Source organism: Tatumella sp. JGM94 (assembly GCF_018257595.1).
Taxonomy (GTDB): Bacteria; Pseudomonadota; Gammaproteobacteria; order Enterobacterales; family Enterobacteriaceae; genus Tatumella; species Tatumella punctata.
This window is the reverse complement of the sequence record NZ_JAERJN010000024.1, coordinates 1-48,733: the sequence shown is the minus strand read 5'-3', so window position 1 is coordinate 48,733 and position 48,733 is coordinate 1. Positions and strand designations below refer to the sequence as shown.

47 protein-coding genes and 1 other annotated feature are annotated in these 48,733 nt (G+C 49.9%); of the genes, 36 read left to right on the top strand and 11 right to left on the bottom strand.

Going from position 1 to position 48,733, the window contains the following annotated elements; translation table 11 throughout:
- Positions 1 to 124 precede the first annotated feature (124 nt).
- The 9 genes from JK216_RS15020 to JK216_RS14980 all read left to right on the top strand — a co-directional run bounded on the left by JK216_RS15020 (position 125) and on the right by JK216_RS14980 (position 4,374).
- Complete coding sequence (locus JK216_RS15020; protein ID WP_212712043.1) at positions 125 to 946, top strand: PD-(D/E)XK nuclease-like domain-containing protein; 822 nt, start codon at positions 125 to 127, stop codon at positions 944 to 946.
- Positions 946 to 1,521: a hypothetical protein gene (locus JK216_RS15015; protein WP_212712042.1), complete on the top strand. Its 576-nt coding sequence runs from the start codon at positions 946 to 948 to the stop codon at positions 1,519 to 1,521. The genes JK216_RS15020 and JK216_RS15015 overlap by 1 nt, the downstream gene beginning before the upstream one ends.
- Entirely contained in the window at positions 1,518 to 1,835 is a 318-nt protein-coding gene (locus JK216_RS15010) for a hypothetical protein (protein WP_212712041.1), read from the top strand. Before JK216_RS15015 ends, JK216_RS15010 begins: the two co-directional genes overlap by 4 nt.
- A gap of 65 nt (positions 1,836 to 1,900) precedes the next feature.
- Positions 1,901 to 2,242: a hypothetical protein gene (locus JK216_RS15005; RefSeq protein ID WP_212712040.1), complete on the top strand. Its 342-nt coding sequence runs from the start codon at positions 1,901 to 1,903 to the stop codon at positions 2,240 to 2,242.
- 100 nt (positions 2,243 to 2,342) lie between these two features.
- Positions 2,343 to 2,603 carry a DUF551 domain-containing protein gene (locus JK216_RS15000; RefSeq protein WP_212712039.1) on the top strand — a complete coding sequence of 87 codons (261 nt, stop codon included), beginning with the start codon at positions 2,343 to 2,345 and terminating at the stop codon, positions 2,601 to 2,603.
- A gap of 197 nt (positions 2,604 to 2,800) precedes the next feature.
- The gene (locus JK216_RS14995) at positions 2,801 to 3,130 is read left to right on the top strand and encodes a hypothetical protein (RefSeq protein WP_212712038.1); all 330 of its coding nucleotides are present in this window, start codon (positions 2,801 to 2,803) and stop codon (positions 3,128 to 3,130) included.
- 2 nt (positions 3,131 to 3,132) lie between these two features.
- Complete coding sequence (locus JK216_RS14990; RefSeq protein WP_212712037.1) at positions 3,133 to 3,375, top strand: DNA polymerase III subunit theta; 243 nt, start codon at positions 3,133 to 3,135, stop codon at positions 3,373 to 3,375.
- Positions 3,372 to 3,860, top strand: coding sequence for a hypothetical protein (locus JK216_RS14985; RefSeq protein ID WP_212712036.1), 489 nt, complete (start codon positions 3,372 to 3,374; stop codon positions 3,858 to 3,860). Before JK216_RS14990 ends, JK216_RS14985 begins: the two co-directional genes overlap by 4 nt.
- A gap of 319 nt (positions 3,861 to 4,179) precedes the next feature.
- Positions 4,180 to 4,374 carry an AlpA family transcriptional regulator gene (locus JK216_RS14980; protein ID WP_212712035.1) on the top strand — a complete coding sequence of 65 codons (195 nt, stop codon included), beginning with the start codon at positions 4,180 to 4,182 and terminating at the stop codon, positions 4,372 to 4,374.
- Here the strand turns inward: JK216_RS14980 and JK216_RS14975 are convergent.
- Entirely contained in the window at positions 4,352 to 5,533 is a 1,182-nt protein-coding gene (locus JK216_RS14975; RefSeq protein ID WP_212712045.1) for a site-specific integrase, read from the bottom strand. The two genes, JK216_RS14980 and JK216_RS14975, sit on opposite strands and share 23 nt — an antisense overlap.
- 176 nt (positions 5,534 to 5,709) lie before the next feature.
- Between JK216_RS14975 and sbcB the strand changes: the two genes are divergently transcribed.
- Positions 5,710 to 7,140 (top strand): exodeoxyribonuclease I, encoded by a 1,431-nt coding sequence (gene sbcB, locus JK216_RS14970; protein WP_212712034.1) that lies wholly within the window; start codon positions 5,710 to 5,712, stop codon positions 7,138 to 7,140.
- 65 nt (positions 7,141 to 7,205) lie between these two features.
- Here sbcB and JK216_RS14965 read toward each other — a convergent pair whose 3' ends face one another.
- On the bottom strand, positions 7,206 to 8,567 hold the full coding sequence (locus JK216_RS14965) for an APC family permease (RefSeq protein ID WP_212708984.1): 1,362 nt from the start codon (positions 8,565 to 8,567) through the stop codon (positions 7,206 to 7,208).
- Between the two features lie 384 nt (positions 8,568 to 8,951).
- Complete coding sequence (locus JK216_RS14960; protein WP_212708985.1) at positions 8,952 to 9,779, bottom strand: SDR family oxidoreductase; 828 nt, start codon at positions 9,777 to 9,779, stop codon at positions 8,952 to 8,954.
- Between the two features lie 182 nt (positions 9,780 to 9,961).
- On the opposite strand from JK216_RS14960, the gene hisL reads away from it, so the two are divergent.
- The 14 genes from hisL (at position 9,962) to JK216_RS14890 (ending at position 23,265) form a co-directional block, all read left to right on the top strand.
- Positions 9,962 to 10,009, top strand: coding sequence for a his operon leader peptide (gene hisL, locus JK216_RS14955; protein ID WP_002231208.1), 48 nt, complete (start codon positions 9,962 to 9,964; stop codon positions 10,007 to 10,009).
- Positions 9,985 to 10,105, top strand: a sequence feature (His leader region). It overlaps the preceding gene by 25 nt.
- 58 nt (positions 10,106 to 10,163) lie before the next feature.
- Complete coding sequence (gene hisG, locus JK216_RS14950) at positions 10,164 to 11,063, top strand: ATP phosphoribosyltransferase (protein ID WP_212708986.1); 900 nt, start codon at positions 10,164 to 10,166, stop codon at positions 11,061 to 11,063.
- A gap of 3 nt (positions 11,064 to 11,066) precedes the next feature.
- The gene (hisD, locus tag JK216_RS14945) at positions 11,067 to 12,374 is read left to right on the top strand and encodes a histidinol dehydrogenase (protein ID WP_212708987.1); all 1,308 of its coding nucleotides are present in this window, start codon (positions 11,067 to 11,069) and stop codon (positions 12,372 to 12,374) included.
- Complete coding sequence (gene hisC, locus JK216_RS14940) at positions 12,371 to 13,450, top strand: histidinol-phosphate transaminase (RefSeq protein WP_212712033.1); 1,080 nt, start codon at positions 12,371 to 12,373, stop codon at positions 13,448 to 13,450. The genes hisD and hisC overlap by 4 nt, the downstream gene beginning before the upstream one ends.
- Positions 13,447 to 14,514, top strand: coding sequence for a bifunctional histidinol-phosphatase/imidazoleglycerol-phosphate dehydratase HisB (gene hisB, locus JK216_RS14935; protein WP_212708989.1), 1,068 nt, complete (start codon positions 13,447 to 13,449; stop codon positions 14,512 to 14,514). Before hisC ends, hisB begins: the two co-directional genes overlap by 4 nt.
- Positions 14,514 to 15,104: an imidazole glycerol phosphate synthase subunit HisH gene (gene hisH, locus JK216_RS14930; protein ID WP_212712032.1), complete on the top strand. Its 591-nt coding sequence runs from the start codon at positions 14,514 to 14,516 to the stop codon at positions 15,102 to 15,104. Before hisB ends, hisH begins: the two co-directional genes overlap by 1 nt.
- Positions 15,104 to 15,841 (top strand): 1-(5-phosphoribosyl)-5-[(5-phosphoribosylamino)methylideneamino]imidazole-4-carboxamide isomerase, encoded by a 738-nt coding sequence (gene hisA, locus JK216_RS14925; protein ID WP_212708991.1) that lies wholly within the window; start codon positions 15,104 to 15,106, stop codon positions 15,839 to 15,841. Before hisH ends, hisA begins: the two co-directional genes overlap by 1 nt.
- Positions 15,823 to 16,599: an imidazole glycerol phosphate synthase subunit HisF gene (hisF, locus tag JK216_RS14920; RefSeq protein WP_212708992.1), complete on the top strand. Its 777-nt coding sequence runs from the start codon at positions 15,823 to 15,825 to the stop codon at positions 16,597 to 16,599. The genes hisA and hisF overlap by 19 nt, the downstream gene beginning before the upstream one ends.
- Entirely contained in the window at positions 16,593 to 17,213 is a 621-nt protein-coding gene (hisIE, locus tag JK216_RS14915; RefSeq protein ID WP_212708993.1) for a bifunctional phosphoribosyl-AMP cyclohydrolase/phosphoribosyl-ATP diphosphatase HisIE, read from the top strand. Before hisF ends, hisIE begins: the two co-directional genes overlap by 7 nt.
- Before the next feature lie 177 nt (positions 17,214 to 17,390).
- Entirely contained in the window at positions 17,391 to 18,158 is a 768-nt protein-coding gene (locus JK216_RS14910; RefSeq protein WP_212708994.1) for a hypothetical protein, read from the top strand.
- Positions 18,159 to 18,271: 113 nt separating this feature from the next.
- A complete protein-coding gene (locus JK216_RS14905) occupies positions 18,272 to 19,645 on the top strand; it encodes a PTS transporter subunit EIIC (protein ID WP_212708995.1) in 1,374 nt (457 codons plus the stop codon).
- Positions 19,620 to 21,077, top strand: a complete 1,458-nt coding sequence (locus JK216_RS14900) for a glycoside hydrolase family 1 protein (RefSeq protein ID WP_212708996.1) — start codon at positions 19,620 to 19,622, stop codon at positions 21,075 to 21,077. Before JK216_RS14905 ends, JK216_RS14900 begins: the two co-directional genes overlap by 26 nt.
- A gap of 177 nt (positions 21,078 to 21,254) precedes the next feature.
- Positions 21,255 to 22,043, top strand: coding sequence for an ABC transporter substrate-binding protein (locus JK216_RS14895; protein ID WP_212712044.1), 789 nt, complete (start codon positions 21,255 to 21,257; stop codon positions 22,041 to 22,043).
- A 103-nt stretch (positions 22,044 to 22,146) separates the two neighbouring features.
- A complete protein-coding gene (locus JK216_RS14890) occupies positions 22,147 to 23,265 on the top strand; it encodes a succinylglutamate desuccinylase/aspartoacylase family protein (protein ID WP_212712031.1) in 1,119 nt (372 codons plus the stop codon).
- A 113-nt stretch (positions 23,266 to 23,378) separates the two neighbouring features.
- Here the strand turns inward: JK216_RS14890 and gndA are convergent, their stop codons facing one another.
- From gndA to udk, 8 genes are all read right to left on the bottom strand, one after another.
- Complete coding sequence (gndA, locus tag JK216_RS14885) at positions 23,379 to 24,785, bottom strand: NADP-dependent phosphogluconate dehydrogenase (protein ID WP_212708999.1); 1,407 nt, start codon at positions 24,783 to 24,785, stop codon at positions 23,379 to 23,381.
- A gap of 367 nt (positions 24,786 to 25,152) precedes the next feature.
- Entirely contained in the window at positions 25,153 to 25,908 is a 756-nt protein-coding gene (locus tag JK216_RS14880) for an ABC transporter ATP-binding protein (RefSeq protein ID WP_212712030.1), read from the bottom strand.
- Positions 25,908 to 26,675, bottom strand: a complete 768-nt coding sequence (locus JK216_RS14875; protein ID WP_212712029.1) for an ABC transporter permease — start codon at positions 26,673 to 26,675, stop codon at positions 25,908 to 25,910. Before JK216_RS14875 ends, JK216_RS14880 begins: the two co-directional genes overlap by 1 nt.
- Positions 26,676 to 27,246: 571 nt before the next feature.
- The gene (galE, locus tag JK216_RS14870; protein ID WP_212707139.1) at positions 27,247 to 28,260 is read right to left on the bottom strand and encodes a UDP-glucose 4-epimerase GalE; all 1,014 of its coding nucleotides are present in this window, start codon (positions 28,258 to 28,260) and stop codon (positions 27,247 to 27,249) included.
- A gap of 43 nt (positions 28,261 to 28,303) precedes the next feature.
- Entirely contained in the window at positions 28,304 to 29,200 is an 897-nt protein-coding gene (gene galF, locus JK216_RS14865; protein ID WP_212709947.1) for a UTP--glucose-1-phosphate uridylyltransferase GalF, read from the bottom strand.
- 362 nt (positions 29,201 to 29,562) lie between these two features.
- Positions 29,563 to 31,362, bottom strand: coding sequence for an outer membrane assembly protein AsmA (gene asmA, locus JK216_RS14860; protein WP_212712028.1), 1,800 nt, complete (start codon positions 31,360 to 31,362; stop codon positions 29,563 to 29,565).
- Positions 31,363 to 31,382: 20 nt separating this feature from the next.
- Complete coding sequence (dcd, locus tag JK216_RS14855) at positions 31,383 to 31,964, bottom strand: dCTP deaminase (RefSeq protein WP_212707142.1); 582 nt, start codon at positions 31,962 to 31,964, stop codon at positions 31,383 to 31,385.
- 63 nt (positions 31,965 to 32,027) lie between these two features.
- The gene (gene udk / locus JK216_RS14850; RefSeq protein ID WP_212707143.1) at positions 32,028 to 32,669 is read right to left on the bottom strand and encodes a uridine kinase; all 642 of its coding nucleotides are present in this window, start codon (positions 32,667 to 32,669) and stop codon (positions 32,028 to 32,030) included.
- A 255-nt stretch (positions 32,670 to 32,924) separates the two neighbouring features.
- On the opposite strand from udk, the gene JK216_RS14845 reads away from it, so the two are divergent.
- The 12 genes from JK216_RS14845 to JK216_RS14795 all read left to right on the top strand — a co-directional run bounded on the left by JK216_RS14845 (position 32,925) and on the right by JK216_RS14795 (position 48,484).
- Positions 32,925 to 33,551: a phosphatase PAP2 family protein gene (locus JK216_RS14845; protein ID WP_212707144.1), complete on the top strand. Its 627-nt coding sequence runs from the start codon at positions 32,925 to 32,927 to the stop codon at positions 33,549 to 33,551.
- Between the two features lie 75 nt (positions 33,552 to 33,626).
- Positions 33,627 to 34,979, top strand: coding sequence for a molecular chaperone (gene yegD, locus JK216_RS14840; protein ID WP_212707145.1), 1,353 nt, complete (start codon positions 33,627 to 33,629; stop codon positions 34,977 to 34,979).
- 197 nt (positions 34,980 to 35,176) lie between these two features.
- Positions 35,177 to 36,367, top strand: a complete 1,191-nt coding sequence (locus tag JK216_RS14835) for an MdtA/MuxA family multidrug efflux RND transporter periplasmic adaptor subunit (RefSeq protein ID WP_212709948.1) — start codon at positions 35,177 to 35,179, stop codon at positions 36,365 to 36,367.
- A complete protein-coding gene (locus tag JK216_RS14830; RefSeq protein WP_212712027.1) occupies positions 36,364 to 39,489 on the top strand; it encodes an MdtB/MuxB family multidrug efflux RND transporter permease subunit in 3,126 nt (1,041 codons plus the stop codon). The genes JK216_RS14835 and JK216_RS14830 overlap by 4 nt, the downstream gene beginning before the upstream one ends.
- Positions 39,486 to 42,554 carry a multidrug efflux RND transporter permease subunit MdtC gene (gene mdtC, locus JK216_RS14825; RefSeq protein ID WP_212707148.1) on the top strand — a complete coding sequence of 1,023 codons (3,069 nt, stop codon included), beginning with the start codon at positions 39,486 to 39,488 and terminating at the stop codon, positions 42,552 to 42,554. Before JK216_RS14830 ends, mdtC begins: the two co-directional genes overlap by 4 nt.
- Positions 42,551 to 42,679 (top strand): hypothetical protein, encoded by a 129-nt coding sequence (locus JK216_RS17170; protein ID WP_256441123.1) that lies wholly within the window; start codon positions 42,551 to 42,553, stop codon positions 42,677 to 42,679. Before mdtC ends, JK216_RS17170 begins: the two co-directional genes overlap by 4 nt.
- Before the next feature lie 290 nt (positions 42,680 to 42,969).
- Entirely contained in the window at positions 42,970 to 44,028 is a 1,059-nt protein-coding gene (locus tag JK216_RS14820; RefSeq protein ID WP_212709950.1) for an alkene reductase, read from the top strand.
- Between the two features lie 14 nt (positions 44,029 to 44,042).
- Positions 44,043 to 44,771, top strand: coding sequence for a pirin family protein (locus JK216_RS14815; RefSeq protein ID WP_212709951.1), 729 nt, complete (start codon positions 44,043 to 44,045; stop codon positions 44,769 to 44,771).
- Positions 44,772 to 44,787: 16 nt separating this feature from the next.
- Positions 44,788 to 45,378 carry an isochorismatase family protein gene (locus JK216_RS14810; RefSeq protein ID WP_249213166.1) on the top strand — a complete coding sequence of 197 codons (591 nt, stop codon included), beginning with the start codon at positions 44,788 to 44,790 and terminating at the stop codon, positions 45,376 to 45,378.
- Between the two features lie 62 nt (positions 45,379 to 45,440).
- Positions 45,441 to 45,995, top strand: coding sequence for a DUF924 family protein (locus JK216_RS14805; RefSeq protein ID WP_212707150.1), 555 nt, complete (start codon positions 45,441 to 45,443; stop codon positions 45,993 to 45,995).
- Between the two features lie 92 nt (positions 45,996 to 46,087).
- Positions 46,088 to 46,951 carry an NmrA family NAD(P)-binding protein gene (locus JK216_RS14800; protein ID WP_212707151.1) on the top strand — a complete coding sequence of 288 codons (864 nt, stop codon included), beginning with the start codon at positions 46,088 to 46,090 and terminating at the stop codon, positions 46,949 to 46,951.
- Positions 46,952 to 47,584: 633 nt separating this feature from the next.
- Positions 47,585 to 48,484, top strand: a complete 900-nt coding sequence (locus JK216_RS14795; protein WP_249213165.1) for a LysR family transcriptional regulator — start codon at positions 47,585 to 47,587, stop codon at positions 48,482 to 48,484.
- Positions 48,485 to 48,733: the final 249 nt, after the last annotated feature.

Below are 48,733 nucleotides of genomic sequence, written 5' to 3'. Positions count from 1 at the left end.
AACTGTTCGCCGCGGCTAATCCGGCCTATGCATTCCTGCTGGCCAGCGATGACGCACAGGACGCTTACGCCGAGTTCGTTGATCGCATCTGTATGGATAAGGCCAAGGCCGAGTGGAGTTAACAATGGAACCAGGTATCTATCACAACTTATCCAGTGCTGATTACCACGCTGATCCAGCGATAGGGTCAACATCCGTAAAGCAGATAAGCATTAGCCCAGCAAACCTTTACTTCAATCCATTTACGGGGAGTAAATCAGCCCACATTGGGAGCGCAATCCACGCCGCCATTCTTGAGCCAGATGTATATAAACGCGACTTCTATTTGCTTCCGGCTGGACTTGACCGGAGATCGGCTGACTACAAGGCAGCGGTAAGTGAATACGGTTCAGACTTTGTTTTAGTAGGTAGCGAGGTTGAAACAGTAAACCGCATGGTTGAGTCATCAAAGATGAACAGTGATTTTGTTGATTACATGCGGTCACCTGGTAAATCTGAAATTTCTATGTTTGCCACATGTGATGTCACGGGCCTTAACCTGAAATGCCGGTTTGACCGGCTTTCTGAATCCTACCCCTACCCACTGGATGTGAAAAGTTGCAGGGATGCATCAGGGCGGGGGTTCAGTAGTGCGTTCGGCCAATATCACTACCACATTCAGGCGGCCTTTTACCTTCATGTGCTGAGGCTGGTAACCGGCAGAGATCTTAATCAGTTCTGTTTTTTCGCCGTAGAAAATACAGCGCCTTACCGAAACTGTATGTATTACATCGGCGAGGAATCCCTTGAGCAGGGACGAAAGCAGATGTTTGAGGCACTGGAGAAACTAGCGGAGTGCATTGAAAACGAATCAGTCAGGTATGAGGGGATAGTTCTCCCTTCGTCTGAAATAAACATCCCTTCTTATCTCTTTGATGAAGAGTTTGATGACGAGGTAATAATCTAATGGACCTATCACAAACCATTATCCCCCGCTCTGATCAGCTTAATTTTGACGATGTTCAGATCAGTAGTATCACCGCGGTAATTAAATCTGTCCGAGCCGGAAATAAAGAGCAGCCAGTATTTATTGATTTGGAAGGGTATGACGGAAGGCCTTACAAACCATCAAAATCAATGCGCCGAGTTTTGATTGAGGGTTGGGGCAATGACGGCCATGCCTGGGCAGGGAAATCTTTAACCTTGGCCGGTGATCCCTCTGTGAAGTATGGCGGTGTGGCTGTTGGCGGCATCAAAGTTAAAGCCATGAGCGATGTCGAATCAAGCTTTTCTCTGATGCTGACGGTATCGCGAGGGAAGCGCGTAGAGCATACGGTCGAAAAATTGGTAACGAAAGCCAAAGTAGACCCGCTGGAGTGGTTTTCCGAAGCAGCAATGCACTCAACGCTAGCTCAGCTTGAAAGCCGGTTTGCGAAAACAAAGGCCGCTCTTGCTGACGATGGCGATCGGGTGAGTAAGGCCACAGAGGTATATAAGACCAGAAAATCAGAGCTGGAGGCGGCCGAAGGAAATTCCGCATGAAGCTAATGCCCCACTACCGCCGGACAAAGGAATGTCCGCTTTCAGGCATCAAGGAGAAGATAACCTGGCAGTTAGGCAAACAACCAATGACTGGGCAGCAACTGGCCGACATATTCGGCCTCAGCCTCGGGAGGATAAACGAGGTTATGCGCTCCAGCTTTAAGGGCGACACCGTGAAGCTCGGCAGAGGCGAGCCATTCGCCACTGACGGCAGAGCCATGGACAGGCTCTACTGGCTGGAAGCCAAACCACGGCGCGTTAATGCGAAAGAAAAGACACGGATCGTCTTCAGCCGGAAGCACTACCCAAATTAACCCCCTATTCACCCTATCCTCTGCCACCTGGCCGCCGGGAGGGTTATCTGTTGGAGAGGAATAAAGTGAAAAAAACACGAGCAATCGCATTAACCAGACCATGCAGTAACTGTCCATTTTTGGACTCTCCGCAGTCGATATCTCACACACTAAGGCCCGGGAGGCTGGCGGACATTAAATCAGGCCTTCTTGCTGATGATATGGCGCCGTTTCTGTGCCACAAAACACTCTCAGGCCATGAAGATGATAATGGCCAGTATCAGCATAGTGGCAAAGAATCGCACTGCATGGGTTCAATGGCATGGCTTTATCGTCAGGGCCGTTTTAATATCAGTATGAGACTCGCTGCAATGGATAAAACATGGCTCGAAAACCTGAAGCAAAGCGCCCTTTTGGTGGTGCGATGATCCAGAGAACAAGCATGCTGATAATCAGGGGCTGGTACCCTGCTTACATTAAGCGAATAGCGTTCCGCATTGCTCTGTGGGATGCGTACAGGAGGAAGTGATGCTTAATCCTGATGACATTAAGACCGGTTACACGTTAGGCCATGCAGATGCATTAATTCTGCGGGAGCTGGTTGAGAAAACACGCTGGATACCGCTTTCCGAACGATATCCCAGGGCTAAGGTATGGGTGTTGCTTCTCGATGAGGCTGGGCTGAGCATTGCTTATAAATGCAAGCGTATACAGATGTTCATAAATCAGAGAGGTGACCTGCTCTACAAAGCTACTCACTGGATGCCACTACCGGAGCCACCCGCATGATACTCGCCGGATACGTCATCCTCATTATCTCCGGTAACCTGGTAACCCCTCTCACTGAACATATCTACCCCACCGAAACACAATGTCAGACCATCATTGACCGACTGCATACGCGGCGGCCGGCAGCTGCGTTATTGTGTGGAGAAGTAGACAGGAGGGTGTAGGATGGTATTTTTCTTAACCGTAAGGAAAGTTGCATGTCTGATATATCGTCCAATAAAGCTACAATAGAATTCGTGGACCTGAGAAACAATAATGTCATCAGCGATGAAATCCGAAAAGGTTCTAAAGTAATCAAATTCGATTTTAAGATTATCTCTTATGATATTTACCCAGCAAAGACAGCGTTAGAACTTTTCAAAAATGATTTTACCAACGAGATAAGTCTACCTAGTTTTCCAGGAGGTTTATTGAGAGCTGTTAAAATGGACAGCGGCGAGCACCTGGCTTACCTGCAAGATGAAAAGCCAACTTATTCATATATAACTGCATTATTGGCAGCCAATCCTCCGAAGTCTCTCGATTGATTATGTCATTCAATATTTCGGCTAAGCCCGAAGAAGAACGCGAGAAAATTAATGTCGACCTGGCAGCGTCAGGCGTTGCTTACAAAGAGCGCATGAACATGCCAGTTGTTGCTATTCAGGTAGAGGAACAACAGCCAGAGGCGCTGCGGGAGTATTTCAGGGAAAGGTTGGCAATGTACCGGCAGGAGGCCATGAAACTGCCAAGAGGCAATGATCCGGTTTATGCGAAGGAGGAAGGGAAGTGAGTTGGCATCATGGAGATTATATAAATCTAGCTTCTGCGGCTGGAACAGTAATTGCGGCCGGCATGGCTCTCTTTGCAGCTAGAGATAGCTTAATCTCTTCAAAAAATAACATGTTAGTTAGACAAAGAGATCTGGAAACAAAGGGGTTGGAAAGCCTTATGTCAATTGCAAAATCAATCAATGACATTGGTAATGTTTCTGATATTAGGTCTTTATCTAAAGAGCAAAGAGAAAGCTTGGTTAGGCTGATATGCCTCGCTCACGTCGTAATTGTCGATTTCTGTATTAGTGCTCCTGCAAAATACAGACAAAAAGATAACTTTATGCTACTGACTCCACCTAACATTTTTAAGTCCTTGATCGACCAAAAAGACCATCAAAAAACCAATAATGACCTTGATTTCGGAGTAAGCGATTTCAGGATAATTGAGAGATACAGACTAGCTAGGAAATTTTTCAAAGAACTTTACCAAGCCGCCAACTGAGGCGGCTTTTTATTGCCTAAAGGAAACCACCATGACCCACGCCGACCCATCCGACGAAGCAACTGAACGCGAGCAGCAGCAATTGCAGATAGCATTGGCCAACCTCTCACGACCGAAGCCATTCACTGGCAAGTGCCTTACTGCAGCGAAGTAATCGACAAAGGCCACTACTGCGACAGTTACTGCAGGACGTGCGATGAAAAGCATGAACGCGCCGCGAAGTTTAAACGTCATTAACCCCACCCACTAAAACCACCCTATTCCCGCACCGGTCACCGGCGGCATCGTCGTGCCTACGGGTTGGGTAAAGGAGAATGCTATGCAGATTGAACAACTCGTTACCGAAAAAGAAGTGATGGCCTGCCTGAACATCCGCTCGCCAAACACGATGTGGCGCTACAGAAAGGAATGCTGCTTCCCGGAACCGGTACGATCACATCCGAATCAATACCGGCCGTCCGAGGTGCAAAACTGGATTAATAATGGCGGTTCTAAGCAGAAGATAGCTTCTTAACGTGCCAGAAGATTTTATCCGCGTGAAGCTCATAGCCCTGCTTCTGGTCTTCAATCCAGTCATGCTTGTTATACACTGCCATAATCCCACCCAAATCATGCCCCAGCATCTTCTCGGTGACATGGGGCGCTACTCCCTGCTCAGACAATCGGGTAACCAGCGTCCGGCGAAAATCGTGCGCTCTCCAGTACCCGATATCCATGCCGTCACGAACCCTGCCGATATACCTGTTGGCCGCTGATATAGTTATCGGCTTGTCCAGCGCGTCTCCCGGAAACAAAACATCTTTATATGTTGTTAGAGCCTTTTCAAGAAGCGGCTCAATTGCCGGGAAGATAGGCCGGCGAATGATATTGCCCATTTTGCTTAACTCTGCGGGCGTAGTCCAGATCATGCTATCCAGATCAAAGTGCTGTGTGGTGGCTTGCCTCAACTCTGAGTTTCTGGCGCCCCATAGCATCAGCATCTGGTGAAGGAGCTTATTGGCTGTGGATGCCCGTGTACGGTCTATCTTCAGCCATATCTGTGCCAGTTCCTGATAAGTCAGTACTCTGTCCCCTACCTGCGACGATGTACCAAAGTCACGGGGTAGAATGTTCATCAGGGATGAAGACTCAATATACTGCCGACGGATACACCAGTGTGCCGCGGTTCTGAGCTGACTGAGAACCTGACGGGCCCGGCGCGGATTCTCTCGTTCCTGCACAGTAAAGAAATCAACCCACTGCTTAGCGGTGATGTCCTCAATGGGTACATACCGAAATGCACCCTCCATAACCTTCATTACCGTCGAGCTATAGAGGTCCCGGGTCTTGGGTCTGAGTTGCGTAATTACATAGTTTTGGTACCAGTAGTCCAGGCAGTCGGCCAAGGTAGCTTTTGAGCTCTGGCCTCTATCGAACTTAGAGCGTGGATCAGCGCCGGATGCAACCAGCAGCCTGAGCTCATCGGTAATGTTTCTGGCATCCTTCAATGACACTGACGGATACCGGCCAATACTCATGCGCTGAAATTTTCCCTGCCATTTAAAGCGGAACTGGAAGTTGATAACGCCTTTAGGTGATATCCTTGCGCTCAGGCCGTTAGAGTCTGTAACCTCCGAGGGTCCAGTATAGGCTTTGCCTGAAATTGTTCTTAGCTTCGTGTCTGAAAGGGCCATTCTAAATTTGGTACACCAGAGAAATTGAGGTTGGTACAAGAATGGTACAAAATGTCGCGTGGAGTAAAGAGGATAATAAAGGAAAACCCAGGATAGAAAAGGTCGATAATTGAGCGATATAACCGGTAATATTTTGATTTTTAATAAATTAACAGGAAAGAAAAGGAAGGTATTGGATGAAAAATAATGAATCAGTAACACCTACCTTCCTCTTTCATGATTATGAGACTTTCGGCAAGCACCCTGCACTGGATCGTCCGGCACAGTTTGCCGGCATCCGTACCGATGCGCAGTTCAATATCATCGGTGAACCAGAGGTTTTTTATTGCCAGCCCGCCGATGATTATCTCCCGCAGCCGGAAGCGGTGATGATCACCGGGATTACCCCGCAACATGCTCTGGCACAGGGGGTCAATGAGGCGGAGTTTGCCAGGCGTATCCACACTCTGTTTTCTGAACCGGCAACCTGTGTGGTGGGCTACAATAATGTCCGTTTTGATGATGAGGTTACCCGCAATATTTTTTACCGGAACTTCTATGAACCTTATGGCTGGAGCTGGCAGGCAGGAAATTCACGCTGGGATCTGCTGGATGTGATGCGTGCCTGTTATGCTCTCCGTCCTGAAGGTATTCACTGGCCGGAAAACGAAGACGGATTGCCCTCTTTCCGGCTGGAACATCTGACGGCAGCCAACAATATCAGCCACGAACAGGCTCATGATGCTATGTCGGATGTTTATGCCACTATCGCCATGGCCAGACTGGTCAGAGAAAAACAGCCGAAATTATTCGATTTTCTGTTCCGCCATCGTAATAAAAATAAACTGCAGACCCTGATTGATATTCCGCAAATGAAACCACTGGTACATGTCTCGGGTATGTTCGGTGCGGCGCGGGGAAATACCAGCTGGATAGTGCCGCTGGCCTGGCATCCGGAGAATAAAAATGCCCTGATCACCCTCGACCTGGCCGGTGACCTCGAACCGTTGTTACAGGAAAATGCTCAGACTCTGCGTGAACGTCTGTACAGTACCCGTGAACAGCGCGGTAATCTGCCGGCAGTGCCGCTGAAACTGGTGCATATTAATAAATGTCCGGTACTGGCCCCGGCCAGTACATTGCGGCCGGAAGATGCCGCGCGACTGGCGATAGATCGCGCCCGTTGTCTGGAAAATCTGGCCCTGTTACGTCAGCACAGTGAAATTCGTGAGAAAGTTGTCGAAATTTATGCGACCAGCCGTGAATTTCCGGCGACAGAGGATGTGGATGCACGGCTGTATGACGGCTTTTTCAGTGAGGCGGATAAGCATGCGATAAATATTATCCGTTCAACGGATCCCCGCCATTTACCGGCGCTGGATATTCGCTGGCAGGATCCGCGCATCGATGCACTGCTGTTTCGCTACCGCGCCCGTAATTTCCCGGGAACGCTGGATGACAGTGAGCAGCAACGCTGGCTGGAACACCGCAGAGAAAGTCTGTCAGCCACCCGGGCAGAACAGTACCTTGCTGAGCTGCAGCAACTTTCTGCGCTCTATCCGGACGACGCACATAAGCAGTCACTGCTGAAAGCATTATACCGGTACGCTGAAAGCTTACTGAACTGATTCGCAGATATAAAAAAACCCTGCCGTCATTGCCGGCAGGGTTAATCAGTGTTCAGACCGACAGATTATAATCCGTCTTCACTGTATTGTGGTACCGGTAATCTGAAGATACGGGTTACCACGGCCAGGTAGATAATGCCGATAGCCGCCCAGATCAGCCCCAGAATCATAGAACTTTCTTCCAGGTTAACCCATAAAGCACCCACCGTCATCGCTCCCAGCAGTGGCAGGATCAGATAACTGATATGATCCTTCAGGGTCTTGTTACGTTTCTCACGGATCCAGAACTGTGAAATAACCGACAGGTTAACGAAGGTAAATGCCACCAGCGCACCGAAGTTAATCAGGGCAGTCGCCGTCACCAGGTCAAAGTTAATCGCCAGCAACGCAATGGCACCTACCAGCAACACATTCAGGGTCGGCGTAGACCACTTCGGTGAAATATAACCAAAGAAACGTTGCGGGAATACACCGTCACGTCCCATCACGTACATCAGACGGGAAACACCGGCATGTGCAGCCATTCCGGATGCCAGCACGGTTACACAGGAGAAAATCAGGATACCGAACTGGAACGTTTTACCCGCTACGTACAGCATGATTTCCGGCTGTGAAGAGTCCGGATCTTTGAAGCGCGAGATATCCGGGAAATACAGTTGCAGGAAGTATGACACTGCAATAAACAGTAATCCGCCGATCAGGGCTGTCAGGAAAATAGCTTTCGGAATAGTGCGCTCTGCATCTTTGGTTTCTTCTGACAGTGAACTGATACCGTCAAAGCCAAGGAAGGAGAAGCACAATATTGTGGCCCCGGTGATCATAGGAACAACCTGCGCATCAGAAGACCAGAACGGTTTACTGCTTACCAGGGTACCGGCACCGACACCATGGCTGACGCCATAGATAACCAGACCAACAATAAACACCATTACCGCAATCTGCAGGACCACGATAACACTGTTAAAGTTAGCGACTGTCTTAATCCCTTTAAGGTTAGTGACAGTCATAAACACCACCAGTAATACAACGAAAATCCATGACGGGACCCCCGGTACCAGTGATTCAAAATAGCTTTTTGCCAGCAGAATATTAATCATGGGCATAAACAGATAGTCCAGCAATGAGGACCAGCCGACCATAAATCCGACATGAGGACTGATGGATTTTTGCGCATAGGTATAGGCCGAACCAGCTGACGGGAAGCGGCGTACCAGCTTGCCATAGCTCAGTGCGGTAAACAGAATAGCGATTAAGGCGAAAGCATAAGCGGTGGCAACATGGCCACTGGTCAGCCCGGAAACAATCCCAAAGGTATCAAACAGGGTCATTGGCTGCATATAAGCCAGACCAATCATCACCACAGGCAGCAGTGTCAGTGTTTTTTTCAGATTGGCACGCTGTGGTGCAGGAGAAGTATTATTTTGCATGAGTCTGGCTCCCTACAGTAACAATCGGTGCGGATTGCTCCACAGGGAATTTCCGCGCGCGGCGAAACGTGAAGTGTAAAACAGATGTGCCATTGAATGTCGCGCCGTAGTCGTCGCGAAAGCGGCTACCAGATGCTGCTGGTAAAGTGGTGAACAACCCCATCAATATTTCCTCAGACTCACTTCGGTGAGTGTTTTTTGTGTATATCTCTCCGGAAAAGTTCCGGCCCCGTCAGGATGAGTAATCAAACATTTACGCAAAAAAAATAACCGACGCCAGGAAAGGCATCGGTTATTTCAAATTTTGCAGACGCGCATTTTGCATAAAACGCCCCCCCAATTCAAGCAAATATCGTGTTGTTTACCACATTTGCCAGAAATTGCTTATTGCATTGGCATATCAAACGGATCCGGCCACTGATATTCAAAACCCATTTGCTGACAAATACGTTGCGCTGCCACAATTTTTCCGTCCTGAGTGCCCTGTTGCGGGATAAATTCAGGAGCCACCCAGCCTGCCTGTCGTGCCAGTCGTGGATAATACTGTTCTCTGGCCGGATGTTGCGGTGCACACAGGTTATACACTCGCCCGCTGGCCGGGTTTTCCAGTAACACTATGATCGCAGTAATAACATCATCAAGGTGAACAAGATTCACCCCTTGCTGACCACGGCTTAATCCGGTCTTACCTGCCAGAAAACGTCCCGGATGACGCCCCGGCCCCACCAGCCCTGCCAGCCGCAGAATATCAACACTGGTACCGGGCAAATCGTGCAACCATTGTTCAAGTTGTACCAGTGACCGGCCGGCAGGCGTCACAGGATGCAACGGACTTTGTTCATCCACTTCACCTTCAGCATCACCATATACCGAAGTCGAGCTGGTAAAGATAATATGTTTTACCTTGCGCGCCAGTGCGCTGTCGACGATATTCTGAACTGCATAAACATACTGCTGGCTGTTTTCTGCGGTACGGCTGGCTGGCAGTGTGACGACCAGCGCATCCACTGCCAGTAAATCTGCCAGATCATCCTTATCACAATGCGGTTCCGGGTCCAGCGTCAGTTTACAGGCATTAATACCACTGGCCCTGGCAGCACGTACACCGTCTTCGGTCGTTTTACTGCCGGATACCTGCCAGCCGCGCCCTGCCAATGCACGGGCCAATGGCATCCCCAACCAGCCCAGACCCACAATTGCTACTTTTTTCATTATAAAACCGCCTTTTTCAGCTGTTCAACGCAGTCACTGATGTTATTCCTCTGACCGGTTTCAGGCCAGTATAAATTTTTATTGTGCTTTTATTATGACCCGGTAAAAAAGTGTTGCCAGCCACTGAGATTTTGGTTAGGTTAAATGCCAGACAAACGACTCACTAACCGTCGGAAAAATTTATGAATCGCGTTCAGTTTAACCACCATCATCACCATCACCCTGACTAGTCTTTCAGGCGATGTGTGCCGGGAGACGAAAAGATCTCCCGGTGGTTTGAGCGCTATTTTAAACCCCCGGAAGAAATCTTCCGGGGGTTTTTTTATGGACAAAAATTTAACAATAAAAATTCCGGACAGGAACAACAGACAGAGGACAGGACAGATGTTAGATAGCAAACGTATTCGCATTGCCATGCAGAAATCAGGTCGCCTGAGTGATGACTCACGTGAACTGCTGACACGCTGTGGTATAAAAATTAATCTTCAGCAACAAAGACTTATTGCATTCGCAGAAAATATGCCAATCGATATCCTGCGGGTGCGCGATGATGATATTCCGGGCCTGGTCATGGACGGTGTCGTTGACCTGGGGATCATTGGTGAAAATGTGCTGGAAGAAGAGTTGTTGTCACGCCGGGCACAGGGAGAAGATCCCCGCTATACCACCCTGCGTCGCCTGGATTTCGGTGGATGCCGGTTGTCACTGGCTATGCCGGCAGATGCTGAATACACAGGCCCGGAGTGCCTGAATAATAAACGTGTTGCGACCTCTTATCCGCACCTTCTGAAACGCTACTTCGACAGCAAGGAGATTAATTTCAAGTCCTGTCTGCTGAACGGTTCTGTCGAAGTCGCGCCACGCGCCGGTCTTGCTGATGCAATCTGCGATCTGGTTTCCACCGGAGCCACCCTGGAAGCGAACGGCTTACGCGAAGTCGATGTGATTTACCGCTCCAAAGCAGTACTGATCCAGCGCAACGGCGATATGCCTGAAGAAAAACAATATCTGATCGATAAGCTGCTGACCCGTATCCAGGGGGTTATCCAGGCCCGCGAATCAAAATACATTATGCTGCACGCACCTTCAGACCGGCTGGAAGAAGTCATCAGTCTGTTACCGGGGGCTGAGCGCCCGACCCTGCTGCCACTGGCGGGCGACAAAGCAAGGGTCGCCATGCATATGGTCAGCAGCGAAACACTGTTCTGGGAAACCATGGAAAAACTGAAAGCCCTGGGCGCCAGCTCAATCCTTGTTCTGCCGATTGAGAAAATGATGGAGTAAGTGATGAGCAACTTTGACACTCTTATACACTGGCAACAATGCTCTGCTGAACAGCAACAGGCATTACTGAAACGCCCTGCGCTGGCCGCGTCCGCGACCATCAGTCAGACAGTGCAGGATGTGCTGGATCAGGTGAAGCAACAGGGCGATACCGCACTGCGCAATTTCAGTGCGAAGTTTGACAAGATCAGTCCGCAGGTTTTTGCTGTCAGTGAACAGGAGATCAGCGCAGCGGCGGAGCGTGTCAGTGATGAACTGAAATCTGCCATGCGGACTGCTGTCGGTAATATTAATGCCTTTCATCAGGCCCAGATTTTCCCCGGTGTCGATATTGAAACTCTGCCTGGTGTGCGCTGCCAGCAAGTGACCCGCCCGGTGCAGTCCGTCGGTCTGTATATTCCCGGCGGTTCTGCCCCGTTATTTTCCACAGTGCTTATGCTGGCTACCCCGGCAAAGATTGCCGGGTGCCGTCAGGTGGTACTTTGTTCCCCTCCGCCGATTGCCGATGAAATACTGTTTGCCGCACAACTCTGTGGTATTACAGACGTGTTTCAGGTCGGCGGAGCCCAGGCTATCGCCGCCATGGCCTTCGGTACTGACTCTGTCCCTAAAGTTGATAAAATCTTCGGCCCGGGGAATGCCTGGGTGACGGAAGCGAAACGCCAGGTCAGTCAGCGTCTGGACGGCGCGGCTATTGATATGCCTGCCGGGCCGTCAGAAGTTCTGGTGATTGCCGACGAAGGGGCAACACCGGCATTTGTGGCTTCCGACCTGCTGTCACAGGCAGAGCACGGGCCGGACTCCCAGGTGGTGCTATTGACACCGTCGGCTTCGCTGGCCGAAAAAGTTGCTGAAGAAATCCGCCACCAGCTGGCCGCACTGCCCCGTGCCGACACTGCCCGCCAGGCCCTGGCAGGCAGCAGGCTGATTGTCACCCGTGACCTTGACGAATGTATTGCTATCTCAAACCGCTACGGGCCAGAGCACCTGATTATTCAAACCCGGCAACCCCGTGAGTGTGTTGAACGTATTACCAGCGCAGGATCTGTTTTCCTGGGTGACTGGTCACCGGAATCAGCGGGTGATTATGCCTCCGGGACGAACCACGTGTTACCGACCTATGGCTACACGTCAACCTATTCGAGCCTCGGACTGGCTGATTTCCAGAAACGAATGACCATCCAGGAGTTATCACCCGCCGGTTTTTCGGCGCTGGCACCGTCGATCGAAATTCTGGCGGCCGCAGAACGGCTTGATGCCCATAAAAATGCGGTGACATTGAGAGTGAAAGCTCTGGAGGATAATCTATGACAAAGTCTGTTGAACAGCTGGCACGTGATAATGTCCGGGCACTGACCCCTTATCAGTCAGCCAGACGATTGGGTGGAAACGGAGATGTGTGGCTGAATGCTAATGAGTATCCGCTCCCTGTCCCTTTCGAGCTCACTCAGCAAACATTAAACCGTTATCCTGAATGTCAGCCAGCGCAGGTTATCGAGCGCTATGCAGCATACAGCGGACTGAATAAGGATCAGGTACTGGTCAGCCGCGGCGCTGATGAGAGCATTGAATTACTGATCCGTACGTTTTGCGAACCCGGTAAAGATAAGATTTTATTCTGTCCGCCAACTTACGGTATGTATAGCGTCAGCGCAGAAACTATCGGTGTGGAATATGTCACCGTCCCGGCACTGGATAACTGGCAGCCGGACATTCCGGCTATCGCCAGCCAGCTTGACGGGGTGAAACTGGTGTACCTGTGCAGCCCGAATAACCCGACAGGTAATATTATCGACCCAGACGCTGTTCGTCAGTTACTGGCACTGACAGCCGGAAAAGCGTTGCTGGTCGCCGATGAAGCCTATATCGACTTTTGTCCGGAAGCCTCCCTGAGCGGCTGGCTGCGCGACTACCCGCACCTGGTTATCTTACGCACCTTATCCAAAGCATTTGCGCTGGCCGGTTTACGCTGTGGCTTTACTCTGGCAAATCCACAGGTTATCACTCTGTTACTTAAAGTGATCGCCCCGTACCCGCTCTCTACTCCGGTCGCGGATATCACCGCCCAGGCATTGAGTGAACAAGGCCTGGCGGTTATGCGCCAACAGGTGGCGACCCTGAACAGTACCCGTCAGTGGTTACAGCAACAGCTGGAGCAATGCCCGCTGGCGGAACAGGTTTATCCCGGCTCAGCTAACTATCTGCTGGTCCGTTTCAGTGATCCACAGGTCTTCAGTACCCTGTGGGATCAGGGCATTATTTTACGGGACCAGCGTAAAAACCCCGGCCTTGAAGGGTGTTTACGTATTTCTATCGGCACCCGCCATGAATGTGAAGTTCTGGTGAATGCCCTGAACACATTAAGTCACTCGGCGGAGCAAGCATGAGCCAGAAAATTCTTTTTATTGACCGTGACGGCACACTGATTTCTGAACCCCCGGTTGACTTTCAGGTCGACCGGATGGAAAAACTGGCCTTTGAACCTGGCGTGATCCCGGCCCTGCTTCGCCTGCAGGATGCCGGTTATCAGTTGGTGATGATCACCAACCAGGATGGCCTGGGGACCGACAGTTTCCCGCAGGCTGACTTTGATGGCCCGCATAACCTGATGATGCAGGTTTTCAGTTCTCAGGGTATCAGCTTTGCGGCGGTACTGATCTGCCCGCATACACCGGAAGATAACTGTGACTGCCGTAAACCCCATACCCGACTGGTTCAGCCATGGCTGGAAGACGCGGTATTAGATAAGCAAAACTGTTATGTAATTGGTGACCGCCAGACGGATATGACTCTCGCGGAGAACATGGGGATCAACGGAATTCTTTATGGCGAAGGTGATAATGTGTGGCCATCGATCGCTGATCGCCTGACCCGCCGTGATCGTCACGCACTGGTGCAGCGTAATACTAAAGAAACACAGATCACCGCCGAAGTATGGCTGGACCGCGAAGGCGGTAGCAGGATCAGTACCGGGGTAGGTTTTTTTGACCATATGCTGGACCAGATTGCCACCCACGGTGGTTTCAGAATGAATATTGATGTCAAAGGTGATCTGTATATCGATGACCATCATACGGTAGAAGATACAGGCCTGGCCCTGGGTGAGGCGCTGTTAAAAGCTCTGGGAGATAAGCGGGGGATTGGCCGTTTTGGGTTTGTGCTACCGATGGACGAATGCCAGGCCCGTTGTGCACTGGATATCTCCGGCCGGCCGTATCTGGTCTATAAAGCAGCCTTTAGTTTTCAGCGGGTAGGCGACCTGAGTACCGAAATGATTGAACATTTTTTCCGTTCACTCTCTTACAGTATGGCCTGTACCCTGCACCTGAAAACCAAAGGGCACAATGATCACCACCGGGCCGAAAGTCTGTTTAAAGCGTTTGGTCGTACCCTGCGCCAGGCTATTCAGGTCAACGGTAATACACTGCCGAGTTCAAAAGGGGTGCTGTAATGGACGTGGTCATTTTAGATACCGGATGTGCCAATCTTTCCTCCGTCAAATGGGCGATTGAACGGCTGGGATACCAGCCGGTCATCAGTCGCGACAAAGGCGTGGTGCTGAATGCCGATAAACTGTTTTTACCGGGCGTCGGTACCGCCAGGGCGGCCATGAGTCAGTTACAGGAACGTGAACTGACAGAACTGATCAGGCACTGTACCCAGCCGGTGCTGGGCATTTGTCTGGGGATGCAGCTGCTGGGGCGTCGCAGTCAGGAGAGTAACGGCATTGATACCCTCGGCCTGATTGATGAACAGGTCAGCCTGATGGAAACCGGCGAATTGCCGTTACCTCATATGGGCTGGAACCAGGTCACCCCGCAGGCCGGGCACCCGTTATTCCGTAATATTGCTGCCGACAGTTATTTTTATTTTGTCCACAGCTACGCCATGCCTGTATTCAGCGGCACCATTGCACAATGTGATTATGGAAAGCCGTTTTCTGCTGCCGTACAGCAGGACAACTTTTATGGTGTCCAGTTTCACCCCGAACGCTCCGGTAAAGCCGGCGCTCAGCTGATCAAAAACTTCCTGGAGATGTAATGATTATCCCCGCTCTCGATTTAATTGAAGGTAAGGTTGTCCGTCTTCACCAGGGAGATTATGCGCAACAACGCGATTACGGTAATGACCCCCTGCCACGCCTGCAGGCTTATCAGCAGGAAGGGGCTGAAGTATTGCATCTGGTCGATCTCACCGGGGCAAAAGACCCGCAGGCTCGCCAGATCCCCTTACTGAAAAAACTGCTCGCCGGTGTCACTGTCCCGGTTCAGGTCGGTGGCGGCATCCGCAGCCGTGATGATGTCGCAGCCCTGCTTGAAGCCGGAGCTTCGCGGGTGGTGGTCGGTTCAACCGCGGTCACACAGCCCGAAGAGGTCAGACAATGGTTCCGCGAGTTTGGTGCAGGGGCAATTGTCCTGGCTCTGGATATCCGGATTGACGAAAACCAGCGTAAAGAAGTGGCTATCAGCGGCTGGCAGCAAGCTGCCGGGGTTACCCTCGAGCAGGTTATCGAAAACTATCAGTCTGTCGGACTGAAACATGTTCTGTGTACAGATATTTCCCGTGACGGCACCCTGGCTGGCTCTAATGTCGCCCTTTACCAGCAGGTGACAGCACGTTATCCGCAGATTGCATTTCAGTCTTCCGGAGGCATTGGTTCACTGGCAGATATCGCGGCATTACGCGGCAGTGGCGTAAAAGGCGTGATTGTCGGACGCGCTTTACTGGAAGGAAAATTTACAGTGACGGAGGCTATTTCATGCTGGCAAAACGGATAATTCCCTGCCTGGATGTACGTGACGGTCAGGTAGTCAAAGGTGTGCAGTTCCGTAACCACGAGGTGATCGGTGATATTGTTCCGCTGGCGAAGCGTTACGCCGAGGAAGGTGCCGATGAACTGGTCTTTTATGATATTACGGCCTCTTCTGATGATCGGGTAGTGGATAAGAGCTGGGTGTCACGGGTGGCAGAAGTGATAGATATTCCCTTCTGTGTGGCCGGAGGCATAAAATCAACAGAAGATGCTGCACGTATCCTCACTTTTGGTGCCGACAAAATTTCGGTGAACTCCCCTGCACTGGCGGATCCTGATCTTATCAGCCGGCTGGCTGACCGCTTCGGGGTGCAGTGCATCGTGGCAGGTATCGATACCTGGTACGACGAGCAAAACGGCATTTATCAGGTGAATCAGTATACGGGAGATGAATCCCGAACCCGTGTCACCCAGTGGCAGACCGCGGACTGGGTGACGGAAGTCCAGAAACGGGGTGCCGGTGAAATAGTGCTGAATATGATGAATCAGGACGGTGTCCGTAACGGTTATGACCTGCAACAGCTGAAACTTATCCGCGATATCTGTCATGTTCCTTTAATTGCCTCAGGCGGCGCAGGTACTATGCAGCATTTCCTTGATGCTTTTCGTGATACCAATATCGATGGCGCACTTGCCGCTTCTGTATTCCATAAGCAACTGATTAATATTGCAGAACTGAAAGAGTTTCTGCGTACCAATAATGTGGAGGTCCGTACGTGTTAACTCCTGAGCAACTTGCCCGGCTGGACTGGGAAAAAACCGGCGGGATGATCCCTGCGATTATCCAGCATAACGTTTCCGGTGAAGTACTGATGCTGGGCTATATGAATCAACAGGCACTGGAGGTTACGCAGCAAACCGGGCATGTCACTTTCTGGTCACGCACTAAAAACCGCCTGTGGACCAAAGGTGAAACCTCCGGCCACGTTTTGCAGGTTGTCAGTATCACTGCCGACTGCGATAACGACAGTCTGCTGATCCTTGCCACGCCGGCCGGGCCGACCTGTCATCAGGGGACTTCCAGCTGTTTCTCCCCCGCCGCCAGTGACTGGGGCTTTCTCTATCAACTGGAACAGTTGCTGGCTTCGCGTAAATCGGCAGATCCCGACAGTTCTTATACTGCCAGTCTGTATGCCCGTGGCACCAAGCGTATTGCACAAAAAGTCGGTGAGGAAGGTGTTGAAACGGCACTGGCGGCAACCGTCAATGACCGTTTTGAACTGACCAATGAAGCTTCCGATCTGATTTACCACCTGCTGGTACTGTTACAGGATCAGGATCTCGACTTCAGTACTGTGATCAATAATCTGCGCGAACGTCATCAGAAAAAAGACTGACCCGCAGCGATACGGCAACGCCGCCTGTCAGACAGGTGCCGTTGCCTGTTTCCCCTGTTGCCCCCGCCCGGTTTGCCGGCTGTTCTCTGCGGCTATTTTTGCATTTTCCGCCATAGATCGCCGATTAATCCCCTGAACAGGCATAGTGTGGGTAAATCAGCAGGGTCAGGGGGAACTATGAATTATTATCACAGTCCGGTGTACATTAAATTATCTGAATATCTGTTCTGTTGCCGGAAATCATCCGTATACGTCAATATTGCACTGGTGATGCTGCAAAAAATTACTGAGTTTCCGGCAGTTTATATTGAAGAAATCGCCCTGCTGGCGAATACCACCCCGGCCAGTGTGACTCGGTTCTGTAAAGTCCTCGGGTATCCGCGTTTTCAGATGCTGAAAGAAGATTTACAGCCTTTTTTTATCCCGCCATCTGTATCCTCAGACGGAGACCCACAACAGCTGGAAGCTCGTATGCTGCAGAAAATCCACCGGCATATTCCGCAGCAGCGCTGCAGACAGGTTGCAGACTTATTGAATAATAGCCGCCATCTGTTGATTTTATCGACTGATTACAGTTTTATGCCCTCTAACCTGCTGCGGGAAGCTCTGGCAGACGAAAACCGTCTGGTTTATCAGTTGCACCGCCAGAGTAATGATCATCTGCTGAGTAAATTTCTCGCTGTATGCGATACGGTGATGCTGATCGACTTGACCGGGGAATGGCTGCGAGTCCATCCGCAACTGTTTCCTCGCCTGGCCGCAAAAAATGCAGTTTGTTTTACTGCCCGCGGCCGGTTACCGGTTCCGGAAACCCTGTTTAAGGTAACACTCGATTTATCAGCAATCCCTGACTTTTTCAGCTCTAACTATTTTTCCTGCCTGGCGATCACCAGTACGGTGTTCCATATCATTCGCTATACCAACCATACACTCCACTGTCATTAGTCTTTATGGTTTACCGGGGCTGTTTTCCAAAAAATGAAAATGAATCTATTTGTCTGTTAACCCCTGATGTTTTAGCGTGGAACCACCCGTTATGCTGACAAAAGGAATGTCAGATGTCTGTGAATTTACTGGCTGAGAACATACTTACCGGACTGGGCGGTGCCGGTAATATTCTTAACCTTACCCACTGTGCCACACGATTAAGGATCCGTCTGGCCGATACCACAAAATGTAATGATGCGGCGATAAAGCAGATTAATGGCGTATTAGGTACTGTGACTGTCAGCGGACAATACCAGCTGATTATCGGACATCAGGTCGCAACGGTGTATCAGGCATTACAACAACGGTGTCAGTCAGCGTCGCCGGGGCAACAGGCCACTGGCGGTTCCGGGCCTGCCAGATTGCCGGTATTCGACATTATTTCCGGTAGTTTCCTGCCGCTTCTGGGCCTGATGGCCGCCGGTGGTCTGCTGAAAGTGATTCTGACGGTGACCGGATACCTTAGCCCGGCAACTGCCGCTGGCAATACCTGTCAGATACTTGCCGCCATCGCTAACTGTCCGTTCTATTTTTTACCGGTATTGCTGGGGTGCTCGCTGGCCCGCAGACTGGGGGCCAACCCGTTCAGCGGACTGATTATCGGGGCGGCCTTACTGGACCCGGTAATCAGCGGTATTATTACACAGCCCGGCAGTTCATTTGCCAGCCTGCCATTAGTGCCGGTCAGTTATGCAGGCAGCGTCTTCCCGGTCTTTATTGCGGTAACGGCCTGCTACTGGCTGGAGAAGCTACTGTTGCGCATTATTCCGCTGTTTCTGCAATTAGCCCTGGTTCCCATGCTGTCACTGATCATTATTATCCCCGCGACTTTGCTGATTTTCGGGCCATTCGGTATCGCGCTGGGAGAACAACTGGCACTGCTGATTGGCATGTTACAGAACAGCAGTGGTCTGCTGTGCGGACTGATACTGGGTGCCGGCTACACTTTTATTGTTCTGTTCGGGCTGCACTGGGGGCTGGTACCGGTCATTCTGGCTAACCTGGCCAGCGGGGGAGATCCTTTATACGCCATCGGCGGCATGGCCGCGTTCGCCCAAATCGGCGTGGCTGCCGGAGTATTAGTTTCCCGGCCGCCAAAAGAATTACGGGTACTGCTCAGCAGCGCACTACTGCCAGCCATGATCAGCGGCGTTACCGAGCCGATTATTTATGGCCTGATGCTGCCTTTCCGCCGGCTGTTTTTATACACCGCCATCGCCAGTGCGATTGGCGGTGCCATTAATGGCTATTTCGGGGTGCAGATGGTGGCTTATGCTTTTGCCAGCCTGCCGGCAATCCCCGCCTTCACACCTGTTGGTATTTATCTGGTCTCGGTACTGGTGACTGTGACCAGTGCTGCCATCATGGTGCTGATTTTTGGTTACCGTCAACCCGCTCGTGTTCAGGGAGAACACCATCATGAACGAAAAACTACTGTTTCCTGAGGATTTTTTATGGGGAGGCGCCATCGCTGCTAATCAGGCAGAAGGGGCATGGCTGGAAGGCGGAAAAGGCTGGAGTGTGGCGGACATTAACCGCTTTATTCCGGAAGAAGAGATCCGTCGCCTGTCAAATAAGGAAATGGATACTGCCACAATATGCCGTCTGATGGCTGATCAGCACAGCATTTTTCCCAAAAGAAATGCCATCGGTTTTTATCATAACTACCAGCAAGATCTGCAGCTGATGGCGGGTCTGGGGATGAAAACATTCAGAACTTCCATCAGCTGGGCCCGGGTATTTCCGCGGGGCGATGAACAACAACCGAATGCGGAGGCACTGGCATGGTATGACCGGCTAATCAGCACTATCTGTGACTATGGTATGCAACCAATGATCACCCTCTCCCATTATGAGATGCCCCTGACACTGGCCCTCGAATACAATGGCTGGTCAGACCGGCGGGTGATTGATATGTTTGTGCGTTTTGCCCGTGTCTGCCTGCAACGCTACCGGCACCAGGTGCGCTACTGGATCCCCGTCAACCAGATCAATCTGATCCGTTATGAGTCTTTTAATCATTTAGGGATCCCTGCCGACCGCGTCAGTGATCTGCGACAGGCGAAATACCAGGCTGTGCATCATGAAATGGTGGCATCGGCTAAAATTAAACAGTTCGCCCGTCAGCTGGATCCCGGTTTACAGATCGGCATGATGCTGTACTGTGATTATGCTTATCCCGCCACCACCGATCCCCGGGATGTGCTGGCCGCTCAGCAACGTAATCAGATGGAATATTACTTTGCCGATATATTACTGCGGGGAAGTTATCCGGGCTATGCGCTGCGTTTCTTTGATGACCACCATATCAGCCTGAGAGTGACCCCGCAGGACCGCGAGGACCTGCAACATACCGCCGATTTTATGTCGTTTTCCTATTACTACACCAGCGTGACCGATCGGGAAATTGTTGTTTCAGACAGTCACAACAGCCGCCCTAACCCGTTGCTTAAAGAAAGTCCCTGGGGCTGGGCCATTGATCCTGTCGGGCTGCGGACCGTGTTAAATGAATACTGGGGACGCTGGCAAAAACCGATAATGATTACCGAGAACGGTATTGGCTGCTTTGACCGGCTGGCGGAAGGCCGGATTAATGATGATTACCGGATCAACTATATCAGGGCTCATCTGCAACAGTTACAACAGGCGATGGCCGATGGTGTACCGGTACTGGGTTATTATCTGTGGTCACCGATTGATATCGTCAGTTGTTCTTCCTCACAAATGGAAAAACGCTACGGGCTGATTTATGTTGATCGGGATGACTACGGAGAAGGCAGCGGACAACGTATATGTAAGCAAAGCTACTACTGGTACCAGCAAGTGATTGCCAGCCGGGGCGCAATACTGTCATGTCATGCCGATCACGCCGAATAAATTCTCCAGGCTTAAGGTTCTGATTCTGTTACTGATGAATAAATATGATAGATTAGTGAATGGTGATTTAAAAATATCATAAAAACCCCGGCTATTGCGGGGTATGCAGTGCATAACAAGCCCCCGGCACAGAGGGTGATCAGCATTTACTACATCAACACGATCAGGATGTTACAGATTATGACTTTTTCCAGAAAACTTCGTCTGACTGCTTTAACGGCCCTGCTGGCAGGAGCACCTCTGCTGGGCCATGCTGCCCTGTCGCAGGTTCGTTTCGCTGTCGACCCTACATATCCGCCTTTCGAGTCTAAAACTGACGACGGGAAACTGGTGGGTTTTGATATTGATTTAGGCAATGCCCTGTGCCAGCAGATGAACGTCAAATGTGTCTGGGTTACCAATGAGTTTGACGGAATGATCCCGGCACTGAAAGCCCGGAAATTCGATGCCATCCTTTCAGATATGGGCGTTACCGAAGAACGCCTGAAACAGATCGACTTTACCGTACCGGTTTACAATACTCCGGTGATGCTGGTGGCACGTAAAGGTTCCGGCCTGCTGCCGACCGCAGAATCACTGAAAGGTAAAAGTGTCGGTGTGGAACAGGGAACCGTTCAGGAACGTTATGCCCGTGCTAAATGGCAGCCTTATGGCGTAAACGTGGTTACCTACGGGGATCAGTCTCAGGTCGAAAACGACCTGGTCGCCGGCCGTCTTGATGCAGAATTCACTGACGGGGCTCAGGCCGGTATCGGTTTTCTTAAACAAGCTGCCGGTAAAGATTTCGCACTGACCGGCCCGGCGGTCGAAGACCCGATTATCGGTCCCGGCACCGCCATCGGCCTGCGTAAAGGGGATACTGAATTACGGACAGCGCTGAATGAGGCTTACGCAAAAATAAAAGCTGACGGCACCTTTGATAAAATCCAGAAAAAATATTTCACTACCGATATTTCGGTGAAATAACCCGCCACCGTACCGGAACAGCTCTGCCGTTCCGGTATTCTGTTTTTCCCTATTCTCCGCTGTATACCCGCGCACGGGCTACGCTGAGCCAGGACTGTTACCCATGAAACATCACAGCTATCCGATACATTCTTCCCCTTTCGGTACCCGGCGGTACATTGACAGTTATGAATTCGGTGATAATGACCAGCAGCAAATTTATATTCAGGCCGCACTGCACAGTGACGAACTGCCGGGCGTCGCCGTCGCCTGGTATCTGAAACATGCCCTGAGCAGCCTCGAGAGTCTCGGCAGGCTGCGGGCTAAAATCACCCTGGTGCCTGTGGCTAATCCGATCGGTTTTTCTCAGCAACTGCAAGGGCAGCCACTGGGCCGGTTTGAAAGTAACAGCGGGCAGGATTTTAACCGTCAGTTTCCGGCTATCGGGGAACAACTGGCAGTGCTGGCAGAGCCCTGTTTAGGTCAGGATGCTACGGAAAATAAACAGGTTATCCGTCAGGCTATTGACCGTTATTTTGACAGTTATACTCCCGGGACTGAGCTGCAGTCACAACGTGCCATTCTGATGCGTATGGCCTGTAAAGCTGACCTAATGATTGATATGCATTGTGACTGGGAAGCTGTTTCCCATTTATATACCACCCCGCAGGCCTGGCCGGAAATTGAAGTACTGGGGCACTATCTGGGCTGCCGGACCGCACTGATTGCCGGTATATCCGGCGGAGAACCCTTTGACGAAGCCTGTGCAGAACCCTGGTATTTGCTGCAACAACGTTTCGCTGACCACTATCCGTTACCGGAACCATTAAAACCGGTGACCCTCGAACTGCGCGGTGCGCGGGATGTCAGCCATCAGCAGGCTGAAACAGATGCACAGGCAATAATTAACGGGCTGATTGCCCTGGGATATATTGAGGGTGAAAGACCGCCACTCCCGTCCGGGCCCGCTCCGCTGGCTGCACCGCTGGCGGGTTGTGAGTATCTGACCGCCCCTCATGCCGGGGTTATTCTTTACACCCGGCAGCCCGGCGAATGGATCCGCGCCGGTGAAGTGGTCGCCGAAATCCTCGACCCCATCAGTGACCAGCTGACGCCGCTGGTCTGTCAGCAGGACGGATTACTTTACGCCCGCCACTGGGTCAGATTTGCCACCGCAGGCCTGCTGGTCGTCAGACTGGCAGGGGGGACTGCACGCAGGGAAGGACCGTTACTGGTGCCGTAAAACACCAGATTTAACCTGTGTTTGCTGCAAATAAAAAAACGCCTGAGACTGTCTGCAGGCGTTTTTATTCTTAACGGTCACCGGCTAGTTAACTGCCGGACTACTGGCAGAAATTAATCTAACCATTCGGTGTGGAATACACCTTCTTTATCGGTACGCTTATAAGTATGAGCACCGAAGTAGTCGCGCTGTGCCTGAATCAGGTTAGCGGGCAGCACTTCTGAACGATAGCTGTCATAGTAAGCAATCGCCGCAGAGAACGTCGGCGCAGGAATACCGTTCTGAACCGCATAAGCCACAACGTCACGCAGCGCCTGCTGGTATTCGTCGGCAATATTCTTAAAGTACGGTGCCAGCAGCAGGTTAGCGATCTCTGCATTTTCAGCATACGCATCGGTAATCTTCTGCAGGAACTGAGCCCGGATAATACAACCGGCACGGAAGATTTTAGCAATCTCACCGTAGTTAAGGTCCCACTGATACTGCTCTGAAGCAGCGCGCAGCTGTGAGAAGCCCTGAGCATAAGAAACGATTTTGCCGAGGTACAATGCACGGCGTACTTTTTCGACAAACTCAGCTTTATCGCCGGAAACAGTTTTAGCAACCGGGCCGGTCAATACTTTAGAAGCAGCTACACGCTGAGTTTTCAGGGAAGACAAATAACGGGCAAAAACAGATTCAGTGATCAGTGACAGTGGTTCGCCTAAGTCCAGAGAGCTCTGGCTGGTCCATTTACCGGTCCCTTTGTTAGCGGCCTCATCGAGGATCACATCAACCAGGTAGTTACCTTCTTCATCTTTTTTAGTGAAGATATCTTTAGTAATATCGATCAGGTAGCTGTTCAGTTCACCGGTATTCCATTCACTGAAAGTTTCAGCCAGCTGTTCGTTGCTCAGGCCCAAAGCCCCTTTCAGCAGGGAATAGGCTTCAGCAATCAGCTGCATATCACCGTATTCGATACCGTTGTGCACCATTTTCACATAGTGACCGGCACCGTTCGGACCGATGTAGGCAACACAGGCTTCGCCTTCTGCACGGGCCGCGATTTTATCAAAGATAGGAGCAACCAGCTCATAAGCTTCTTTCTGACCACCAGGCATAATTGAAGGGCCTTTCAGAGCACCTTCTTCACCGCCGGAAACGCCGGTACCGATAAAGTTAAAGCCCTGGTCGGACAGTTCTTTATTACGGCGGATGGTGTCTTTATAGAAAGTGTTACCGCCATCGATAAGAATATCGCCTTTATCCAGATGCGGAGTCAGAGATGCAATGGTCTTGTCGGTCGCTTCACCCGCCTGCACCATTAACAGGATACGGCGTGGTTTTTCCAGGGATTCAACAAACTCTTCGACACTGTAGTAAGGTGCCAGTTTTTTGCCCGGATTTTCAGCAATCACTTCATCTGTTTTTTCACGTGAACGGTTAAATACAGAAACGGTATAACCGCGGCTTTCAATATTCAGAGCCAGGTTACGGCCCATCACTGCCATACCTACTACACCGATTTGTTGCTTGGACATTATCTACTCCTGTCAGAAACCTACACTTCGCAAGTTAATCATAATAATTAACAATGAATCTATAGTAACTCTTAATATGAGTAAAGAGGAGGCCTAAATAGAGCACTTTTGTTAAAGCCTTTTTCGGCCATACAGCGTACAGCAAGTGACCATTTAATCCGTCTGAAACAGCTCATTATCAATAGTATTTTACTGCCACAATAAGTAATTACCGGCACTACCGCCATCGATTTGTATGATTGGTAATCAGTACAATAAAGTAGAACCTATTGTCACCACACAATCAGTATCTTCAGGTGATAATCAGATAAGAAAACTAATTTCTTGTTGTTCTCCCCGCCTATTATCTGCTGATTCTTATGCTGATTTATATCATATTTTTCGATAGCATCGATTGGTGATACCTGCTGGTCATTTCCTGCGGAGTACCAATAGCTTGTAACCGGTGATTTTCTATCCAGATAACTTTGTCACAGACTGATTCCACATCGTGCATATTATGGCTGACAAACAGAATAGTAACGCCCCTCTGTTTGAATTCATTGATGGTATTCAGACATTTTTTTTGAAAAGCAACATCACCGACCGCCAAAACTTCATCAATAATAAGGATATCAGGGTCGGCCTGACTGATCACAGAAAACCCGAGTTTCGCCAGCATCCCACTGGAATAAACACGGATTGGCTCATCAATAAAGGTTCCAAGTTCTGAAAATTCAATGATTTTGGGTAGCTTTTCCTGAACTTCTTTTCTTCGCAGTCCTGATAATGTGGCATTAAGGATAATATTTTCACGGCCGGTGAGTTCAGGGTGAAAGCCTCCCCCGAGCTCCAGCATAGAAGCAATACGACCTTTAGCTGATATGGTCCCGCTAGTCGGTTTAATCACTCCGGCCAGTAGACTCAGTGAGGTGCTCTTCCCTGCACCATTACAACCAATTAGCGCCACTGCTTCACCTTTATAGATTCTGAAAGAAATATTTTCTATCGCCAGATATTGCTTTCCCCGCAGCAGATTCAGAGCTCTGCGTGGATGTAATAGCAGATCTTTTATTCCTGAACCGATATGGTGATACAGAGGATAGGACTTTGTTACATTAGAAAACTCAATGACTATTTCCATTATAGTATCTCTGCAAATCTGAACTTAAGCTTATTAAAAACCAGCATGCCAAAGACTAAGATAAGAATTGACATTATATAGATTTTACTCACTGATAAGTAATTTATCTGATTATTCATCAGCAAGTTTCGCCAGCTAAGGATCAACTCAGATACCGGATTATAATTAATAACCCACTGGAATCTTTCGGGGATCATATCAGAGGCATAGAGTATCGGGGTACAATAGAACATCAGCATAAGCCCGAGAGTAACAAACCTCTCCATATCACGGAAAAAAAGGTTTATCGAGGAAAATAGCAAAGAGAATCCGAAAGATAATATAATCTGTGCATTCATCAGCAGAGGCACCCCCCATAACCATATCCAGTCAGGTTGCCGATGATAAATCAGCATAAATACCATGATTACAGGCAGAGTACAGAGAAAATGTATCCCTTCCATAATAACATTACTCAAGGGTATAACTGAACGCGGGAAAATGGTTTTTTTAATGATCTGTGCATTAGAAAGGAAAGAGAACAATGAATTTGATAATGACGAAGAAAACCACTGCCAGGGAAACAGCGCTGTGATGATAAATAAAGTATAATCCGGAATATTAACCCGCATGATTACTTTAAAAATAAAATAATAAATCATAGCAAAGAGTAGTGGATTTGCCACCGACCATATATAACCGAGAAAGCTGCTTTTATAACGCACCTTTAGTTCTTTCGCCGTCATTACATATAAAAGGTCAAATAAATAAACAGTCTTATATTTCATTTCTCATCCATTCCAGAAGACTATTACTCAGCATCCTATCACTCATCCAGGCAGGCCTGTTACTGGTATTCCATAGGAACATCCTCATCCCTGTGCATGATACCTAAACTCACATCATAAATACAGCCGAAGAATTCATCTGTATTTATAACCATTAGGATCAGTTCAACATTTAAAAATATTTAATTATTATCATAATTTAACAGTGAGTGTTTATTTTTAACTCACAGAGCAGAAGTTATAACGAAAAGTAATACAGAGTATGGATTGGGATTTTTTCTTGTAAAAATAAGATTTATACACAATAAATAGAAATAATCTTAAAATAATAAATTAAAAAACCACAAATCAATAAATAATCAAAAAGTGAAAAAATATAACTTCAGGTATTTTTTTAATACTCAACAGTAGATATAAACAACAAAATAAAAACAGTTAAATAAATTAATACTCCCTGTGCCTGAAACGTTTAATAATCAGAAAGAAAGATGGATAATAAAGCTAATGATGATTTTGTATTATAAAAACTGCCGGTTATAAAAACCAGCAGTCCGGGGTAATCGTTCAGCTATCAGCGATACCCGTTAGGATTTTTACTCTGCCACAACCAGGTATCACGCATCATTTCATCAAGGCCGCGGCTGACTGTCCAGCCCAGTTCACGTTCTGCCAGCGAAGGATCCGCCCAGAAAGCCGCCAGATCACCACTGCGACGTGGTTTGATAGTATAAGGCACCGGTTTTCCGCAGGCTTTTTCAAAGGCTTTGATCATTTCCAGCACCGAATAACCTTTGCCGGCACCCAGATTATAAGCACGGTAACCAGTACTCTGTTTCAGGTGATCCAGGGCTTTAAGGTGCCCTTCCGCCAGGTCAACTACGTGGATATAATCCCGCTGGCAGGTACCGTCCGGAGTGTGGTAGTCGTCACCGAAGACACCTAACTGCGCCAGCTTACCGATAGCTACCTGGGCTATATAAGGTAGCAGATTATTCGGGATACCGGCCGGGTCTTCACCGATTTCACCTGACGGGTGCGCCCCTACCGGGTTGAAATAACGTAACGCGATAGTATTAAACGCCGGCTCTGCACGGGAAAAATCCTGCAACACCTGTTCGATCATCACTTTAGATGTCCCGTAGGGGCTGGTCGTCCCGCCGATCGGGGTGGTTTCAACATAAGGAACCGGGGCATGCTCACCGTATACCGTCGCTGAAGAACTGAAAATAAAATTCATGATCCCGGCGTTGCGCATCTCTTCCAGTAATATCACTGTGCCTGAGACATTATTGTCATAATATTCAAGGGGCATACGGGTGGATTCACCCACCGCTTTCAGTGCCGCGAAATGAATGACTTCCGTCACAGGATAGTCAGCAAACAGTTTTTGCAGGCACTGACGATCGCGGACATCACCTTCAACAAAAGTCGCAGCTTTACCGGCCAGTTTTTCCACACGGCGCAGAGATTCCTGTGACGCATTACAAAGATTATCCAGTACCACAACGTCATCACCACGTTCCAGCAGTGCCAGTACCGTATGAGACCCGATATAACCTGCACCACCCGTGACTAAAACTGACATATCTGACTCCATGTTGTTAATGTTATAAAGAGATAGCAATCAATTATTTTGCGATAATACGGCGTATGCTCTCACGGAATTCCTGCCCCTGTGAAGGGTTATGCAGCCCGTAACTGACAAAAGCCTGCATATAACCAAGTTTGCGCCCACAGTTATAATCCGTACCACTCAGTAACGAAGCTTCTACCGGTTGTTTTTTGCTCAGGCTGGCGATGGCATCTGTCAGCTGGATACGCCCCCAGGCACCGGCTTCCGTCTGCTCCAGCTCTTTCCAGATCGCCGCCGACAGTACATAACGCCCTGCCGCTGCCAGGTCTGATACTGTCTCAGCAGCCTGTGGCGGTTTTTCGATAAATTCTTCTATCTCGCTCACATCTCCGGGGTTATCAAGCACTGTGCGGGTAGTGATGACGGAGTATTCAGACAGGTCTTCGCCCGGCATATGCTTGCTCAGTACCTGGCTGCGGCCTGTTTCTTCGAAGCGCTCTATCATTGCCGCCAGGTTATAACGCAGGTGATCGGCAGTAAAACCATCCAGCACAATATCAGGCAATACCACGATAAAAGGATTATCGCCGATCATCGGTTTAGCACATAAAATAGCATCCCCCAGCCCCAGAGGTTGTGGCTGACGGACATTCATGATCGTCACACCCGGCGGACAAATGGACTGCACCTCTTTCAGTAACTGACGCTTAACCCGCTGTTCCAGCAGGGCTTCAAGTTCATAAGTCGTATCAAAATGGTTTTCGACCGCGTTTTTAGACGCATGGGTCACCAGGATAATTTCTTTAATACCTGCGGTTGCACATTCATCAACGATATACTGAATCATTGGCTTATCAACTATTGGCAACATTTCTTTGGGAATAGCTTTTGTGGCCGGTAATAAATGCATACCTAATCCGGCAACCGGAATCACAGCTTTTAATTTGGTCATAAATAATCCATTCCTTAATCAAAATTAATGCCTGATTATGTGCGACAACGCAGCTTAATCTGCATCAGTATCTTCTGAAATCATCTCAGCGACCAGCCATTCCGTCGTCATTGTCTGCCGGTTCGCACTGCCGGTAACCCGGATGCCGTTTTCACCGGATAATGGTAGCCAGTACAGCGATACCGTTCAGGTACCGGTGACACAGCGTACCTTCTGAGTCACTGACTGCGTCTTATGCTGCTGGCTGTACAGTTATTCTCAGCAAAAACGAATGTTATTCACGTTCTGAAAAACCAGCCCCGTTCAGGTTTACCCTTTCCCCGCCATAATCAGCCCCCCGGGGGAAGGCTTATCCGGACAGACTATTTTTGAGGTGCAGTGCGATCCGTATGGTCTGTCCAGCGATTCAGGCGATTTCTCAGCTCATTGCGCATATCACCATTCAGCAGCTGGCCGATGGGTAATGCATAGCGCAGTTTATCCCATGGCCCGTAGAAACGCAGGGGTATTGGTTGGTCAGCCAGTAACTGTACCAGCCTGCTATCCCCTTGCCAGTTTTTCATTAGCAATGCAAAAGTGATATCCATAGAACGGGCCGAAAAACTGATATTCCCCTGACCGTTAAGTTGCATATCATGACTTTCTCCCCGCAGCTGAGTGATTTTCAGTACTCCCGGGGTCAGGCTGATGCGGCCATTAAGTTCCGGCACCGGTGAATGGGCCAGTGACCCCGCCTGTACCCTGTCACTGGATCTGGTAACCGCGTCACTGACCATCTGCGGCAGGTTGAAAGGTGCCGTATCCAGCTGATCGATTCCCAGGCTGGCTTCGCCCTGCCATTGATTAAGAATATCATTATTACTCAGGCCATTACCTCTGAACTGTCCGTTCAGTGTTAAGGTGCCTTTCACTGCCTGCGGTAACTGCAAAAAGGCCAGTACCGGTTGTAACTCAATATTACGTAATACGGGGCTGAAGCTGACCTGCATTTCGGCTGGCCGTAAGTCAATCTGTCCCGGCAGCGAGAAGTTCCCCGCCCCTGACTGCCCGGTCAGAGTATTAATATTGATTAATCCCTGATTCGCGGTGGTATCTAACTGTAAATGTGCTAATGGCAGCCCTCGCCATATGGCGTTACTGGCACGGATGCTGATATCCATATTCGCAGTACGTAGCCAGGTTTGCTGCAACGGCTGGCTGGCAGTATCGGCAATCACCGGTGCCCTGACGACATGGGGTGATGACTGACTGACTGAGCTGCCGGCAGATGCCAGCAACTGGTCAAAGTCCGCAGTGTCGGATACCAGTCGCGCCCGCAGTCGCGGAACAGGTTGTAACTGGCCGTCAATATTCCCCGAAAAATCACTGTTGTTCGCCTGCAGCGAAAGGCCGGAAACGGCAAACTGCTGACCTGACGGACGCCAGATGGCATTAAATACGGCATGGCCATTGATACCGTTTGCCGGTAAGTCGACCCCGGAAATCTGATAGCCGGACGCTGTTACCTGCAACCCCAGTTGTTGCGGATACTGGCTGGCATCCAGGTTACCGCTCACTGTCAGTTGCAGATTCTGCTGATTACGCGAGACCCTGCTACTGAAGTCAAACTGGCCTTGTTTATTTTTTTGCTGGCGGACAGACAAATTAAGATCACGAAAATTCATCTGGTTGCCGCTGGCGTCCTGCCAGACAAACAGGCTGTCGACAATATCCAGTCGGGCAATATCGAAACTCCATCCGCGTCCCACTGCCGGTTCTCCGGTGGGGCCTTCTGCCGGCCCCACCGGAGAACCGGGCTGGCGTTCACCTGCAGTCGACGGCAGGTCACGGATCACCGCATTTTTCAGCAACACCTGGCTGACTTTAAGCTGATGGGATAACAGTGGTAATAACTCAACATCCAGCCGCATATTTTCTGCTGTCACCGCCGGCTGGCTGGCACCCGGGGCGGTTAACGATAACTGGTCACTGAGGATGCTGAGCTTTGGCCATACATGCCAGCGTAATTCACCGGAGAGTTTTAACTGATAACCACTGCGTTTAGCGACCTGTTGCGCCATATACCCGCGAAAATCATTCGGATTTACCAGCAGTACCAGCGCTGTCATTCCTGCGACAATGACCACCAGTAATATTGCCAATGCGGTTATCAATCTTTTCATACCATCCCCGGTGTGAATAGTTAGTCTTTATCTATCCTGCTGGCAACTGCGCCTTGCTGATCGCGATATTTTGCGTCTTCTCTGCGATTATACGGGCGCTGGGCAGGGCCTGACAGTGGTTCGAAACTTAATGCCCCTATCAACATACCCGGTCGTAAAGCCAATGGCAATTTACCTGAATTATAGAACTCCAGCACAATCCGGCCTTTCCAGCCCGGGTCAATACGGTGCGCCGTCACATGAACCATCAGGCCCAGCCGTGCCAGAGAAGAACGTCCGTCCAGCCAGCCTACCAGGTCATCCGGCAGGGTCACCGATTCCAGGGTAACAGCCAGAGCCAGCTCACCCGGATGCAGGAAAAATGCATCCCCCTCCGGCAGGTTAATCTCATCACTCATCACCCGATCCAGTGCCGCGCTGACTTCAGCTTTCGGACCACTTAAATCGATATATGCCGCCGTGTGCCCGCGGAATGTCCGGAACTGGTTACCCAGCCGGACATCTACGGTCGCACCGTTGATACGCTCCACCGGCGGACGCGGTGAAATATCAAGTCTGCCATCGTCGAGCCAGTTTTCTATATCCCGGTCACACAATCTCATGCAGATGTCTCCTTTAATCCCTGCTGCTGACAAAAAAGGAGGGAAATCCCCTCCCTGTCGTCGTTATTCAAAAAACTGATTAATTTTCGCTTTCAGAATATCAATAGCAATGCGGTTTTTACCCCCGCGCGGCACAATGATATCGGCATACTGTTTGGAGGGTTCAATAAACTGCAAAAACATCGGACGAACCGTTTTCTGATACTGAGTCATCACGGAGTCCATTGATCGGCCACGTTCATTGACATCGCGTTTCATTCTGCGCATCAGACAAATATCTAACGGTGTATCGACAAAGATTGAGAAATTCAACTCATTGCGTAACCGCGGGTCGGTCAGTAACAGGATCCCTTCAAGGATAATAACCTTTTTAGGCTCCAGATTAATCGTTTCCTTCATCCGCGTGTGTTCAGAATAGCTATACACCGGAAGTTCGATCGCACTACCTGCTTTCATTGCCTGTAAATGCGCCAGTAATAAATCATGATCCATCGCATTCGGATGGTCATAATTAGTTTTAATCCTCTCTTCCATAGTGAGGTGGCTTTGGTCCCGGTAATAACAATCTTCCGGGATCACACCGATATGTTCGTCACCTACCTGGTCACGAATTTCACGATAGAGCGTGCTGGCAATCAAACTCTTACCTGAGGCTGAAGCTCCGGCAATACCGACGATTACGCACTGATGGGACGTGTCAGTCATACTTTTTTGAGACCTGAAACTGAAGCCGGTATTTTCTGATAATCTACAGATCATACAGGCAAATTGAGAGGGTATACGCCGGCGATTATAGGGATTTCACCGCACTGATGCCAGAAAAAAGCATCAGTAATCTTCAGACTACGCCCATAGGCTGCCCCGGTAATATTCTATATACTCCCCTGCCACACCGGATACTGATTAATTATTGCCCGCAGCTACGGCTATCACCTGAATACTATGTTCACCAGGGAAAATATGTACTGGAAAAATTTAACTTATTTTGGCGACAGTATGTTGCTGCTACCCACTGCCGTATTAATAGCTATATTTCTGCTCTGGAAAAGCGGTCGCTGGCAAACCGCCTTCGGCTGGCTGGTCACTTTTGGCAGTGCCGGTATGATTGTCAGTATCTCTAAGGTAATGTTTATGGGCTTTTTTCTCGGCAGTAAAACCTATAATTTTACCGGTTTCAGTGGCCATACCACTATGTCCTCCACCTTCTGGCCGGTCTTTATGTGGCTGATATCGGCCCAATGGCCGTTAGTGCGCCGCCGCTGCTTAATTATTGCAGGGTACCTGCTGCCGCTGGCTATTGGCTTTTCCCGGCTGCAATTACATGCCCATTCTCCCAGCGAAGTCATTACCGGCGCCATACTTGGCCTGAGTCTGAGTTCGCTGTTTTTGTTTGTTCAGCGACATACGGCGCTGAAAGCTATTCCGCTAACCCAGCTGGCACTTTTTGCCTGCCTGCCGGCGGTTATTTTATTGCAGGGACAACCCGCAACTACTCAGCAATTCCTGGCAAAGCTATCAGCACGGCTGGCAGGTATCGAAAAACCCTTCACCCGGGCTGAGCTGCTGCACTCAGGCACAACAAATTAATTTCAGCCATTTACGCACGGCCGTTAACAGGGTACAGTCGCCCCCTTTTTTTTTATTGATCAGGGGGCGAAAGCCATGTTTATTGGTTTTGATTACGGTACGGCGAACTGTTCTGTCGCAACTGAACAGGCGGGGATATTCCGGCAATTACTGCTGGAGAATACGTCACCGCTGCTGCCGTCAATGATATCTGCGCCGCTGCGCACCGTCCCCAGTGAGTGGCTGTATCGCTGCCACAATATCGACTTTCCTGCTGCAGAGAATAAAGCACTGCTGCAATATGCGTTGCGTCTCAACCGTGAAGAAGATATCCGTGTCACACCGCAGAATGTCAGTTTCGGCCTGCAGGCGCTGGAAAACTATATTGCTGACCCTGAAGATACCTGGTTCGTAAAATCACCAAAGTCCTTCCTCGGGGCTTCCGGTCTGAAGCCACAACAGATCGCTTTTTTCGAAGATCTGGTCTGTGCCATGATGCTGCATATTCGCCAGCAGGCAGAATTACAGACCGAAACGCCCGTCACCCATACAGTGATAGGCCGGCCGGTCAATTTCCAGGGGATCGGCGGCGAAGACGCTAACCGTCAGGCGCAGAATATCCTGTTACGGGCGGCACAACGTGCCGGATTCCGTGAAGTAGAATTTCAGTATGAACCTGTGGCTGCAGGGCTGGAGTTTGAAGCCACCCTGAGTCGTGAAACCCGGGTGCTGGTTGTCGATATTGGCGGCGGTACCACCGACTGTTCATTGCTGCTGATGGGCCCGGAATGGCGGAATAAAGCTGACCGTACCGCCAGCCTGCTCGGCCACAGTGGCTGCCGTGTCGGCGGAAATGACCTGGATATAATGCTGGCTTTTAAAACCCTGATGCCGTTACTTGGTCAGGGCGGTAACAGCCGTACAGGTACCGGCTTACCGACACTGCCATGGTGGAATGCTGTCGCCATTAATGATGTGAATGCTCAGAGTCAGTTTTATTCCACTGAATGCGGAGCACAACTCCGGCAGATGGTTAAAGACGCACAGCACAGCGAACTGGTACAGCGCTTATTCACGGTATGGAAACAGAAACAGAGTTACCAGCTGGTACGCAGTGCCGAAGAAAGTAAAATCCGCTTATCAGAAAGCAGTCACACTGCTGTTCCCCTCAGTTATATCGATGCCGGTCTCGAAACATCCCTGGATACCCGGCAGCTCAATGAAGCAATACGCCAGCCGCTGGACAAAATGATCCAGCAAATTACCGGCGTTATGGCCGGGTCAGATACGCTGCCGGATGTGGTCTATCTGACCGGCGGCAGTGCCCGCTCTCCTCTGTTGCGCGAGGCTATCGCCCGGGTTCTGCCTGAAACCCCGGTCACCAGTGGTGATGATTTCGGCTCCGTCACCCTTGGTCTGGCTCGCTGGGCCAGTACGCTGTTTGGTTAACTCTGCATTGAGTTACCGGCGCCCCGTTACGGGGCGTTTTTTTGCTTTCAGTTCCCCTTCTCCCGTCATCATTCCCTGTATTCCGCTGCCAGATATCCTTATTTCCTCCAACTTTCTGCCGAAATTTACGGTTATACTGAGCCAGTCTTAGAGCAGATTTACGCCGGAATTGATTATGCAGGAGAGCATAAAACAGTATGAGAGCAAAATATCGGATGACTACCGTCGTTCTTTTTTTACTGATTATCATAGCGTTAATTTTAGCCGGCATTCATTCCTGGCATGGGAAAAGCGTCTACAGCACTCAGCAGGCCCGTGACCGGCAGTCATCCGCCATTCCTGTTCAGGTCGCGGTAGCACGCAGGGAGACTGTTCCCCTGTTTATCTCTGCCCTCGGCACCGTCAATGCATCCTCCACCGTGACTGTACGCAGCCGTGTTGACGGGCAACTGATGTCTCTGCATTTTAAGGAAGGAGATACTGTTACCGCCGGTCAGTTACTGGCCGACATTGATCCCCGGCCTTTCCGGGTCGCACTGTTACAGGCTCAGGGACAACTGGCAAAAGATCAGGCTACGTTAAGTAATGCCCGTAATGATCTGCGCCGCTACCAGAAACTGGCAGCCACCCGGCTGGTTTCACAGCAGGATCTTGATAACCAGCAGGCAGTAGTCCGCGAAAGCGAAGGCAGCGTAAAAAGCGACCAGGCGGCGGTGGATAATGCGCAACTGAATCTGACCTATAGCCAGGTGACTGCCCCGATCAGCGGCACCGTGGGTCTGAAACAGGTTGATGCGGGTAACTATATTACTGCCAGCGACACCGGCGGTATTGTAGTGATCACCCAAACACAACCTGCGGATGTCATCTTTACGGTACCGGAAGGTATGATTGACCAGATAGTCAGCGCCCGCAGTGAGGGGACACCTTTACGGGTCGAAGCCCGCGATCGTACCGACAGCCGGCAACTGTCAGAAGGGCAATTACTTAGCCTGGATAACCAGATTGACAGCACAACCGGTACCCTGAAAATCAAAGCACGCTTCGCAAACCAGGATAACCGCTTGTTCCCGAACCAGTTTGTGAATATCCGTCTGCAGGTCAATACCCTGAAAGATGCACTGGTGATCCCGGTCGCGGCATTACAGATGAACACCGACGGTCCTTTTGTCTGGGTTGTCAGTCCGCAAAATACGGTCAGCAGGAAAGAGGTCACCACCGGACCACAGCAGGATATGCAGGCGGTCATTACCGCCGGACTGAGTGCCGGAGACAAAGTCGTCACTGATGGTATTGATCGCCTGAATGAAGGCTCAGTGGTGGATATTGTTCAGGGAGTACAGCAACTGCCCGCATCTGACAACACCACACAGGTCACGGCCCCATGAACCAGCCAGCAGAAACCCCGGCAGGAGGACCGTCTCGCCAGTTTATCCTGCGCCCGGTTGCCACCACCTTACTGATGGTCGCCATTGTACTGGCCGGTATACTGGGTTACCGGTTTTTGCCGGTATCGGCACTGCCGGAAGTCGACTACCCGACCATCCAGGTAGTAACCCTTTACCCGGGGGCCAGCCCGGAAGTCATGACGTCGGCAGTAACGGCCCCCCTTGAGCGCCAGTTTGGCCAGATGTCCGGTCTGAAACAGATGACCTCCGGCAGTTCAGGCGGTGCCTCGGTAATCACCCTGCAGTTTCAGCTCTCCTTGCCGCTGGATATTGCGGAACAGGAAGTGCAGGCAGCCATTAATTCAGCGATGAGTTATCTGCCGGCAGATCTGCCCAACCCCCCCGTCTACAACAAGGTAAATCCGGCTGACCCGCCGATAATGACCCTGGCAGTCACGACGTCCAGCCTGCCCCTGACCCGTGTACAGGACCTGGTGGAAACACGGATTGCCCAGAAGATTTCCCAGGTCGGCGGTGTCGGACTGGTCACCCTGGCTGGCGGACAGCGCCCGTCGGTACGGGTCGCCCTGAATTCTCCTGCGCTGGCAGCTCTCGGGTTAACCAGCGAAAATGTGCGCAGTGCTATCAGTGAAAGCAATGTGAATACCCCTAAAGGCAGCCTTGATGGTCCGGAACGGGCCATTACCCTGTCGGCTAATGACCAGCTACAGTCAGCCGAAGACTACCGTCGCCTGATTATCAGTTACCGGAATAATGCCCCTGTCAGACTCGGCGATGTGGCTTCGGTTACTGAAGGTGCTGAAAACCAGTGGCTGGGCGCATGGAGTAATGGCCAGGGAGCGATTATTCTGAATGTACTGCGTCAGCCCGGAGCCAATATTATCGAAACGGCGGATAATATCCGGTCCCTGTTACCGTCATTGAAGAGTACCCTGCCGGCATCCGTGGATTTGCAGCTTGTCAGTGATCGTACCCGGAATATCCGTGCATCTGTCAGTGACACGCAGTTTGAATTACTGCTGGCCATCGCTTTAGTGGTCATGATTATTTATCTGTTTTTACGCAATATACCGGCCACCATCATCCCTGCGGTAGCAGTGCCTATTTCCCTGATTGGTACTTTTGCTGCCATGTACCTGCTGGGATTTTCTGTCAATAATCTCACCCTGATGGCACTGACTATAGCCACCGGATTTGTGGTCGATGATGCTATTGTAGTGATCGAAAATATTTCACGTTATATCGAAAAAGGGGTTCCGCCGTTGCAGGCGGCATTGCGCGGGGCAGGGGAAATCGGCTTTACCATTATTTCACTGACCATATCCCTGATTGCCGTTCTGATCCCACTGCTGTTTATGGGGGATGTCGTCGGCCGGTTATTCCGTGAATTTGCCGTCACCCTTGCCGTCTCTATACTGATCTCCGGACTGGTTTCACTGACCCTCACTCCGATGATGTGTGCAAGGATGCTGAAAAACGGTACGCTTCACCAGCAAAACCGCTTTTCACTGGCCTGTGAAACACTGTTTGTGCGGGTGATTTCCGGCTATGGCCGGTTGTTAACCCGGGTTCTGCAACACCAGTGGCTGACCCTGAGTGTCGCGATCAGCACACTCTTATTCACGGTACTGTTGTGGATCCTGATCCCTAAAGGCTTTTTCCCGCAGCAAGATAACGGATTGATACAGGCCAGCCTGCAGGGGCCGCAGAATGTCTCATGGACCAGCATGGCACAACGTACCCGTGAGGTTGCCGGTATTATCCGGCAGGATCCTGACGTCGAAAATGTCAGTGCTTTTGTCGGTGTTGACGGCAATAACCCCTCACTTAACAATGCACGGTTGCAGATTACACTGAAACCACTTTCTGAACGCCAGCAACGTATCCCGGCCATTGAGCAACGGTTACAGCGTGAGGTCAGCCGGGTCCCGGGGATCAGCCTGTGGATGCAGGCAGTCCAGGATCTGACTATCGACACAGAGGCCAGCCGCACACCTTATCAGTTCACTCTGCAATCCCCTTCTCAGAATGATCTTTCCGTCTGGATACCCCGTCTGCTGGCGGAATTACAAAATGCCCCGCAGCTGCGCGATGTCAGCAGCAACTGGCAGGACCAGGGGAATCAGGCCTTTATCCGTGTCGACCGTGACAATGCCAGCCGACTGGGGATTACCATGGCCGATATTGATAACGCACTCTATGATGCTTTTGGTCAGCGACTGGTTTCGACGATCTATACCCAGTCAAACCAGTACCGGGTAGTACTGTCCCAACAGACCGACACCACACCGGGCTTACAGGCACTACAAAATATCCGGCTGACCAATGCTGACGGCGGGACTATCCCCCTGACGTCCATAGCAAACATCGAACAGCGCCACAGCTTACTGGCAATAAACCATCTTGATCAGTTCCCGGCCGCAACGTTTTCTTTTGATGTTGCCGATGGTTATTCGCTGGGTGAAGCCGTGGATACCATCACCCGTATCGAAAGTCAGTTAAACCTGCCTTCTGATATGCTGACACATTTCCAGGGCAGTACCCTTGCCTTCCGTGCCGCACTGTCAGGCACAGTCTGGCTGGTGATTGCCGCTATCGTTGCTATGTATATTGTGCTGGGGATCCTTTACGAAAGCTTTATTCACCCGATCACTATTTTATCGACACTGCCTACCGCCGGGGTCGGAGCACTGTTAGCGCTGCTGATATCAGGGCATGAACTGGATATTATTGCCATTATCGGCATTATTCTGCTGATCGGAATTGTGAAAAAAAACGCCATCATGATGATCGATTTCGCGCTGTCTGCCGAGCGCAATCAGGGGTTAACGGCACATGACGCCATTTACCAGGCCTGCCTGCTGCGCTTCCGGCCAATACTGATGACCACAATGGCGGCACTGCTCGGTGCCCTGCCCCTGATGCTCAGTGTCGGTGTCGGTGCCGAATTACGCCGGCCGCTGGGGATAACCATGGTCGGCGGATTAATCCTCAGCCAGATCCTGACCCTGTTTACCACGCCGGTTATCTATCTGATGTTCGACCGCCTTAGCCATAAACTGAAGCGTCATCGCCGGGCAGCTCCGGAGTCAATATCGTGAAGTTTCTGGCGTTGTTTATCTGTCGGCCGGTAGCCACCCTGTTACTCTCGGTGGCTATTCTGCTGGCCGGATTGCTGGGGTTTCGTTTACTGCCGGTTGCAGCCTTGCCGCAGGTAGATTTCCCGGCGGTAGTGGTCGCCGCCAGTATGCCGGGGGCTTCTGCAGAAACCATGGCTGCCTCGGTCGCCACACCGCTGGAACGTTCTCTGGGCCGGATTTCCGGGGTCAGTGAAATGACCTCTTATAGCTCTCTGGGTAATACCCGTATCATTATGGTGTTTGATCTGGACCGGGATATCAACGGTGCAGCCCGTGATGTTCAGGCGGCACTGAATGCTGCCCAGAGTCTGCTCCCCAGCGGTATGCCATCGCGTCCGACCTACCACAAGGTTAACCCCTCCGATGCCCCGGTAATGATCCTGACACTGACCTCCGGGAGTTACTCTCCGGGCCAGTTGTATGATTTTGCCACCACCCGCCTGTCACAGTCTGTATCGCAGATAGAAGGCGTCGGAGATGTCACTATCGGGGGTGCTTCACTGCCTGCGGTAAGGGTTGATGTTGACCCGCAGCAATTATTTAACCTCGGGATTTCCCTCGACCAGTTACGAACCACCATCAGCAACGCTAACCAGTTACGGCCGCAGGGGGCAATTGATGACACTCAGCAACGCTGGCAACTGGCGACTAACGATATGCTGGATAATGCAGCACAATACCGCCCGCTGATTATCCATTATAAAAATGGCGGCGTTGTACGCCTCGGTGATATCGCAACAGTGACCGATGGGGTGGAAGATAGCCGTAATATGGGAATGAGTGACGGTAAACCGGCAATACTGATGATGGTCAGAAAAACGGCCGACGCTAACGTAATATCCACCGTCGATCGGATCCGTGAGCAATTGCCGCGCCTGAGTCAGGAAATTCCGGCGGGGATCCAGCTCAGTGTGGCACAGGACCGTTCTCCCACCATCAGAGCGTCTCTGAACGAAGTCGAATTTTCACTGACAGTCGCAGTAGCACTGGTCATTATGGTGGTATTTCTGTTCCTCGGTTCGGCCAAAGCCACCCTGATCCCTGCCGTTGTGGTACCTGTATCGCTGATCGGCAGTTTTTCCGCCATGTATCTGTTTGGTTTCAGCCTGAATAACCTGTCCCTGATGGCCCTGACCATTGCTACCGGATTTGTGGTCGATGACGCGATTGTGGTACTGGAAAATATTGCACGGCATGTAGAATCCGGCATGAAACCCTTTAAAGCCGCGCTGCTTGGTCTGCAGGAGGTCGGATTCACGGTGGTCGCCATGAGTCTGTCACTGGTGGCAGTTTTTCTGCCCCTGATGCTGCTGGGCGGGCTGGTAGGTCGTTTTTTCTCAGAGTTTGCGATTACCCTGTCCGTCGCTATTCTGATTTCGTTATTTATATCTCTGACTCTGACGCCGATGATGTGTGCCCGTCTGTTAAGCAACAGCGGACCGCAGCAGCAACGCATCAGTCTGTTCCGGCGCATTATTGACCGGTTACAGGCCGGATATGGCCGTTCTCTGGTTTGGGTATTACAGCATCAGAAGCTGACTCTGGGGCTGTTACTGGCCACCTTCGGCCTGAATATTGTGCTGTTTATCAGTATCCCGAAAACATTTTTACCGGAACAGGATACGGGACGAATTTCCGGCAGTATTGTGGCTGACCAGAGTATTTCGTTCCAGGCCATGAGCGGTAAACTTGCTGATTTTATGCGGATTGTCCGTGCTGATCCGGCAGTAGATAACGTAACCGGTTTCACTGGGGGGATGCGTACCAATAGCGGTTCCATGTATATCGCCCTGAAACCACTGTCTGAACGTAATGTCAGTGCACGCCAGGTAATTGACCGGTTACGTAAAGTACTGGCAAACGAGCCGGGAGCCAGACTTTACCTGACTCCGGTTCAGGATATTCGCACCGGTGGCCGGGCCTCGAATGCCACCTATCAATACAGTCTGTTATCTGATGATTTGTCGGCATTAAGACAGTGGGAACCGGTGATCCTGAAGGCCTTCCGTCAGTTACCACAGCTGACGGATGTCAGCTCCGACCAGGAAGATAATGGCGGCGAGCTACGGCTGGTCTACGATCGGTCCGCGATGGCTGCATCAGGCATCAGCGTCGCCAGTGCCAATGCATTACTTAATAACGCATTCGGCCAGCGTCAGGTATCAACAATCTACCGGCCGCTGAATCAATATAAAGTGGTGCTGGAAGCTGACCCGCGCTATACCCGGGATGCATCGGCTTTATCACAAATGTACCTGATCAACAGTGACGGAAAACCTGTGCCCCTGTCGCGGATTGCCCGCTGGGAACCCGCCAACACGCCTGTAACGGTAAATCATCAGGGATTATCCGCCGCTTCAACCCTGTCGTTTAATCTCGCCGATGGCGTCGCCTTATCACAGGCTTCAGACGCTATCGAAGCGACAATGGTCAGGCTGGGGGTGCCCCCTGCCCTGCGCGGTGAGTTTGCCGGTAATGCAAAACTGTTCCGTGACTCCCAGTCCAGCCAGATCTGGTTAATTGTCGGCGCTATTGCCGCCGTCTATATTGTACTGGGCATGCTCTACGAGAGTTATATCCATCCGATAACCATCCTCTCGACTCTGCCCCCTGCCGGGGTCGGGGCATTAATCGCATTGCGGCTGTTTGATACGCCTTTCAGCCTGATAGCCATGCTCGGCATTTTACTGCTGATTGGGATTGTTAAAAAGAATGCCATTATGCTGGTTGACTTCGCCCTGGTGGCCGAGCGTGAGGGAAAATTATCACCGCGTGAAGCCATTTCTCAGGCCTGCCTGCTCAGGTTCCGGCCAATACTGATGACCACCCTGGCGGCACTGTTTGGTGCATTGCCTCTGGCACTCAGTTACGGAGATGGGGCAGAATTACGGCAACCGCTGGGGATTGCTATCGCCGGGGGGCTGATTATCAGTCAGTTACTCACTCTCTATACCACCCCGGTGGTGTTCCTGATGATGGATAAACTCAGAAAACGCCAGGCGCTGTCACAGGAAACAGGCGAATGAATAAAACCGCCCACGCCGATACCCCGCCACACCCTGTATCGGTACGCTGGCAGTTATGGAGTGTCGCTGTCGGTTTTTTTATGCAGTCACCGGAGACCACCAATGTCATCTATTCACTAACCTGAGAAAATAGAAAAATAATAAAAATCAACAGAGTATCAGGTGATACTGTTTTTCAACACCCCCGCAGTGTCAGCAGAGTGATGTAAGTTTTCCGGCAATAAAAAACTGTACCGGAACTCCCGCTGCTGGCAGGCGTGGTTAATTTCCGGCCATCTTTCTGCTGTTTACCTGTCACTGATTGATCCAAAAATGGAACAATCTAATCCAAAACACCCTCTTTATCCCCTGACAAGATCAGAGCATGATTACTCCATAATTTTGGAACAATCATTTTAGTACTGAGGTGATCCTTATGAGCAAACTGTTTACTCCGGTTAATTTGGGCCGTTACACACTCAAAAATCGCCTGGTTATGGCACCGATGACCCGTTCACGGGCTAATGCTGACGGAACTCCTGGCGAGCTTGCCGCATTATATTATGCACAGCGTGCGAGCATTGGCCTGATTATCGCCGAAGGCACTCAGCCGTCCGAAGACGGACAGGGATACCTGATGACTCCGGGAATTTATACTGATGCACATGTTGCTGGCTGGAAAAAAATTGCTGACGCTGTGCATCAAAAAGGCAGCAAATTATTCATTCAGCTTATGCATGCAGGCAGAATGTCCCACCCAGACAACACCCCCCATCACCGGCGGGGAGTCGGACCGTCTGCAATTGCACCTGGTTCTCAGATGTTTACTGCAACAGGTATGCAGGATATTCCCGTACCACGTGCGCTCAGTACTGATGAAGTGCATCAGACGATACAGGATTTCCGCTTTGCGGCACGTCGTGCTGTAGAAGCGGGAGCCGATGGCGTTGAAATTCATGGTGCAAATGCTTACCTCATTCATCAGTTTCTTGCACCGAGTGCGAATGTCCGTACTGATGAATATGGCGGTTCTGTTGAAAACCGGGCGCGTTTCGCAATTGAAGTCGCTAAAGCAGTCGCCGAAGAAATTGGTGCAGACCGGACTGGTATTCGTTTATCCCCGGGAATGAATATGTGGGGTATTGATGAAGGAACACAAAGCGAGGAGTTGTATCGTTATCTGAGTACCGAACTGAACAAACTAAAGCTCGCATATTTGCATATTATGCATATGAGTAATGAAAACTTATTGAAAGATATGCGGACCATTTGGAAAAGTGACCTGATTCTTAACCGTCCGGGGCGGCCACGTGAACAGGCTGGCCAGGATGTTGAGTCGGGACTGGCTGATCTGGAGTCTTACGGCACAATGGTACTGGCTAACCCTGACTTTGTTGAGAGACTGCAAACGGGTGCCCGCATGAACGAAGCTTATCGGGAAGGTTTTTTCGGGGGTACGGATAAATTCTATACCGATTACCCGGTAATAGGCTGATCGGAGGAAGGGTTATGACACCGGATATTGTCTCTCTTCGGAGAATGCGACATGGGGATAATTTTCGCGCAACTTCTTTACGTATGCCGGAAAATATTCAGGGCCCTGTGATCGGAGTTGATCATGCATGGATGAGCGGGCCTGTATTCCCGCCTCATCACCATGCGGGCCTGTCTGCAGTATCTTATGTATTTCTGGATTCGGAAACGGGTATAAATAACCGGGATAATATCGGTACCAGTAATTTTATCGCGCCGGGAGGAATGCACTGGACCACCGCTGGCCGGGGAATTATCCATGAGGAAGTTCCTGCTGAAAGTAACAAAACGGTACATTCTTTACAGATTTTTGTCGGGCTTTCGACCGGCAAGCAGAGTATGCCACCAGAGGCTCTGCCCCTGGAAGCTTCTGAGATCCCGGTGGTGCGCACAGATAAATACAGTGTACGTATTCCGGCAGGTGATTTTCAGGGGATCAAATCCCCGCTGTTACCTCCTGAAGAGATCACGATACTGGATATCTCACTGGAGAAGAATGCGGTTATTGAGCTTCCCCTATCCGCTGACCACTGTGCTTTCATTCTCCCTGTCTACGGAGAAGTAAATATTGACGGGTTAAAATTTAACCACAATGATTTAAGGGTGCCGGTTTATTCATCACAGGATAAACCAGCAACTCTCTTTGCTGAGGCAACTGAAGAAAAAACAAAATTTATGTTTTTCTCTGGTCCTCCGCTTTCATAGAACTCAAGAGGAGTCGATGATGTCCTGGAACCGTTTTACTGCAGAAGACTGTGCTCTTTTACTTATCGATCATCAGGTCGGTACTATGGGATGGGCGAAATCTTTGCCTTTTGAGGAGCTGAAACGTAATGCATTAATGCTTGCTAAAACAGCCAAAATTCTGAATATCCCTGTTGTTCTGACCTCCAGCATGGAGGAATATGATCAGGGGCCATTATTCAGTGAGCTGGCCTCTGTTCTGCCTGACGAATTCGCGGCACGCATTAAGCGTGCCGGCATCGTCAACGCGATGGATGATGAAAATTTCTCACAGGCAGTGAAATCACTGGGCCGTAAAAAATTAATCCTCGCTGGTGTTACTAATGATGTATGCACCGTTTATCCGGCACTGAGTCTGGCCGGTGATGGCTACGAGGTTCAGGTTGTAGCCGATGCCGGAGCTTCGCCGACAAAATTCGCTGATGATATTGCTCTGCGCCGGATGGAAAAAAATGGAGTAACGCTAACCAGCACCAATCAGGTTATCGCTGAACTTGTTGGTACCTGGGCATCACCTGAAGGTATGAAAATTGTTCAGGAAGTTGTAATGCCTGCATTGCAGGGATAATACATATCCCCTTCTGCTGCCAGTAGTCGGGGATAATTCATCATCCTATAGAGGCATTTCTGATGGCTACAAATAGATTGCCTGAATATCGGGACATCCTGGACTTCTGGTTTTTTTCCGAAAATAAACACCTCTGGTTCAAAAAAAATGATTATTTTGATCTGCTAATAAGAAAGCGGTTTTATCCTATCTGGATATCTGCCTGTCATGGAGAGTTATTTTCATGGCGGAGAAATGCCGGAGGCAGGCTGGCAGAAATAATTATACTGGATCAGTTTTCTCGAAATCTGAATCGGGGTTCAGGCAAAGCATACAGTCAGGATGGAATGGCGCTGATTCTTTCTCAGGAACTTGTTTCATCAAACATATGGGATGATCTGAACAGTGAGGAAAAAGCTATATCGTTGTTGCCATGGATGCATTCGGAATCACTGGTTATTCATGAAAAAGCTAAAGAATTATATAAGAGGATCCCTTTAGCAGGCTTCTATGAATATGAACTGAAACACAGTGAAATAATTGAAACTTTCGGAAGGTACCCGCACAGGAACGCGATCCTCAATCGTGACTCAACCCAGGGTGAATTAACATGGATGAAAAACAACCTTGGATTCTGATGGTTTCTATATAGCCACCATCACTTTTAATGAATACTAATCTGGCCTGTTAATTTATTTTCAGGCGTATATATAAAATCAAAGAGGCTAATATGACTGTTTTAGTTACAGGAAGCACCGGAACAATTGGTAAAGTTATTGTAAATAAACTGGCTGAGCAGGGTATTAATGTTCGGGCATTGATGAGAACTAAAAAAGAAGGCCTTTTCCCGGAAACGGTGACAACCGTCACCGGCGATATGACTTCAGTGTCTGATATGAAAAAAGCACTACAGGGAGTTGATACCTTATTCCTGTTAAATGCAGTTGTTCCGGATGAACTGACTCAGGCACTTATCACCCTCGATCTTGCGGTTGAGGCCGGTGTTAAAAATATTGTCTATTTCTCAGTGTTTAACCGCGAACATTTTATTAATGTCCCGCATTTTACCTCTAAATACACTGTAGAAAAGGCCATTAAAGAAAGTGGTCTTCATGCGACAATCCTTCAGCCAGCCTATTTTTATCAGAATGACTCAATGCTGCAGGAGGCAATTAAACACTATAATGCTTATCCAATGCCTGTAGGCAACCAGGGAGTCGCGATGGTTGATGCAAGAGATATTGCAGAAGTTGCTGCATTGGAAATCATACAGCGTGAGCATTCTGAGCAGCCATTGCCTTTAAAAACTATCGAAATCACCGGCCCTGACCTGATTACAGGTGAAAAAGCTGCCGCAGTCTGGAGCTCTGTTTTAGGAACATCTGTCAGCTATGCGGGAGATGATTTAGATGCTCTGGAAAATATGATGTTGCAGTTTGCTAATGAGACCCTGGCGAGAGATATGAAAATTATGTTCCGCAGTTTCCAGACAGGGGGTATGAAACCTGCCGCTGATACTGTAAGTAATGTTGAAAGCATTCTGAACAGAAAACTTAAAACCTATCAGGAGTTTATTGCTGAGTCAGTGAGATAAAACATCTGGCGATATGCAAACAGAGAAGAAAGCACGGTTACCCTGGCCCGATGGGTAATCGTGTCCCGGCCCTGTGATTATATATTACTCCCTGAGAACTGGTTAAACGTAAGTGGCAGGTATCTTTCCGGCAATATCTGCTTTATCTCACTTTCAACCTACGGATAACAGGGGTTCCGATTAACGCCATTAACAAACATTGCCAGCCACATTCTCCCGGCCTCGCTGTAGCATGGTGTCTTCATTATACTGGTTATGGTAACGACGGCTCTGCGTACACTCCCTGAAGTTCAGTATGATGAAACTGTATGTTCCTATGCTCAGCACGTCTGAAAACGCGTCCGTACCGTTGATGAGAAACATTCACCGACTGGTCAGGCACATAGTCTGGTCTTTTTATAGATATCTGCAGCGATAAAACAGCAGGCAACGATTTTTTCCTGTACAGATTTTTATCTGGCTGTGACTGTGGCAGGTATAGTATGTGTTTTTATCATGGTATTACAGTAATTGATAAAATAGAATCCCGTAATCAGCAAAGCGTAACTGATTAGCTGATTATAGGTTACTGTTCAACTACTCTTTTTAAAAGAGCGGACACCCTGATAAGAATGTTTATTCAGTATTGGTTTAATGACTATGAAAAATTACCTAAGTGATATGGCGCTTTTTGTCGAAGTGGTGAAAGCAAAAGGGTTCAGGAAAGCTGCAGAAATTACAGGTGTTCCAGGCTCAACGCTATCCCGCCGCATAAGTGTACTCGAAAAATCGACAGGGTTAAGATTGCTTAACAGAACTACGCGGAAGATCGAATTAACAGAGGCAGGACAAGTTTATTTTGACCGGTGTAAACGGATTGTGAATGAGGCACAGCTTGCCCATGAACAATTAGGCAGCATTTTAGCAAAACCCAGCGGTATCCTGAGAGTTTCCTTACCTGTTGACTTCGCTATTATTTATCTCGCGCCACTGGTTACTGAGTTTGCTGAACTGTATCCGGGTATAACATTTGACTTTGATCTGACCCCGCGAAAAGCTGATCTTATCAGTGACCCCTCAGATATTGCGATACGTATGGGAGAACCTGAAAATTCGTTACTTATTGCAAGACGTATCGCCACACTGACAGCAAAATTATATACATCTCCTGAATATATTCAGCGTTCAGGTATGCCCGAATCCCCCGCGGATCTTCAGCATCATGAGTGTCTCGGAATGCTGAAAACCCGTACCTGGACTCTTTGTTCACCGACAAAAAAAGAAACAGTCCCTGTCAGCGGTCGATTTTCTTTGAATAATGTGGGGATGATTAAGCGTCTTGTCGTTCTGGGACAGGGGATCATGCTGGTCCCCGAAGAAGTCGTGTCTGACGAGCTGACTTCCGGGAAAATCATACCTATACTGCCTGAGTGGCACAGCATACCACAGCCCGTATACGCACTTACCGAAACACGCCTGATTCCGGCGAAGACACAGAAATTTATAGATTTTATCAAGCTACGGCTTTCACAGAAAACACATCCCGACCGGTAATCTGCGGATGATTGTTCTTACCCGGCAATAACGGAATGCGACTGACTAAGTAAACGCTTAATTCAGAGGTTACTCACATTAAAATCCCTGTCAGCCTCTATAAATTAATCAGTGATGATAACTGCTTTAACACTTACCCCCTGCCATCACTGTTTAGTACATTACTTCTGGCGCTCAGTGACGGAAATAGGGCAGAATGACGGCAACCGCCGGGGGGCTGATTATCAGTCAGTTACTCACCCTCTGTCC

Excerpts from the sequence above, each read along its gene's own strand:
- JK216_RS15020 (WP_212712043.1), top strand. The coding sequence starts at position 125 with ATGGAACCAGGTATCTATCACAACTTATCCAGTGCTGATTACCACGCT.
- JK216_RS15015 (WP_212712042.1), top strand. The coding sequence starts at position 946 with ATGGACCTATCACAAACCATTATCCCCCGCTCTGATCAGCTTAATTTT.
- JK216_RS15010 (WP_212712041.1), top strand. The coding sequence starts at position 1,518 with ATGAAGCTAATGCCCCACTACCGCCGGACAAAGGAATGTCCGCTTTCA.
- JK216_RS15000 (WP_212712039.1), top strand. The coding sequence starts at position 2,343 with ATGCTTAATCCTGATGACATTAAGACCGGTTACACGTTAGGCCATGCA.
- JK216_RS14995 (WP_212712038.1), top strand. The coding sequence starts at position 2,801 with ATGTCTGATATATCGTCCAATAAAGCTACAATAGAATTCGTGGACCTG.
- JK216_RS14990 (WP_212712037.1), top strand. The coding sequence starts at position 3,133 with ATGTCATTCAATATTTCGGCTAAGCCCGAAGAAGAACGCGAGAAAATT.
- JK216_RS14980 (WP_212712035.1), top strand. The coding sequence starts at position 4,180 with ATGCAGATTGAACAACTCGTTACCGAAAAAGAAGTGATGGCCTGCCTG.
- JK216_RS14975 (WP_212712045.1), bottom strand. The coding sequence starts at position 5,533 with ATGGCCCTTTCAGACACGAAGCTAAGAACAATTTCAGGCAAAGCCTAT.
- sbcB (WP_212712034.1), top strand. The coding sequence starts at position 5,710 with ATGAAAAATAATGAATCAGTAACACCTACCTTCCTCTTTCATGATTAT.
- JK216_RS14965 (WP_212708984.1), bottom strand. The coding sequence starts at position 8,567 with ATGCAAAATAATACTTCTCCTGCACCACAGCGTGCCAATCTGAAAAAA.
- JK216_RS14960 (WP_212708985.1), bottom strand. The coding sequence starts at position 9,779 with ATGAAAAAAGTAGCAATTGTGGGTCTGGGCTGGTTGGGGATGCCATTG.
- hisG (WP_212708986.1), top strand. The coding sequence starts at position 10,164 with ATGTTAGATAGCAAACGTATTCGCATTGCCATGCAGAAATCAGGTCGC.
- hisD (WP_212708987.1), top strand. The coding sequence starts at position 11,067 with ATGAGCAACTTTGACACTCTTATACACTGGCAACAATGCTCTGCTGAA.
- hisC (WP_212712033.1), top strand. The coding sequence starts at position 12,371 with ATGACAAAGTCTGTTGAACAGCTGGCACGTGATAATGTCCGGGCACTG.
- hisB (WP_212708989.1), top strand. The coding sequence starts at position 13,447 with ATGAGCCAGAAAATTCTTTTTATTGACCGTGACGGCACACTGATTTCT.
- hisH (WP_212712032.1), top strand. The coding sequence starts at position 14,514 with ATGGACGTGGTCATTTTAGATACCGGATGTGCCAATCTTTCCTCCGTC.
- hisA (WP_212708991.1), top strand. The coding sequence starts at position 15,104 with ATGATTATCCCCGCTCTCGATTTAATTGAAGGTAAGGTTGTCCGTCTT.
- hisF (WP_212708992.1), top strand. The coding sequence starts at position 15,823 with ATGCTGGCAAAACGGATAATTCCCTGCCTGGATGTACGTGACGGTCAG.
- JK216_RS14910 (WP_212708994.1), top strand. The coding sequence starts at position 17,391 with ATGAATTATTATCACAGTCCGGTGTACATTAAATTATCTGAATATCTG.
- JK216_RS14905 (WP_212708995.1), top strand. The coding sequence starts at position 18,272 with ATGTCTGTGAATTTACTGGCTGAGAACATACTTACCGGACTGGGCGGT.
- JK216_RS14900 (WP_212708996.1), top strand. The coding sequence starts at position 19,620 with ATGAACGAAAAACTACTGTTTCCTGAGGATTTTTTATGGGGAGGCGCC.
- JK216_RS14890 (WP_212712031.1), top strand. The coding sequence starts at position 22,147 with ATGAAACATCACAGCTATCCGATACATTCTTCCCCTTTCGGTACCCGG.
- gndA (WP_212708999.1), bottom strand. The coding sequence starts at position 24,785 with ATGTCCAAGCAACAAATCGGTGTAGTAGGTATGGCAGTGATGGGCCGT.
- JK216_RS14880 (WP_212712030.1), bottom strand. The coding sequence starts at position 25,908 with ATGGAAATAGTCATTGAGTTTTCTAATGTAACAAAGTCCTATCCTCTG.
- JK216_RS14875 (WP_212712029.1), bottom strand. The coding sequence starts at position 26,675 with ATGAAATATAAGACTGTTTATTTATTTGACCTTTTATATGTAATGACG.
- galE (WP_212707139.1), bottom strand. The coding sequence starts at position 28,260 with ATGTCAGTTTTAGTCACGGGTGGTGCAGGTTATATCGGGTCTCATACG.
- galF (WP_212709947.1), bottom strand. The coding sequence starts at position 29,200 with ATGACCAAATTAAAAGCTGTGATTCCGGTTGCCGGATTAGGTATGCAT.
- asmA (WP_212712028.1), bottom strand. The coding sequence starts at position 31,362 with ATGAAAAGATTGATAACCGCATTGGCAATATTACTGGTGGTCATTGTC.
- dcd (WP_212707142.1), bottom strand. The coding sequence starts at position 31,964 with ATGAGATTGTGTGACCGGGATATAGAAAACTGGCTCGACGATGGCAGA.
- udk (WP_212707143.1), bottom strand. The coding sequence starts at position 32,669 with ATGACTGACACGTCCCATCAGTGCGTAATCGTCGGTATTGCCGGAGCT.
- JK216_RS14845 (WP_212707144.1), top strand. The coding sequence starts at position 32,925 with ATGTACTGGAAAAATTTAACTTATTTTGGCGACAGTATGTTGCTGCTA.
- yegD (WP_212707145.1), top strand. The coding sequence starts at position 33,627 with ATGTTTATTGGTTTTGATTACGGTACGGCGAACTGTTCTGTCGCAACT.
- JK216_RS14835 (WP_212709948.1), top strand. The coding sequence starts at position 35,177 with ATGAGAGCAAAATATCGGATGACTACCGTCGTTCTTTTTTTACTGATT.
- JK216_RS14830 (WP_212712027.1), top strand. The coding sequence starts at position 36,364 with ATGAACCAGCCAGCAGAAACCCCGGCAGGAGGACCGTCTCGCCAGTTT.
- JK216_RS17170 (WP_256441123.1), top strand. The coding sequence starts at position 42,551 with ATGAATAAAACCGCCCACGCCGATACCCCGCCACACCCTGTATCGGTA.
- JK216_RS14820 (WP_212709950.1), top strand. The coding sequence starts at position 42,970 with ATGAGCAAACTGTTTACTCCGGTTAATTTGGGCCGTTACACACTCAAA.
- JK216_RS14815 (WP_212709951.1), top strand. The coding sequence starts at position 44,043 with ATGACACCGGATATTGTCTCTCTTCGGAGAATGCGACATGGGGATAAT.
- JK216_RS14810 (WP_249213166.1), top strand. The coding sequence starts at position 44,788 with ATGATGTCCTGGAACCGTTTTACTGCAGAAGACTGTGCTCTTTTACTT.
- JK216_RS14805 (WP_212707150.1), top strand. The coding sequence starts at position 45,441 with ATGGCTACAAATAGATTGCCTGAATATCGGGACATCCTGGACTTCTGG.
- JK216_RS14800 (WP_212707151.1), top strand. The coding sequence starts at position 46,088 with ATGACTGTTTTAGTTACAGGAAGCACCGGAACAATTGGTAAAGTTATT.
- JK216_RS14795 (WP_249213165.1), top strand. The coding sequence starts at position 47,585 with ATGACTATGAAAAATTACCTAAGTGATATGGCGCTTTTTGTCGAAGTG.